Raw genomic sequence first — 57,498 nt, 5'->3', positions numbered from 1 at the left:
CGACGATGCACGCGAACCACATCAGACCGACCACCACGGTGATGCGGTCCAGGTTGCGCTCGGCGACCGACGAGCCGCCGACGGACGACTGCATACCGCCGCCGAACATGTCGGAGAGGCCGCCGCCCTTCCCCTTGTGCATCAGCACCAGCAGCATCAGCAGCAGGCTGAAGACGATCAGGGCGATCGAGAACCCCATAACCACGGCTGGACCCTACTTCCTGGCAATTCTCGGACTACACCGACAAACGGACTTCTACGCACTGCGGGGGCACGGTGCCCGGAATCCGGGCCCCGGCCCCCGCAAGGGTACGACGGATCCGCCCTACCGCATACTCACTGGTCGCGGAAGCGCACGATCTTGACGAACTCGTCGGCGTCCAGCGCCGCGCCGCCCACCAGGGCGCCGTCCACGTCCGCCTGCGCCATGATCGCGGCGACGTTCGACGCCTTCACCGAGCCGCCGTACTGGATGCGGACCTTGTCGGCCAGCTCCTGCGTGTACAGCTCGGCCAGGCGCCCGCGGATCGCGCCGCAGACCTCCTGCGCGTCCTCGGGGGTGGCGACCTCGCCGGTGCCGATGGCCCACACCGGCTCGTACGCGATCACGATGGTCTCGGCCTGCTCGGCCGGGATGTCCTTCAGGCCGCCGTCGAGCTGCGCGAGCGTGTAGGAGACCTGGTCACCGGCCTTGCGGACGTCCAGGCCCTCGCCGACGCAGAGGATCGGGGTCAGGCCGTGCTTGAAGGCGGCCTTCACCTTGGCGTTGCAGATCTCGTCGTTCTCGCCGTGGTACTGGCGGCGCTCGGAGTGGCCGACGGCCACGTACGAGCACTTCAGCTTGGCCAGCATCGCGCCCGAGATCTCGCCGGTGTACGCGCCGGACTCGTGCGCCGAGAGGTCCTGGGCGCCGTACTTGATCTTGAGCTTGTCGCCCTCGACGAGGGTCTGGACGGAGCGCAGGTCGGTGAAGGGCGCCAGGACCGCGACCTCGACGGCGTCGTAGTCCTTGTCGGTCAGCGCGAAGGCGAGCTTCTGGACGTGGGCGATGGCCTCCAGGTGGTTGAGGTTCATCTTCCAGTTGCCCGCCATCAGCGGGGTGCGGGTGTTGCTCATGTGGGGGTCAGTCCTCCAGTGCGGCGAGGCCGGGAAGCGTCTTGCCCTCGAGGTACTCGAGGCTCGCGCCGCCGCCGGTCGAGATGTGGCCGAAAGCGTTCTCGTCGAAGCCCAGGGTCCGGACGGCCGCGGCGGAGTCGCCACCGCCGACGACCGAGAAGGCCGGGGAGTCGACGAGCGCCTGGGCGACGGCCTTGGTGCCCTGGGCGTAGTCGGGGTGCTCGAAGACGCCCATGGGGCCGTTCCAGAAGACGGTGGCCGCGTCGGCGAGCTTCGATGCGTACAGCTTGCGGGTCTCCGGACCGATGTCCAGGCCCTCCTGGTCCGCCGGGATGGCGGTGGCGGAGACCGTGGTCGGGTTCGCCGGGGCCTTGGTCTTCAGGTCCGGGAATTCGGCGGAGACCAGCACGTCGACGGGGAGCACGAACTCCACGCCCTTCTTCTCGGCGCGCGCCAGGTACTCCAGGCACGCCGGGATCTGGTCCTCCTGGAGCAGCGAGATCCCGACCTCGTGGCCCTTGGCCTTGAGGAAGGTGTACGCCATGCCGCCGCCGATCAGGATGCGGTCGGCCTTCTCCAGCAGCTGGTCGATGACGCCCAGCTTGTCGGAGACCTTGGCGCCGCCGAGGACGACGACGTACGGCCGCCTGACGTCCTCGGTGAGCTTCTTCAGGACGCCGACCTCGGTGGCGATGAGGTAACCGGCGTAGCTCGGGAGCAGCTTCGGCAGGTCGTAGACGGAGGCGTGCTTGCGGTGCACCGCGCCGAAGCCGTCGCCGACGTACACGTCCGCGAGGGCGGCGAGGCGGGCGGCGAACTCGGCGCGCTCGGCGTCGTCCTTGGAGGTCTCACCGGCGTTGAAGCGGAGGTTCTCCAGGACGGCGACCTGGCCGGCCTCCAGGCCGGAGACCGCGGAGTGGGCCTCGGAGCCGATCGTGTCGCCGGCGAAGGCCACCGGGCGGCCGAGGAGCTCGCCGAGGCGCGAGGCGGCGAACCGCAGCGTGAAGGCCGGGTCCGGGGCGCCCTTGGGGCGGCCGAGGTGGGAGGCCACGACGACCTTGGCACCGGCCTCGGTCAGCGCCTTGACGGTCGGCAGGACGGCGCGGATGCGGCCGTCGTCGGTGATGGTGGTGCCGTCCAGCGGCACGTTGAGGTCGGCGCGGACGAATACCCGCTTGCCGTCCACTCCTTGGCGGAGAAGTTCGTCGATCGTCTTCATCTGTGCTGTTACTCCGTACTCCTAGGAAGATCAACGCGAGGGAGGATCGACGCAAGCGACAGGGCCCGTACAGCGCGGCGTTGCGCTGCCCGAGCCCTGTGCTCACATCGTGATGCCTGGCCTGGTGGCTTTAGACTCTCAGAGCTGCTCGCCGACGAAGACGGTGAGGTCGACGAGTCGGTTGGAGTAGCCCCACTCGTTGTCGTACCAGCCGACGACCTTGACCTGCTTGCCCTGGACCATCGTCAGCTGCGAGTCGAAGGTGCAGGACGCCGGCCAGTTGACGATGTCCGAGGAGACGATCGGGTCCTCGGTGTACTCCAGGATGCCCTTGAGCTGCCCCTCGGCGGCCTTCTGGAAGGCGGTGTTGATCTCGTCCTTGGTGACCTCGCGGTCGAGCTCGATGACGAGGTCGGTGACCGAGCCGGTCGGGACCGGGACGCGCATGGCGATGCCGTCCAGCTTGCCCTTGAGCTGCGGGAGGACCAGCGCGGTGGCCTTGGCGGCGCCCGTGGAGGTCGGGATGATGTTCTCCGCGGCGGCGCGGGCGCGGCGCAGGTCCTTGTGCGGGAAGTCCAGGATGCGCTGGTCGTTGGTGTACGCGTGGACGGTCGTCATCATGCCCTTGACGATGCCGAAGTTCTCGTCGAGCACCTTGGCCATCGGCGCCACGCAGTTGGTGGTGCAGGAGGCGTTGGAGATGACGTGGTGGTTGGCCGCGTCGTACTTGTCCTGGTTGACACCCATGACGATGGTGATGTCCTCGTCGCTGGCCGGAGCCGAGATGAGGACCTTCTTCGCGCCGCCGGCGATGTGCTTCTCGGCGTCGGCCTTCTTCGTGAAGATGCCGGTCGACTCGATGACGATGTCGACGCCCAGCTCGCCCCACGGGATGTCGGCGGGGTTGCGCTCGGACAGCACCTTGATCGTGTGGCCGTCGACGGTGATGGTGTCGGCGGTGTGGCTGACCTCGGCCTTGAGACGACCCAGGATGGTGTCGTACTTCAGCAGGTGAGCGGTGGTCGCGGTGTCACCCAGGTCGTTGACAGCCACGATCTCGATGTCTGCACCCTGCTCCAGCAGCGCGCGGAAGTAGTTACGACCGATGCGGCCAAAGCCGTTGATGCCTACGCGGATCGTCACGAACCGATCTCCTCGTTAGGTACGCCGGGTTTCGACGCCGGCGAGTTTTATTTGGGATGTCCCCGACCGATTACGACCCTACCCCGCCTAGGGCGCGCTAGTGACATCCTGCGCATCCGTACGGCCCCGGGTCCCATACCTACCGGCGGGTACGGGATCCGGGGCCTTTCCGGGGGCTCCCGGTGGCTACGCAGGGTCAGCGGCGGAGTGCGGTGAGCGCCTTCCCGAGCAGGTCCCTGCGCTCGGCCGGGGTGGCCACGTGTTCCAGGCCGAAGCCGAGGAGCACGGTGTCGCGGGTGGTGACGGCCGCCCGGGAGTGGAACAGCGCGGGCGAGCGCGCCCAGTCGGCGCCGTTGCCCGGGCTGCCGGCCGGCGGGCCGGCGACGGTCCAGGCGCCCAGCGAGGTCTCGAAGCCCTCGCCGTCCTGCCGGGCGGAGCCGACGACGAGCTCGGTGTCGTCGACGAAGACGCCCATCCCGCCGGTGCCGGGGTCGGTGACGTAGGAGAGGGAGAGCTCGACTTTCTTGCCCGCGTACGCGCTCAGGTCGACGGCGGCCTGGCGCCAGCCGTTGGAGGAGCCGGTGAAGGCGTGCCAGGCGCCGGTGGTGCCGGTGGCGGTGCAGCCGTCGGCTCCGACGGTGAGGTAGCGCGCGAGGAAGGGGTGGCCGGCGACGTAGAAGCCCTCGCCGCAGTCGGTCGGGACGGTGGTGGAGGTGTTGCCGTTGGCGTCGGGCAGGGTGGTCCAGTCGTCCGCCCCGGCGGTGTGGGCCTCGACGATGACGTTGTCGTAGCCGGGCTCGGTGTCGTGGCTGAGGGCGAAGCGGAGGGTGGGCTTCGACGCGGCCTCGACACCGGTGAGGTCGATGGTGCGGGTGAGCCGCGCCCAGGTGTCGTCGGCGTGCCGGACGGCCGCGAAGGAGGTGCCCTCGGACGGTTCGAAGGGGGTGCGCAGGCCGGGGTAGTCGCCGGCGGCGGCGCTGCGGAACTGCGGGAACCGGTCCGGCGGAAGGGTGTCGGAGGTGACGGTGTAGGCGCCGGCGTGGTCGAGGGGGTTGCCCGCGACCGGGCCGAGCGCCGCCTTCGTACCGGCGAAGGGGCCGGTGCCGGCGAAGCGCGTCGGGTCCTTCAGTCCGGCGCGGTGGTACGCGCCGAGGTAGTACTGCGCGAAGTCGTCGGAGTCGGCGCGGCCGATGTCGACCAGGCCGCCCGCCTGCTCGCCGGCGTTGACGAGCTTGCCGCCCTCGTTGAGGTAGTCGCGCACGGCGAGCATGGTGGGCCCGGAGGGCGCGTTCGCGCCGGTGTACCAGACGACCGTCCCGAAGTGGCCCAGCACGCCGAGCGGATGCGGGGTGCCCTGGACGGCGACGTCCCAGACGGCGGCGCGGCGGCCGCTGTCCCGTACGGCCCGGGTGTACGCGGCCGCGTGCTGCGCGGGCGCGCCGGTGCCGCCCTCGTCGGCGAGGACCAGCACGTCACCGCGCGGGCGGGCGGCGATGGTGTACGTGAAGGGGGTCGAGGAGACGCGCTCGCCGTCGCGAGTGCGGCCGGTGAACCAGACCTCGACCGTGTCGCCCGGTTCGCCGTCCTGGACCTCGGCGCGGTACTCGTCGTAGTAGAGGTTGTCCTCGCCGCCGTACGTCTCGCCGCCCTCCCAGGCTTCGAGGCGCTGGTCGTGTGTGCGGCCGCCGTTGACGCGGTACTTGAGCTCCTTGTCGCGCAGGGACCTGCGGGCGGTGACGGAGACCTCCTGGTCGGCGCCGTCGTACGCGTACGAGGTGGTGAAGGTGTCGGGGACGAAGGGGGGCGCGTCGGCGCCGGTCGGGGAGACGGGGTCGTCGGGGCGGGCGGCGGACTCGGCGACGGCGAGCGCGAACGGGATGTTCTTGGCGAACTCCTGCTGGATCAGCTTCTCGTCGTCGGGGAAGGTGAAGACGGAGGCGCAGTCGGCCGGCTCCCAGGCGTCGTTCGGGTCGACGCGGGAGGCGGTGGCGCAGGTCGACATCTCCGGGGTGAACATCTGCATGCCGTTGACGTTGGCCGCGTGGCCGTCGGCCTCGCCGTTGGTGGTGTAGAGCTCGGAGGAGACCTGCGGGCGGTAGCCGGGGATCGCGGGCTGGGCGGGGGTGCCGGCCAGCGCCTTGAGGGGGACGTCGTCGGGGGTGTCGGTGGCGACCTGCCAGCCGACGCCGTAGAGGATCAGCTGGGCGGCGGAGTGGTAGTTGATGCCGTACTGGAAGCCGATCCGCTTCTGGAAGGCGTCGAGCGCCTTCGTCTCGGGCTCCGACATGGGGCCGGGGCCGCGGTAGGTCTCGTCGGCGGGGTCGGGGGACGAGCCCTCGTCGTCGTATCCCCACTTGTAGGAGAAGTTGCGGTTGAGGTCGACGCCGTCGCCGGGGGTGATCCGGCCGTCGCCGTTGTTGTCGCGCAGGTTCTTGCGCCACTGGCGGTTGGCGGGGTCGGCGTGCGTGAAGTCGTAGCCGTCGGGGTTGGCGGAGAGGACGAACCACAGCTCGGTGGTGTCGACGATCCGCGTGATGCGGGGGTCCTTGCCGTATCCGGCGAGGTAGTGGTGGAGCAGCCGCCGGTTCATCTCGGGGGTGATCCACTCGCGGGCGTGCTGGTTGGAGAGGTAGAGGGTGGCGGGCTTGGAGCCGTCCTTGGACTTCTGGGCGGCCTTGGTGAGCTTGAGGGCGAGGATGTCCTGGCCTTTGACGGTCTTGCCGAGGGAGACGACCTTGGTGAGGGCGGGGTGGGCGCGGGCGGTCGCAAGGATCTCCGCCTTGAGCCCGTTCTCTCCGCCGTACGGGCGGAACACGCCGTCCCCGGCGGCCGCGAGGCGCTTCTCGGCGGTGTCGGGGACGGTGTGCTCGGTGAGGTCGACGCCCTTGTCGCGCAGGCTCTTCGCCTGGGGCCCGGTGAGGTACAACTCGATGGTGGCGGCGCCCTTTTCGGGGATGCGCTCGCTCAGCTCATGGCCGTCGGCACCGGCTTCGAGGAGGAGCTGCACCTGGTCCTTGCCGACCTTCGCGTGCCAGACGGACAGGCGGTCGCCGTCCGTGCCGTCCTTCTGTTCCGCTCCGGCGACGGGTCCCGCCGCCAGCCCGGCGATCAGCAGTGAAGCCGCGGCGAGGATCGCTCTCGCTCTGCGTCTCATAAGCCCCCCTTGCTGTTGTCTGCCACGAAAGTGAACAGGCGCCAGGCTTCTGGGACATCATGATCATGTCAATACCGCCTCGGGCGCCGTGACCGAACCCGGCGCGGGGCGGCGTAGGGCCGGAAAACGCCGCTGCCGGCGCCCCGGGGAGGGGGCGCCGGCAGCGATGGTCGCGGGGGCTCAGCCGACCAGGCCGTCGGCCATCTCCTCCGTCAGGCTGGACTCCGTACCCGGAATGCCCAGGTCCTGCGCCCGCTTGTCGGCCATCGCCAGGAGGCGGCGGATCCGGCCGGCGACCGCGTCCTTGGTCAGCGGCGGGTCGGCGAGGGCGCCCAGCTCCTCCAGCGAGGCCTGCTTGTGCTCCATGCGCAGCCGCCCGGCCGCCGCGAGGTGCTCGGGCACCTCCTCGCCGAGGATCTCCAGGGCGCGCTGCACCCGGGCGCCGGCGGCGACGGCCGCGCGCGCCGAGCGGCGCAGGTTGGCGTCGTCGAAGTTGGCCAGGCGGTTGGCGGTGGCGCGGACCTCGCGGCGCATCCGCCGCTCCTCCCAGGCCAGCACCGAGTCGTGCGCCCCGAGCCGGGTCAGCAGCGCGCCGATGGCGTCTCCGTCGCGTACGACCACGCGGTCCACGCCGCGCACCTCGCGGGCCTTGGCGGGGATCGAGAGCCGGCGGGCGGCGCCGACCAGCGCGAGCGCGGCCTCCGGGCCGGGGCAGGTGACCTCCAGCGACGAGGAGCGGCCCGGCTCGGTCAGCGAGCCGTGCGCCAGGAACGCGCCGCGCCAGGCGGCCTCGGCGTCACAGGTGGCGCCGGAGACGACCTGCGGCGGCAGGCCCCGGATGGGCCGGCCCCGGCCGTCCACCAGCCCCGTCTGCCGCGCCAGCTGATCGCCGCCGGCCACCACGCGCACCACGAAGCGCGAGCCGCGCCGCAGACCGCCGGGTGCCATCACGATCAACTCGGAGTTGTGGCCGAAGATCTCCGCGATGTCCCGCTTCAGACGGCGGGCCGCCATCGCCGTGTCCAGCTCCGCCTCGATCACGATCCGCCCGCTGACCAGGTGCAGTCCGCCGGCGAACCGCAGGATCGACGAGACCTCCGCCTTTCTGCAGCAGGTCCGGGTGACGGGAAGCCGGGAGATTTCGTCCTTCACCGCTGCCGTCATCGCCATGGGCCGATCCTTCCATGCATCCGAAAAATACGGTCGTACGCGGCGGCCAACAGCTCCGGGTCGTGCTTCGGCAAGCCGTCCTTCCTGGCCACCGGGGCCAGCTCGACCGCGGCACCGAGCCGCTGGGCGGCATCTGCGAGGGACTCGCGGTCGGGTACGGCGGCCTCGTCGGCCAGCACCACGTCCAGGGCGAGTTTAGGGGCGTGTCGTCCCAAAACCTCCAAATGACGCTGCGGGGAGAAGCCCTCGGTTTCACCGGGCTGCGGCGCCAGGTTCAACGACAGCACCCGGCGGGCCTTCGTCTCGATCAGTGCGTCCAGCAGCTCGGGCACCAGCAGGTGCGGTATCACCGACGAGAACCAGGAGCCGGGACCGAGGACCACCCAGTCCGCGTCGAGCACGGCCGCGACCGCCTCGGGCACGGCCGGCGGGTCGTTCGGCACGAGGTGCACCGACTGGACCTCGCCGGGCGTGAGCGCCACCGTCGCCTGCCCGCGCACCAGGTCGACGTCGTCCGGGCGCTCGGGGTCATGGCCCTTCACCAGCGCCTGGAGCTCCAGCGGCACGGCCGACATGGGCAGCACCCGGCCGTGCGCGCCGAGCAGCCTGCCGACCAGGTCCAGGGCCTGGACGTGGTCGCCGAGCTGCTCCCACAGGGCGACGATCAGCAGATTGCCGACCGCGTGCTCGTGCAGCTCGCCCTGCGACTGGAAGCGGTGCTGGATGACCCTGGCCCACGTCTGGCCCCAGTCGTCGTCGCCGCACAGCGCCGCCAGGGCCTTGCGCAGGTCCCCGGGCGGCAGCACGCCGAGCTCCTCGCGGAGCCGGCCGCTGGAGCCGCCGTCGTCGGCGACCGTGACCACGGCGGTCAGGTCGCCGGTGATGCGGCGCAGCGCGGCGAGGGACGCGGACAGGCCCATGCCGCCGCCGAGGGCGACGACCTTGGGCTGCGCTCCGCGTCGGCGGAGCGTACGAGCGGACAGGGTGCTCGTACGCCGGCGGTACGGTTTCACTCGCGCCCCATGTCCCGGTGGACGACGACGGTCTCGACACCCTCGGAGGCGAGGCGGGCGGCGAGCTTCTCGGACATGGCGACGGAGCGGTGCTTCCCGCCGGTGCAGCCGACGGCGATGGTGACGTACCGCTTGCCCTCGCGGCGGTAGCCGGTGGAGATCAGCTGGAGCAGCTCGGTGTACCGGTCCAGGAACTCCTTGGCGCCCGGCTGGTTGAAGACGTACCCGGAGACCTCTTCGTTGAGGCCGGTGTACGGGCGCAGCTCCGGCACCCAGTGCGGGTTGGGCAGGAAGCGGCAGTCCACCACGAGGTCGGCGTCGACGGGCAGGCCGTACTTGTAGCCGAAGGACATGACCGTGGCGCGCAGCTCCGGCTCCTCGTCGCCGGCGAACTGAGCGTCCATCTTGGCGCGCAGCTCGTGGACGTTGAGGCTGGAGGTGTCGATCACCAGGTCGGCGTCGCCGCGCAGCTCGCGCAGCAGGTCGCGCTCGGCGGCGATGCCGTCGACGATCCGGCCGTCGCCCTGGAGCGGGTGCGGGCGGCGCACCGACTCGAAGCGGCGGACCAGGGCCTCGTCGGACGACTCCAGGAAGACGATGCGGCGCGTGACCTGCTTGGCGTCGAGGTCGGCGAGGGACTCGCGCAGGCTCTCGAAGAACTGGCGGCCGCGTACGTCGACGACGGCGGCGATCCGCGCGACATTGCCCTGGGAGCGGGCGCCGAGCTCCACCATGGTGGGGATCAGCGCCGGCGGCAGGTTGTCCACGACGAACCAGCCGAGGTCCTCCAGACACTTGGCGGCGGTGCTGCGCCCGGCGCCGGACATACCGGAGATGATCACCAGCTCGGGGATGGCCGCCTCGGCGGCCTCACCGGGCTCCATCGTCGTGCCCGTACTCACGTGTGCTGCTCCGTCTTCTCGCTCTGCCGCCGGTCCGGTCGCCGGTTCGGCTGCCCGTCCGGTCGCCGGTTCGGTCGCCGGTTCGGTCGCCGGTTCGGCTGCCAGTGGCTCGTGCTCAGTCATCTCTGCTTCCCCCGTCCTGTGCGGTTCCCCTGCCGTCGTCTTCAATGATCTCTCCTGTCGCCGTGTTCACGGCGGGAGCGGCCGGAGCGGCCTGGGCGAGGGCGACGGCCACGGCTTCGGCGGTCTTCCGGCCGAGGCCCGGTACCTCGCAGATCTGCTCGATTGTCGCCTGCCGCAGCCGCTTCACCGAGCCGAAATGCTTGATCAGTGCCTGCTTGCGGGTGTCGCCGAGACCGGGGACGTCGTCCAGCGGGCTGGTCCTGATCCGCTTGGAGCGCTTGGAGCGCTGGTAGCGGATGGCGAAGTCGTGCGCCGTGTCCCGGACCCGCTGGAGGAGATACAGCCCCTCACTGCTCCGGGGCAGGACCACCGGGTCCTCCTCGTCTGGCAGCCACACCTCCTCCAGGCGCTTGGCGAGGCCGCAGACGGCGACGTCGTCGATGCCGAGCTCGTCGAGGGCACGCCGGGCGGCCGCGACCTGCGGGCGGCCGCCGTCGACGACGACGAGCTGGGGCGGGTAGGCGAACTTCTTCGGCCGGCCGGTCTCGTCGGCGAGACCGAGGGCGACCGGCCCCTCGCCGGGCGCGGGCGCGGTACCGGAGGCCGGGGCCTCGCCGGGGGCGGTACCGGGGGCCTCGCCGGGCGCGGGGGCCTCGCCGGGCGCGGGGGCCTCGCCGGGGGCGGGGACCGTGCCGGGGACGGCGCCGGCGGCGGTTCCGTCGGCGTGGTCGGCGGCACGGTCGCGGCCGGCGGCGCCGTCGGGCTCCTCCACCGCCCACTCGCCGGTCCGCTCGCGCTCCGCGAGGTACCGCTTGAAGCGGCGGCTGATCACCTCGTGCATCGAGCGGACGTCGTCCTGCCCCTCGAAGCCCCTGATCTGGAAGCGGCGGTACTCGCTCTTGCGGGGCAGGCCGTCCTCGAAGACGACCATGGACGCGACGACGTCCTCGCCCTGGAGGTGCGAGATGTCGAAGCACTCGATGCGCAGGGGCGCCGTCTCCAGGCCCAGGGCCTCGGCGATCTCCTCCAGGGCGCGGGAGCGCGTGGTGAGGTCGCTGGCGCGCTTGGTCTTGTGCAGGACGAGGGCCTGCTGGGCGTTGCGGCCGACCGTCTCCATCAGCGCCTTCTTGTCGCCGCGCTGCGGGATGCGCAGGGAGACGTTCGACCCGCGGCGGCCGCTGAGCCACTGCGTGACGGCCTCGGCGTCCTCCGGGAGCGCGGGGACGAGGACCTCCTTGGGCACGGCGTCGCCGCTCTCGTCCCCGTACAGCTGCTGGAGCGCGTGCTCGACCAGGCCCGCCGTGTCGACCGCCTCCACCTTGTCGGTGACCCAGCCGCGCTGGCCGCGGACCCGGCCGCCGCGGACGTGGAAGATCTGGACGGCGGCTTCCAGCTCGTCCTCGGCGACGGCGATCAGGTCGGCGTCGGTGGCGTCGGCGAGGACGACGGCGCTCTTCTCCATGGCCCGCTTCAGGGCCTCTATGTCGTCGCGCAGGCGGGCGGCCCGCTCGTACTCCATGTCCTCGGCCGCCGCCATCATGTCCTTCTCCAGGCGGCGGATGTACGTGCCGGTGCGGCCGGCCATGAAGTCGCAGAACTCCTCGGCCAGCTCCCGGTGTTCCTCGGGGTCCACCCGGCCCACGCAGGGCGCCGAGCACTTGCCGATGTAGCCGAGGAGGCAGGGGCGGCCGGTGCGCTCGGCGTTCTTGAACACCCCGGCGGAGCAGGTCCGCACCGGGAAGACCCGCAGCAGCAGGTCGACGGTGTCGCGGATGGCCCAGGCGTGGCTGTAGGGGCCGAAGTAGCGCACGCCCTTCTTCTTCTGGCCGCGCATGACCTGCACGCGGGGGAAGTCCTCGTTGAGGGTGACGGCGAGGTAGGGGTAGCTCTTGTCGTCCCGGTACTTGACGTTGAACCTCGGGTCGAACTCCTTGATCCAGGAGTACTCCAGCTGGAGCGCCTCGACCTCCGTCGACACCACCGTCCACTCCACGGAGGCGGCCGTGGTGACCATGGTGCGGGTGCGCGGGTGCAGGCCCGCCAGGTCCTGGAAGTAGTTGGCGAGCCGCTGGCGCAGGGACTTCGCCTTCCCGACGTAGATCACCCGGCGGTGATCGTCGCGGAATTTGTAGACCCCCGGCGAGTCGGGGATCTGTCCCGGCTTGGGGCGGTAGCTGGAGGGGTCTGCCATGCCTCACACCCTACTGGCGCCCACTGACAGTCCGGCCGGCGTAACGCCCGTGGGGCGACTGCCGCGTTACGCTTCGGGACCCGCGACCAGCTTGCCGTCGGTGACCTTGACCGGGACCTCCGGCAGCGCGGCGGTCGCCGGGCCCTTGATCGCCTTGCCCGTGGTGACGTCGAAGCGGCTGCCGTGGCAGGGGCAGTTCCCCTCGATGCCCTCGACCTTGTCGAAGACGCAACCCGCGTGGGTGCACTGCGCGCTGAACGCCTTGTACCGGCCCTTGGCCGGGCAGCTCACGACCAGGCGCTGCTCGCGGTAGAGCTTGGCACCACCGACGGGCACCTCGTCGGCCGCGCCGAGGTCGACCGGGGCGGTGGGGGTGGGGTTCTGGGCGTGGCCGAGCTTGGAGTCGGTGGAGCAGGCGGCGGCGCCCAGCCCGGCGGCCCCGGCGAGGGCGGCACCTTTCAGCACGGTGCGGCGGGCTGCGGGCTGGCCGGACATGGGCGCTCCACGGGTCTCACGGCGGAAGGGGGACGTCGGCGGCGGGACCACCCGGTACGGGGACCAGCGGTACGCGCCGACGCGGTACGGGCGGACCGGCACGGTCCGACTCGGTACGGATCCGACGATACCCGCGTAGATGTGCGGCCCTTCCGCGGGGGCTGTCCCGGCCCTCGGCGATGGGTTACGTTCGGGCTCGTGATCGTCGTCGCCGGAGAGTCCCTGATCGACCTGGTCCCGGAGCCCGGTGCCGAGGGCGCCGGGCCGCTCGCGCCGCTCGTGCCCCGGCGGGGCGGGGGCCCGTACAACACCGCGGTGGCGCTGGGGCGGCTGGGCGCGGACGTCGCCTTCTGCTCCCGGATCTCCACCGACGCCTTCGGGGAGACGCTGCTGGAGGGCCTGCGGGCCGCGGGCGTCGCCACCGGCCTCGTACAGCGCGGTCCCGAGCCGACGACGCTGGCGGTGGCGTCGCTGGGGGCGGACGGGTCGGCGCGGTACGGGTTCTACGCGCAGGGCACGGCCGACCGGCTGTTCGCGCTGCCGGAGCGGCTTCCGGAGGGCGTGCGGGCGGTCTCCTTCGGGACGTGCTCGCTGGCGCTGGAGCCGGGCGCGAGCGCGTACGAGGCGCTGCTGCGGCGGGAGGCCGGGCGCGGGGTGCTCACGCTGCTGGACCCGAACGTCCGGCCGGGTCTGATCCCGGACGCGGAGGCCTACCGGGCGCGGTTCGCGGGGTGGTTGCCGTACGTGTCGGTGCTGAAGCTCTCCGAGGAGGACGCCCGGTGGCTGGGCGGTTCGCCGGAGGAGTGGCTGGCGAAGGGCCCGTCGGCGGTGGTGCTGACGCGGGGTGCTTCGGGGCTGTCGCTCCACACCCGTGACCTGGACGTCTCGGTGCCGGCGGTCCCGGTGGCGGTCGCCGACACGATCGGCGCGGGCGACACGGTGAACGCGGCGTTGCTGCACGGCCTGGCGGGCCGGGCCCGGGACACCGAGGGCGCCCTGGACGCCAGGAGCTGCGCCCTGGACGGCTTGGCCGCCTTGGACGCCGACGGCTGGCGGGACCTGCTGGCCTTCGCGTCCCGTGCGGCGGCCGTCACCTGCTCCCGCCCGGGCGCGGAGCCGCCGTACGCGGCGGAGCTGGCGCCGTAGGGAAACCGGCGCCGCCCGGTGCCCTTCCCGTTGGGGAGGGGCACCGGGCGGCGCGGCCTGCGGCGGGGCGTCAGGAGGTGGTGCGGCTGCGGGGCGACGTCGTCTTCTTCGCCGGGGTCGTGCGGGCCGTGGCCGTCTTGCGGCGGGGCGCACCGTCCGCCGCCGCGACCGTCTTCTTCGAGGCGCGCTTGCGTGCCGCCGGGACCGACGGGACCGCGTCGCTGATGCGCTCCGGGTCGAGGATGTCCCGCAGGAACTTGCCGGTGTGGCTGGCCGGGACGCCCGCGACCTGCTCGGGCGTGCCCTCGGCGACGACCAGGCCGCCGCCGCTGCCGCCTTCGGGGCCCATGTCGACGACCCAGTCGGCGGTCTTGATGACATCGAGGTTGTGCTCGATGACGATCACGCTGTTGCCCTTGTCGACCAGGTTCGACAGGACCTTGATCAGCTTCGAGATGTCCTCGAAGTGCAGACCGGTGGTCGGCTCGTCCAGGACGTACACCGTGCGCCCGGTGGACCGCTTCTGCAGCTCGGAGGCGAGCTTGACGCGCTGCGCCTCACCGCCGGAGAGCGTCGGCGCCGACTGGCCCAGCCGTACGTACCCGAGACCGACCTCGGTCAGGGTGCGCAGGTGGCGGGCGATCGTGGGGACGGCCTCGAAGAAGTCGAGGGCCTCCTCGATCGGCATGTCCAGCACCTCGGCGATGGACTTGCCCTTGTAGTGCACCTCCAGGGTCTCCCGGTTGTAGCGCGCCCCGTGGCAGACCTCGCACGGGACGTACACGTCCGGCAGGAAGTTCATCTCGATCTTGATGGTGCCGTCACCGGAGCAGTTCTCGCAGCGGCCGCCCTTGACGTTGAAGGAGAAGCGCCCGGGCAGGTACCCCCGGACCTTCGCCTCCATCGTCTCGGCGAAGAGCTTGCGGACGTGGTCGAAGACACCGGTGTACGTCGCCGGGTTCGACCGCGGGGTGCGGCCGATGGGCGACTGGTCGACGTGGACGACCTTGTCGACGAGGTCGTCGCCGTCCACGCGCGTGTGCCGTCCCGGCACCGACTTGGCGCCGTTCAGCTCGCGCGCGAGGTGGGTGTAGAGGATGTCGTTGACCAGGGTCGACTTGCCGGAGCCGGAGACGCCGGTGACCGCCGTGAGCACGCCGAGCGGGAAGGAGACGTCGATGTCCCGCAGGTTGTTCTCGCGGGCGCCGTGCACGGTGAGCCGGCGGGACGGGTCCACGGGCCGCCGGACGTCGGGGGTCGGGATGGACCGCTTCCCGGACAGGTACTGCCCCGTCATCGACTCCTTGTTGGCCAGCAGCTGCTTCAGCGGGCCGGAGTGGACGACCTTGCCGCCGTGCTCGCCGGCGCCGGGGCCGATGTCGACGACCCAGTCGGCGACCTTGATGGTGTCCTCGTCGTGCTCGACGACGATGAGGGTGTTGCCCATGTCGCGCAGGCGCACGAGCGTCTCGATGAGCCGGTGGTTGTCGCGCTGGTGGAGACCGATGGACGGCTCGTCGAGCACGTACAGCACACCCACCAGGCCGGAGCCGATCTGGGTGGCGAGCCGGATGCGCTGGGCCTCGCCGCCGGAGAGGGTGCCGGCCGCGCGGTTCAGCGAGAGGTAGTCCAGGCCCACGTCCACGAGGAAGCGGAGCCGTTCGTTGACCTCCTTGAGCACGCGCTCGGCGATCTTCTTGTCGCGGTCGTTCAGCGTGAGGCGGCCGAGGAAGTCGGCGCACTCGCTGATGGACATCGCCGAGACCTCGGCGATGGACTTCTCCATCACCGTGACCGCGAGGACGATCGGCTTGAGGCGCGTGCCCTCACACGTGGGGCAGGGCACCTCGCGCATGTACCCCTCGAAGCGCTCGCGGCTGGAGTCGCTCTCGGCCTCGCTGTGCCGCCGCTTGACGAAGGAGACGGCGCCTTCGAAGGCGGGGGTGGTGTACGCCCGCTCCCTGCCGTACCGGTTGCGGTAGCGGACCTCGACCTGGGTCTTGTGCCCGTACAGCAGGGCCTTCTTGGCGCGGGCGGGCAGCCCGGCCCAGGGGATGTCGGTACGGAAGCCGAGCGCGTCGGCGAGCCCGCCGATCAGGCGGCCGAAGTACTCCTTGGTGTGGCCGTGCGACCAGGGGTGGATGGCGCCCTCGTCGAGGGAGCGCTCCTCGTCGGGGACGACGAGCTCGGGGTCGACCTCCATGCGCGTGCCGATGCCGGTGCACTCGGGGCAGGCGCCGAAGGGCGAGTTGAAGGAGAAGGAGCGGGGCTCCAGCTCCTCGAAGGAGAGGTCGTCGTACGGGCAGTACAGGTGCTCGGAGTACATCCGCTCGCGCTCGGGGTCGTGCTCGGGGAGGTCGACGAAGTCGAGCACGACCATGCCGCCGGACAGGCCGAGCGCGGTCTCCACGGAGTCGGTGAGCCGGCGCTTGGCGCTGTCCTTCACCGTCAGGCGGTCGACGACCACCTCGATGGTGTGCTTCTCCTGCTTCTTCAGCGTGGGCGGCTCGGCGAGCTGGATGGTCTGCCCGTCCACCCGGGCCCGGCTGTAGCCCTTGGTCTGGAGGTCGGCGAAGAGGTCGACGAACTCGCCCTTGCGCTCGCGCACCAGCGGCGAGAGCACCTGGAAGCGGCTGCCCTCGGGCAGCTCCAGGACCTTGTCGACGATCGCCTGCGGTGACTGGCGCGAGATCGGGCGGCGGCACTCCGGGCAGTGCGGCTTGCCGATGCGCGCGAAGAGCAGGCGCAGGTAGTCGTAGACCTCGGTGATGGTGCCGACCGTGGAGCGCGGGTTGCGCGAGGTCGACTTCTGGTCGATCGAGACGGCCGGGGAGAGGCCCTCGATGAAGTCGACGTCCGGCTTGTCCATCTGGCCGAGGAACTGCCGGGCGTAGGAGGAGAGCGACTCGACGTACCGGCGCTGCCCCTCGGCGAAGATCGTGTCGAACGCGAGGGAGGACTTGCCCGACCCCGAGAGCCCGGTGAAGACGATGAGGGAGTCGCGCGGGAGGTCGAGCGAGACGTTCTTCAGATTGTGCTCGCGCGCGCCACGGACGATGAGACGGTCGGCCACGCCGGTCCGCACCTTTCTTGAGAGAAGCGGGGGCACAGCCCCCGTCCCAGACTGTTCAAGCCTACGGGGGGCCGCCAAACGGATGAGTGCCTGACTTTCAAGGATGCCTCCACCGAGCGTATAGCACGCGCATTCGATTTCCGGCCTTGCTCGGCCACCTTCACCCGATCGTGTGGCGGCGCTAGGGTCGGCGACATGATCGATCACGTGCATGACCTGGCCTCTGTACGCGAGGCGACCGACCGGCTGCTCACCGCGGCCGCCAAACTGGACGACGCGGCGGTCGCCGCGCCCTCCCGCCTGCCGGGCTGGACCCGGGGCCACGTACTGGCCCACCTCTCACGTAACGCGGACGCCCTCGTGAATGTTCTCCAGGGCCGCCCGATGTACGAGAGCGCCGAGGCCCGCGACGCCGACATCGAGCGCGACGCCCCCCGCCCGCTCGCCGCCCAGCTCGACGACGTCCGCGAGAGCGCCGCGCGCTTCCAGGCCCAGGGCGAGGTCCCGGCCGACTGGGACCGGACGGTCGAGCTCCGCAACGGCGTGACGGACCGGGCCGTCCGGGTGCCCTTCCGCCGCCTCGTCGAGGTCGAGCTGCACCATGTCGACCTGGGCATCGGCTACGAGCTGGAGGACCTTCCGGCGGAGTTCACGGAGCGGGAGATCGACTTCCTCGCCGACCGGTTCTCCGGCAACGCGACGGTGCCGCCCACCCGGCTGCTGGCCGGCGGCCGGGAGTGGCGCACCGGCGGCGAGGAGGGCACCGAGGTGACCGTCTCCGGCACGGCGGCCGACCTGCTGGGCTGGCTCGCCGGCCGCCGCGACGGCGCGGGCCTGGAAGTGCGGGGTGGCACCCTTCCGGCGCTGCCGCCGCTATAGCCTGGGGGCATGACGTACAGCGGAGCGGTCAAGGTCGGCGGGCCCGCGGATGTGCACGAGCTCACGGACCTGATCATCTCGAAGGTCGCCGTCGGCCCGATGGACAACAACTCCTACCTGCTGCGCTGCCGGACCACCGGCGAACAGCTGCTGGTCGACGCGGCGAACGAGCCGCGGACGCTGCTCCGGCTGATCGGTGACGACGGCATCACCGCCGTCGTCACCACCCACCGCCACCACGACCACTGGCAGGCGCTCGCCGACGTCGTGGCGGCCACCGGGGCCCGGACGTACGCCGGGCGGTACGACGCCGAGGGCATCGACGTGCCCACGGACGTGCCGGTCGAGGACGGGGAGACGATCCGCGTCGGACGGGTCGAGCTCACCGCGCGGCGGATGGTCGGGCACACGCCCGGCTCGATCGTGCTGATCTACGACGACCCGCACGGCCATCCGCACGTCTTCACCGGTGACTGCCTCTTCCCGGGCGGTGTCGGCAACACGCACAAGGACCCCGACGCCTTCGCCAGCCTGATCCTGGACGTGGAGACGAAGCTGTTCGACGTCCTGCCGGACGAGACCTGGATCTACCCGGGGCACGGCAAGGACACCACGCTGGGTGACGAGCGCCCCCATCTGCCGGAGTGGCGCGAGCGCGGCTGGTAGCCGCCCCGGCCCCGCTCCCGGCGGGGCCGTGCGCGCGGTGTGCTTCCACGCGCCCCGTGACGGGCCGTAACCCTGGTCTGCGCGGGGTGGTTGGCGCGGCATGCGCCAGAGTCACACCACACCCACTCCGCCCGCAGACCCGTCAACGGACCCGTCGACGGACCCCTCCACGCAGCCCTCCATGAGACGGCTCGCCGTCGCCGCCCTCGCCGGGACGGCGGTCGAGTTCTACGACTTCTTCGTCTACGGGACCGCCGCCGCGCTCGTCCTGGGGCCGCTGTTCTTCCCCACCTTCTCGCCGGTGGCCGGGACGCTGGCGGCGTTCGGCACGTTCGCGATCGGTTTCCTCTCCCGCCCGCTCGGTTCTGTGCTGTTCGGACACATCGGTGACCGTTACGGGCGGCGGCCGGTGATGCTCGGCTCCCTGCTGCTGACGGGCGCGGCGACGGTCGCCGTCGGCTGCGTACCGTCGTACGCGACGCTCGGCGTGGCCGCTCCCGTCCTGCTGCTCGTGCTGCGGTTCCTGCAGGGGCTCGGGCTCGGCGGGGAGTGGGGCGGGGCGGTGCTGCTGACGGTGGAGCACGCGCCGGAGCGGCAGCGGGGGCTGTGGGCGAGCTTTCCGCAGGTGGGACCCGCGGTGGGGTTCCTGCTGGCGAACGGGGTGATCCTCGGGCTGTCGGCCGGGCTGAGCGACGCCCAGTTCCGGGAGTGGGGCTGGCGGGTGCCGTTCTGGGCGGCCGGGGTGCTGGCGGCCGGCGGGCTGCTGCTGCGCAGGTCGCTGCGGGAGACGCCGCAGTTCGAGGAGCTGGCCGCGACGGGGGCGCGGGCGAACGCCCCTCTGGTGGAGGTGGCGCGCGGGCACTGGCGGCTGGTGCTGCTGACGGCCGGGGCTCTCGCGGTCGGGTACGCCGTCTTCTACGCGGTCTCCACCTGGGCGCTGGCGTACGGCACGGAGCGGCTCGGCGTGAGCCGTACGGTGATGCTGGTCTGCATCATGGCGGCGGTGGCCGTCAAGGGCGTGGCGACGCCGTTCGCCGCGATGCTGGGGGACCGCTTCGGGCGGCGGCCGATGTGCCTGGCGGGCTGCGCGGCGTCGGCGCTGTGGATGTTCCCGATGGTGGGGCTGCTCCACACCGCCCAGCCGTTGCTGATGTTCGTGGGGTTCACGGGGGCGCTGCTGGCCTTCATCACGACGTTCGCCGTGGTGGCGGCGTACCTGCCGGAGCTGTACGAGCCGAGGGTGCGGTGCACCGGTGCGGCGGTCGGCTACAACCTGGCGGGGGTGGTGGGCGGTGCGCTCACGCCGATCGTGGCGACGGCCGCGGCGGGTGGCGCCGCCGGGCCGCCATGGGGTGTGGCGGCGTACTTGACCGGCATCGCGCTGCTGAGCTTCGGCTGCTTCGCGCTGCTGCCGGAGACACGCCCCAGGCCGGTGGTGGGGCCGGCCGGGGACCCGGTCGGGAAGTCGGCGGCGGCGTAACGGGCCGGCCGGCGCGGAGCTCGGTCAGCGCAGGTCCTGCTCGTCGAGCAGGTCGCAGTCGGTGAAGCGGGGCGGGCGGGTGCACAGCTCGGCGAGCCTCTGTGCCAGCTGGGTGGTGTCCGGGTCGTCGTTGCTGCGCAGGGCTTCGTCGTACGAGGAGAAGCCGACGACCGCGAGGTAGCGGTTCGGGTTGTCCCGGTCACGCAGCAGGAGGCGGCTGACCGGGCCGTAGCTCTTGTCGGCCAGTGCCGCGCGGCGCTCCTCGAGCAGCGCCTCCAGGTCGTCGATGCGCTCGGTCTCGAAGTCGATGATCTGCGTGAACTTCATGGCTCTCTCCACGGCGGGGCGGCCCCCGGGGCGGGTCCGTTCACCGTCCAGACAAGCACCGGCCGGTCGGGTCGCCATGCGAGCCCGTACCGGCCGGCTGAGCCTGTGCCCTGTGTCTCCTTCGGCCGTGCGCGTGCGCGTGCCGGGTCGTCAGGCCTCGACGCTGTCCTTGTCCTCGGCGGCCGCCTCGCGCTCCTCGCGCTCGGCCTGCTTCTTCGAGGCGATCAGGCTGGTGATCGTGGTGATGACCAGCACGCCGCAGATGACGGCCAGCGAGACCGGGATCGAGATCTCCGGGACGTGCACCCCCGACTCGTGCATGGCGTGGAGCACCAGCTTCACGCCGATGAAGCCGAGGATCACCGACAGGCCGTAGCTGAGGTGGACCAGCTTCTTCAGCAGGCCGCCGATGAGGAAGTACAGCTGCCGCAGACCCATCAGGGCGAACGCGTTGGCCGTGAAGACGATGTACGGGTCCTGGGTCAGGCCGAAGATCGCGGGGATGGAGTCCAGCGCGAACAGCACGTCCGTGGTGCCGATGGCGAGCATGACCACCATCAGCGGGGTCAGGACGCGCTTGCCGTTGTTGCGGATGAAGAGCTTGGTGCCGTGGTACCGGTCGGCGACGCCGAAGCGGTTCTCGATGGACTTCAGGAGGCGGTTCTCCTCGAACTCCTCCTCCGGCTCGTCGGCCCGCGCCTCCTGGATGAGCTTCCAGGCGGTGTAGATCAGGAACGCGCCGAAGATGTAGAAGACCCACGAGAAGCTGGCGATGATCGCGGCGCCGGCGGCGATGAATATCGCGCGCAGCACCAGGGCGATCAGTACACCGATGAGCAGCACGCGCTGCTGGAGGTGGGACGGCACCGAGAACTTCGCCATGATCAGGACGAAGACGAAGAGGTTGTCGACGCTGAGCGACTTCTCGGTGATGTAACCGGCGAAGAACTCGCCGGACGCCTGGGTCTCGCCGAAGAACAGCAGGCCCAGACCGAACAGCGCGGCGAGGACGATCCAGACGACCGTCCAGATACCGGCTTCCTTGACCGACACGTCGTGCGGCTTGCGCCCGATGAAGAAGTCGGCCGCGATCAGGATGGACAGACCGAGAACGGTCGCCACCCACAGGTTCATTGAAACGTCCACTGCGCCTCCGGCGTCGTACGGCTACTGATCAGCGTCGTCGCTGCCGGAGGTCTCTTCCACCCGAGGCTCCGCCGGTTCTCACCGCCGGACGAGACACGGGCCGGCGCCCCGGGACCGGTCGTGATCCGACCGTCCGTACTGACGGGAACGCCGCAGGTGGGAGTACTCCCCTCCGCGCAAAGAACAGTACCGCAAACACCAAAGAAAGGTAAAGGGGAAAGTAAAGGAAGCTCCAAGTGCGCAGGTCAGGGGCGCCTGTTGGGGCGAGCGCCGGCGACCTGGGAGAGGACCTGGCGCAGGATCCCGCTCCCCGCCGGGACCAGAGGCGGCTCGTACGTCCACGCATGGCCCACCCACGGGTCGGCGAGATGGTCGTCCGGGACGGGCGTGATCCGCAGCAGCGAGCGCCACAGGGGGTCGAGCACCGGGCCGTACGCCCGGGCGTCCTCGCGGTCCGCGACCATCAGCAGGTGCACGCCGACGGCCGGCCCCTCGTCGGCGAGGTAGCGCAGCCGCGTGACGGCCCGGTCGTCGAAGCCGTGCGGGAAGTCGTTGACGATCAGCAGCTGCTCGGCGGTGTCCAGGTCGGGCGGGAGGGCGTCGGCCGCCCCGCCGCGGACGGCCATCTGCACCAGGTCCACGCGGTCGGTGAGCCGGCCGAGCAGGTCGGCCACTCCCCCGGCGCCGGACGCCGGCGGACCGGCCAGTACGCCGGATTCGGTGAGCGGGGCGAGGGAGGCCGCCGCCGAGCCCGCCGGGTCGACGACGTGAACGGTGCACTCCCCCGCCGGGTGCACCGCGACCATCCGCGCCGCGAGTGACACCGCCGTGTCCATGGCGAGCCGGCGCAGTGCGCCGTCGTCCAGGCCGGCCTCCTCGGTGGCCCCCGAGCGGCCGCTGTCCACCCACAGGCCCCGCGCCAGCGGCAGCCGTACGAGCATGGGGATGCGCAGCTCCGGGCTCTCCGGGAGGTGGAGGTCGCCGAGGCGGAGGGCCATCGGGGCCTCGGCGGGGACGCGATAGGCGTGCCAGACGGGGTTGTCCCAGCCGGCGAACGCGGGCGGGAGGGCGGGCTCGACCACCGCCGCCTCGGCGGCGAGCTGTGCGAGGTCGCGGTCGAGCGCCTCGCGGGCCCGTGCGGTCAGCTCGTCGTGCTTGGCGCGGGCGGCGGCCCGTACCGCGTCTCCGCCGGATCCGATACGGCTGCGCGGGTCGGACAGGACGCGGTCGAGCTCCTGGTCCATGCGGGACTCCGCGAAGTCGACCGCGCTGCGGTAGGCGGCGGTGGTGCGGGCCAGGTCCTCGAACATGCCCCAGACCTGGTTGTAGAGCCGCTCCTCCAGGGTCCAGCCCGAGGCGTCACCGGCGACCGGCGGCGCGGGCTGCTGCTGCGTGGCGGCCGGGGCCGGGGCGGCCGGCTGGGACTCCGCCCGGCGGCGGGGGTGCGTGTAGTCGATGGGGCCCGCCGCCGGGGGCGCGTCCCGGCGGGCCCGGTCGCCTTCGGCGGTACGCGGCGGCGGCGCGGCCACCGCCCGGCTCATGCCCTTGGCGATGGCCTGCCGGATGGCTTCCGCCAGGTCGTCGGCCTTGTCGAGCCCCTGGTCGGCGAGCATCTCCGCGAGGCCGCCCGCGTACCCCTGGCCGACGGCGCGGACCTTCCACGCGCCCTGGCGGCGGTAGAGCTCCAGGGCGACGACGGCGGACTCGCGGTCGAGGCCGGTGAGGGTGTAGTCGGCGATGCCCGTGCCGTCGACGGTCGTGACCGACACGAAGGGCGCGGCGACGGCGCCGAACCGGTCCGGGCCGCCGAGGCCGAGGGGCAGCGCGAGCAGCACCGCGACCCGGTGGACGGAGGGCGGCAGCGCGTCGAGGTCGACGGCGAGCCGGTGGTCGGCGGCCGCCTGGCGGGAGACCTCCACGCCGGGCAGGGCGGGCGCTCCGGGGTGGACGACCCACTCGACGCCGGGGACACGGCCGTCCTCGTCGCCGAGCGTGGCACCGGCCATGACCGGTTCGCCCGCCGACACCCGGATCTCGAGTCGGGCGTGGGGCAGCGGATGGTTCTGTCCCCGGACCAGTTCGGCCGTCATGCGCCTGTTCCCCCTCGCTGCTGTGACAGCTCGAACGCTGCGGCAGCTCCCGGGGCGGCCTGGTGCCTCCGGGAGCTGCGGATGGACGCGGTGCTCGTCGCCGCGGTGTGTGCGGCGACGAGGTCGTGGACTTACAGGTGCGGCAGGATCGCCGGCATGAGGTCCTGGAACGTACGGCCGTTGGCCGAGCTGCCCAGCGCCGTCATCTGCCAGCCGGAGCCGGCCCGGTGCACCTTGGCCATGATCTGCGCGGTGTACTGGCCGCCGCCGTCGAGCGTGTAGCGGGCGAGCTCCTGGCCGTTCGTCTCGTCGACGATGCGGCAGAAGGCGTTCTGCACTTCCTGGAACGTCTGGCCGGTGAAGGAGTTCACCGTGAAGACGATCTGGTCGATGTGGACCGGTACCCGCGCGAGGTCGACGAGGATCGCCTCGTCGTCGCCGCCCTGGCCGGCGCCGCCCACCAGGTTGTCGCCGGTGTGGCGTACGGAGCCGTCGTCGCTGACCAGGTGGCGGAAGAAGACCACGTCGATGGGCGTCTTGTCGGCGAAGAGCACGGCGGAGGCGTCCAGGTCGATCTCCCGGGTGCGCGAACCGAACAGGCCGCGGCGCGGCGCGGCCTGCCAGCCGAGCCCCATCCGCACGGCGGTCAGGGTGCCTCCGTCGCTCTTCTGCAGGTTGATGGCCTGCCCCTTGGTCATGTTGACCGTCACCGCTGTCCCCTCTCGTTGCGTTCCCCCGCGACCGTCTTCGAGTGCGGTTGCCCAGCACCCTACGCAGGAGGGCCGGGGCGGCAGCAGGCGCGTCCGGCATTTGTGGCGGTGTTGCAACACAGCCGGCCCGGCACGGGGCGGACCGGCCGTCGCTGCGGGAGCGTCAGGCGACGCCCGGTCAGGCGCTGTCCGGTCAGGCGATGCCCGCCTCCTTCATCTGCCGGAGCTCCTTCTTCAGCTCGCTCACCTCGTCGCGCAGGCGCGCGGCCACCTCGAACTGCAGCTCCGCGGCCGCAGCCCGCATCCGGTCGGTCATCTCCTCGATGATGCCCGCCAGTTCGGCCGCGGGGCGGTCGCTGACCAGCGCGCCCTTGGAGGCGGCCTTGCCCGCCTTGCCGCCCTTGCCGGCCGTGGCCGCCGTGGCGCTACCGAGGGAGGGCACCGGCGCCTTGGCGCCCTTGCCGTCCTTGGACTTGCGGTAGCCGGTGCCGAGCAGCTGCTCGGTGTCGACCTCCTCGCGCGCGATGGTGGCCACGATGTCGTTGATCTTCTTGCGCAGCGGCTGCGGGTCGATGCCGTGGGCCTTGTTGTACGCGACCTGCTTCTCGCGGCGCCGGTTGGTCTCGTCGATGGCCTGGGCCATGGCGGGTGTGACCGTGTCCGCGTACATGTGGACCTGGCCGGAGACGTTGCGCGCGGCACGGCCGATGGTCTGGATCAGCGAGGTGCCGGAGCGCAGGAAGCCCTGCTTGTCGGCGTCCAGGATGGCCACCAGGGACACCTCGGGCAGGTCGAGGCCCTCGCGGAGCAGGTTGATGCCGACCAGGACGTCGTAGTCACCGGCGCGCAGTTCGCGCAGGAGCTCGATGCGGCGCAGGGTGTCGACGTCGCTGTGCAGGTAGCGGACCTGGATGCCCAGTTCCAGGAAGTAGTCGGTGAGGTCCTCGGCCATCTTCTTGGTGAGCGTGGTGACCAGGACGCGCTCGTCGCGCTCGGTGCGCAGCCGGATCTCGTGCACCAGGTCGTCGATCTGGCCCTCGGTGGGCTTGACGACGACCTCGGGGTCGACGAGGCCGGTGGGGCGGATGATCTGCTCGACGAAGCCGTCCGAGCGGGACAGCTCGTACTGTCCCGGCGTCGCCGACAGGTAGACGGTCTGGCCGATCCGCTCCTGGAACTCCTCCCACTTCAGCGGCCGGTTGTCGAGCGCGGACGGCAGCCGGAAGCCGTGGTCGACCAGCGTCCGCTTGCGCGAGGCGTCGCCCTCGTACATGGCGCCGATCTGCGGGACGGTGACGTGGGACTCGTCGATGACGAGGAGGAAGTCCTCGGGGAAGTAGTCGAGGAGGGTGTTCGGCGGGGAGCCGGGCTCGCGGTCGTCGAAGTGCATCGAGTAGTTCTCGATGCCGGAGCAGGAGCCGATCTGGCGCATCATCTCGATGTCGTACGTGGTGCGCATGCGCAGCCGCTGCGCCTCCAGCAGCTTGCCCTGCTTCTCCAGCTCGGCCAGGCGCTCCTCCAGCTCGCGCTCGATGCCGTTGACCGCCTTCTCCATGCGCTCCGGGCCCGCGACATAGTGGCTGGCCGGGAAGACGTAGAGCTCGCGGTCGTCGCTGATGACCTCGCCGGTGAGCGGGTGCAGCGTGGACAGCGCCTCGATCTCGTCGCCGAACATCTCGATGCGGACGGCGAGCTCCTCGTAGACCGGGAAGATCTCGATGGTGTCGCCGCGGACCCGGAAGGTGCCGCGGGTGAAGGCGAGGTCGTTGCGCGTGTACTGGATGTCGACGAACCGGCGCAGCAGCTGGTCGCGGTCGATCTCCTCGCCGACCTTGAGCGGGACCATCCGGTCCACGTACTCCTGCGGCGTGCCGAGGCCGTAGATGCAGGAGACGGAGGCGACCACGACGACGTCGCGCCGGGTGAGCAGCGAGTTGGTGGCGGAGTGGCGCAGCCGCTCGACCTCCTCGTTGATGGAGGAGTCCTTCTCGATGTAGGTGTCCGACTGGGGGACGTACGCCTCGGGCTGGTAGTAGTCGTAGTACGAGACGAAGTACTCCACGGCGTTGTTCGGCAGCAGCTCGCGGAACTCGTTGGCCAGCTGCGCGGCCAGCGTCTTGTTCGGCGCCATCACCAGGGTGGGGCGCTGGAGCTTTTCGATCATCCAGGCGGTCGTCGCCGACTTGCCGGTGCCGGTCGCGCCGAGCAGGACGACGTCCTTCTCGCCCGCCTGGATACGGCGGGCCAGGTCGGCGATGGCCGCGGGCTGGTCGCCGCTGGGCTGGTAGGGGCTGACGACCTCGAAGGGCGCCACCGAACGTTCGATCTTGGAAACGGGCCGCATGCAACCACCGTACGACTCACCACTGACAGCCGGGGGTCGTCGTGGGGATCAGCGGGGGCGGGAGCGCTCGCGGCGGCGGGGCGGACGGACCGCCGACCAGTTGGCCGGCTCCCCGTAGGCGTGGCTCCCCTGGCCGTCGTGGCTCCCATAGCTCCGGCGGTCCTCGTGGGCCTGGCGGGTCTGGCGGGCCTGACGGGCCTCCTCGCCGTGGAGCCGGGCCGGGGCACCGTACCGGTGCGGCGGGCGGAAGACGGGCCGCCGCCCGCCGGTCTCGCCCAGCACCAGCAGCGGGTCGAAGAGCACCACGACCCCGGCGAGCAGCAGGAACGCCGCCGGACCGATCAGGATGGGGGCGAGGAGGGCGGTGGTGTCCTCGGTGCCCGGCACCTGGCCGTCGCCGTGCAGATGGACGTTGACGGCGGCCATGCCCGTGTAGTGCATGCCGGTGACCGCGACGCCCATGACCAGGCTGGCGCCCAGGGTGGCCAGGAAGCCGCGGACCGATACGGCCGCCCAGAGCGCGGACGTGGCCGCCACCACCGCGATCACCACCGAGAGGGCGACCGTGAGGGTGTCGTACTCGATCCGGCCCTGCAGCCGCATCCCGGCCATGCCGAGGTAGTGCATGGTGGCGATGCCGAGCCCGGTGATGGTGCCGCCGGTGACGAGGGCCATCGCGGTCGCGCCGCGGTAGCCGACGAGGAAGATGCCGACGCCGACCATGGCGATCGCGACGGCGAGACTGGCGAAGGTGATGAGCCGGTCGTAGCCGATCGGCGACTCCTGGACGCTGAAGCCCATCATCGCGATGAAGTGCATGGTCCAGATGCCGGATCCGATGGACGTGGCGCCGAGGGCCAGCCAGCCGAGCCGGAACCGTCCCCCGTCGCGCAGCGACCTGGTGGTGCAGCGCAGTCCGAGCGCGCCGCCGAGGCACGCCATCAGATAGGCGGCCACGGGCGTGACCAGTCCGTAGCTGAATCCGTCGACCGTGCCCTGCATACTCGGCATACCCGTAAGCCCTTCGCCCCTTGTGCCCCGCCGCCTGCCAAGCCTCGTACGTGGTCTGTCGTCGTGGTGCTGTCGTGCTGGTCGTGCCATGTGTACCCGCTGGTAGGGGTGTGAGGCTATGGCCGGAGACGTACCAAACAAAGATTCACACCGCGCCCACGAGCCGGGTGGCGCCGTCAGTGGCGGGTCGTACGGTGGTCGGCATGAGGGCATCCCCGCACGCGCGGCCCGGGCGACCGGGCGGACGGGGTGTGGCGACCGCCACCGCCCTACGGATCTGGCCGAAGCGTGTAAGGGGTGACAGACTTCCGCGGTGACTACACCCTCCGGTATACCCGAAGTTCCCGTGCCGGTGCCCCACTCCGCTTCCGCGCCGGTCGCGGTGGCCGATCTGCTCTCCCTGCGGCGGCGCACCACGGCCATCCTCATCGTCAGCCAGATCCTGGGCGGGCTGGGGGTGGCGATCGGCATCGCGCTCGCCTCCGTACTGGCACAGCAGGTGAGCGGGACGGAGGCGCTGTCCGGGCTCGCCCCCACGGCGATGGTGGCCGGGACGGCGCTGCTGTCCATGCCGCTGGCGGCGCTGATGACCGCGCGCGGGCGGCGGCCCGGGCTGGTCGTGGCGTACGTGCTCGGGGCGGTCGGCGCGGGTGTGGTGGTGCTCGCGGCGGTCGTCGGGAGCTTTCCGCTGCTGCTCGTGGGCATGGCGGGGTTCGGCGCCGGGTCGTCGGCGAACCTCCAGGCCCGTTTCGCGGCCGCGGACCTGGCCGAGCCGGAGCGGCGCGCGCGGGCCATCTCCACGGTCGTGTGGGCCACCACCATCGGCGCGGTGCTGGGCCCGAACATCGCCGCGCCGGCGGGGCGGAGCGTCGCCGGAATGGGCATCCCTGCGGCGGCGGGGCCGTTCCTGTGGGCGGCCGGGGTCTTCCTGGTCTCGGCGGTGATGGTCGCCGCGCTGCTGCGGCCGGACCCGCTGCTGACCGCACGGGCGCTGGCGGCCGGCTCCGCTGAGGACACGGCACCGGAGGGCCGCTCCCTGAAGGCGGGCCTCCGCGCGGTGCGGGAGTCCCCGCGCGCCCGGCTGGCGCTGGTGACGGTGGCGGCCTCGCACACCGCGATGGTCTCGATCATGTCGATGACCCCCGTGGCGCTCAGCCACCACGGCGCCGGCATCCAGCTGATCGGGCTCGTCATCAGCGGCCACATCGCCGGCATGTACGCGTTCTCGCCCGTGATGGGGTGGCTGTCGGACAAGCTCGGCAGGCTGTCGGTCATCGGTCTGGCGGTCGGGCTGCTGTCCTGCGCGGCCTTGCTGGCCGGTACGGCGGGGGCCAGTCACGGCCGTACGGCCGCCGGGCTCTTCGTGCTGGGTCTGGGCTGGTCCGCGGGCCTGGTCTCCGGCTCGGCCCTGCTGACGGACTCCGTGCCGCAGGCGGCGCGCGCCGCCGTCCAGGGCCTGTCGGACCTGACGATGAACACGTCGGCGGGCATCGGGGGCGCGGCGGCCGGCCTGATCGTCGCCCAGGCCGGCTACGGCTGGCTGAACGCGGCCGGCGCGTGCCTGCTGCTGCCGCTCGCCGTGCTGGCGCTGCGCTCACCGAAGCGTTCCGGGTGACCTGAGCGCCGCGGGGCGCAGGTTTGCGGGGCCCGCCGTCGCGCCAGGGATGGGGACATGCCAGAGACCACAGTGGTGTTGTCCGAAGAGGTACGGGAGGCGCTGGCGGCTCACCGGCCCGTCGTGGCCCTCGAGTCGACGATCATCGCCCACGGGCTGCCCCGCCCGCGCAACCTCGCCGTGGCGCGGGAGCTGGAGGCGCTCGTACGGGAGGGTGGTGCCGTGCCGGCCACCATCGCCGTCCTGGACGGTGTGGCCCGCATCGGGCTGGACAAGAGCGGGCTGGAGCGGCTGGCCGGCGATCCCGGCGTACGCAAGCTGGGGCACCGGGATCTGGCGCCCGCCCTGGCGACGGGGGCGAGCGGGGCGACGACCGTGTCGGCGACGGCGTTCCTTGCCGCGCGGGCGGGCATCCGGGTCTTCGCGACCGGCGGGCTCGGCGGCGTACACCGGGAGTGGACGCACACGCAGGACGAGTCGGCGGACCTGCGCCTGCTGGCGCGGACGCGGATCACGGTGGTGTGCGCGGGGGTCAAGTCCATCCTGGACGTCCCGGCGACGCTCCAGCGGCTGGAGACGCTGGGCGTGGGCATCCTCGGGTACGGAACCGAGTACTTCCCCGGCTTCTATCTGACGTCCTCCGGGGAACCGGTCGACTGGACGGTGCGGTCGCCACAGGAGGTGGCGGCGGTGATGCGGGCGCAGGACGCCCTCGCCGAGCCGGGGACCGGAACCGGCACCGGAACCGGGGCCGGGACCGGGACCGGGACCGGGACCGCGCTGATCGTCGCCCATCCGGTGCCAGAGGCGGAGCAACTGGACCCGGAGCTGCACGACCGGGTGCTGGCGGAGGCCCTGGACGCGTGCCGGGAGCGAGGGATCACCGGGCAGGCGGTGACACCGTTCCTCCTGGAGTACCTCATGCGGCACACCGGCGGCGCGTCCCTGGAGGCCAACATCGCGGCGGTACGCGGCAACGTGCGGCTCGCGGCGCGCATCGCGGAGGCGGCGGCGACGACCACGGCGCCGGCCGCGGCTGCGGCGGAACCCCTGCGATGAGCGGCGCGCTGCTCGTGGTCGGTGACGTGGTCACCGACGTCGTGGCCCGGCACCGTACGCCGCCGGCGCGGGGAACCGACACGGCGGCGGAGATCCGCACGCTGCCCGGCGGCGCCGGTGGGAACGTCGCGTGCTGGGCGGCGCGTTCGGGCTGGCCGGACGTGCGGATCCTGGCGCGGGTGGGAACGGACCGGGCCTCCTGGCACGAGGATCGGCTGCGGGCGGCCGGGGTGCGGCCCCTGCTCGTACGGGACGGGGAGGCGCCGACCGCGACGGTCGTGGCGCTGGTCGACGCGACCGCGGAGCGGACGTTCCTCACGGACGGCGGGGCGGCGCTGCGGCTGGACCGTGGCGACTGGTCGCCAGCCCTGTTGGAGGGTGTGTCACACGTACATCTGTCCGGGTACCTCTTCTTCGCGGGACCCAGCCGGGAGGCTGCGTCCCTGGCCCTGGCGGCGGCGCGGGAGCGGGGCGTACCGGTGAGCGTGGACCCGGCGTCGGCGGGGTTCCTCGCGAGGTTCGGCGTGGCCCGGTTCCTGGCGGCGGTGGAGGGCGCGGACGTGCTGCTGCCCAACGCCGACGAGGCCGCGCTGCTGACGGGACTGCCCGACCCGTCGGACGCCGCGGTCAAGCTCAGCCACGGCTTCCCGCTGGTCGCCGTGACGCTCGGTGCGGCGGGCGCGCTGGTGGCGGCGTCCGGCCGCGTCGTCGCCCGCGCGTCGGCACCACCGGCGCGGGCGCTCGACTCGACGGGCGCCGGCGACGCCTTCACGGGTGCCTTCCTGGCCGCCCGCCTCTCCGGCGCGTCCCCGGCCGGTGCGGCGTCGGCCGGTTGCCGCGCGGGGGCCGAGGCGGTGGCGGTGCTGGGCGGCCGGCCGGCGGGTCGGTGAGGGCCGCCCGGCTACTGCGCGTCCCGTCCTCGGACGCCGGTCCACGCCGGGTGGCGCAGGTCGTCCGCGCGCACGAGGACGTCCGCCGCCTCCGCCGGGCCGACCTCGGCCTCGTAACGGTCGAAGGCGGGCAGGGTCCACGCCTCGGCCGTGCGCCGGGCGAGGGCGCCCCGCGACAGGCGCAGGTGCACCGTCAGGTCGAAGGGGAACCAGTGCCCGAGCAGGAACGGGCCGTGCAGCACCAGCACACCACCGGGCGGGAGCCGGGTGTACGGGCTGCGCGTGGCGCGGTCCGCCACCGGGTCCCACAGGTCCGGCAGGACGCGCCCGCTGCCGCCCGGCTCCAGCGGCGTGAAGACCTCGCGCCACAGCGCGCTCGTGTCGAACCAACCGCTGTAGTACGAGTCGGGATCCTCCTTCCCGTACTCGTACCGCAGCGACGCCGGGCGCAGGAAGCCCTCCGTCCCGACCACCGCCACCGCCCGGCCGCGCAGCCGCAGCGCCTCGGCCAGCAGCGCGGCCGGCTCCTCGGGCCGGGCGGCGGGCGGCCCGTCGACGCCGACCTTGAGCCAGGGCCCTCCGTCGCCGGGCCGGAGCCCGTCCACGTGCGCGGCGAGGCGGTCGGCCAGCCGTTCCCAGGTGATCGGTTCGAGTCTCACGCCCCCCATGTTCCCCGAGGCCGCGACCCGCACAGCATGTCGGTGCCCCCTGCACCGCATACCCGCCCCGGTGCAGGGGGCGTCGGCCTGAACTCCGCACCGTGGAACTCGCCTTCGCGCACTTCGGGCCCCGCTCCCGACCGGTGCGGCTCGGCGCACGGTCGTAATAGGGTGCGGAACGACCGCGTACGGAGCGGGGGCCCGAGGGGGAGGCAGCGATGGAGACGGCGCTGATCGCGGTGATCGGCACGCTGCTCGGCGCGGTGGTCACGCACTTCTTCCAGGGGCGGGCGGCGCAGCGCACGGCCGCGCTCGCCCGCGCGGAACAGCTCCGTCAGGAGCGGATCGCGACGTACAGCGCGTTCGCCGACGCGGTGGTGGAGTACCGGCGGGCGCAGAACGCGCGCTGGTACCGCAGGAACGGCTCGCACGCGGAGAGCACCCGCCTGGAGTCGTACGACCGGCGGGCCACCGCCCGACAGGCCCTGGTGCGCGTGCAGTTGGTGTGCGACGACCCCGCGATCGTACGGCTGGCGGAGGAGACCTTCGAGGTGACGAACTGCATGCACGAGGCGAGGGACGAGGCGGACCGGGACCGGCGCTCGCAGCAGGCGGTCGAGGCGTTGACCGCGTTCATCGAGGCGGCGGCGCCGAGCGTGCGCTGAGCGGCGCCGACATGTCCGTACCGGCCCCGATCGTGGTGATCGAGCCGCTGCGCCGACGCCGCCACTGCGCGGAGTGCCGCAGCGGCCCGCTGGACCGGCTGGTCCTGGAGTTCCACGCGCCGCTCTGCCTGGACTGCGCCGACCTCGGCCACCTGGTCTACCTGCCGCGCGGCGACGCGGCGCTCACCCGCCGCGCCCGCGAGGCGAGCGGACTGTGGGCCGTGGTCGTGCGCCACAACCGGCGCCGTACCCGATACGAGCGCCAGGGCATCCTCGTGGAGGAGACGGCCCTGGCGCGGGCCGAGGCCGCCTGCCTCGCCGACGCCGAGGCGCGCGCCCGCCGCAGGGCGAGGGACGCGGAACGGCGGGCGGCCGAGGACGAGCGGTTCACGGCCGCCTTGGCCTCCGAGATCCTGCGCCTGTTCCCGGGGTGTCCCCCGGAGCGGGCCGCCGGCATCGCGGCGCACGCCTCGCTGCGCGGCAGCGGGCGCGTCGGGCGTACGGCGGCGGGCCGGGCCCTGGACGAGGGCGCGGTGACCGCGGCGGTGCGGGCGTCGGTGCGGCACCTCGACACGGAGTACGACACGCTGCTGATGCGCGGTGTCCCCCGCCACCAGGCCCGTACCCGCCTGGCACCGGCCATCGACGCGGTCCTGGAGTCCTGGCGGCGGTGAGACCTACGCGTCGGCGCCGGCCTGAGCGGGCTCAGACGCCTTCGTGCGTCGCGGGGCCGCGGAAGCGGCGGTAGAGGACGGCGCCGCCGAGCAGCAGCCCCATGGCCGCACCGCCGAGGGCGAGCAGGTCACCGTCGGCACCGGTCTCGGCCAGCGGCGTCGTGCTGGTCTCCAGTGCGGGGCGGGTGTCGGGCGCCGGAGCGGGCCCCGCTGCGGACGGCTCCTCCGGCTTCGACGCACCCGGCTTCGGCGGCTGGGACGGCTCGTCGCCCTTCGGCGGCGCCGGCGGGGTGACAGGGGTCTTGCCGCCGCCGTTGCTGGACGCGTTGCCGAAGACGGGGTTGAGGACACCGACGAAGTTGACGGAGTTGCCGCTGATGTTGACCGGCAGGTCGACGGGCAGCTGGATGCCGTTGCCCGTGATCACCCCGGGAGACCCCTTGATGACGCCTTCGGCGGACGCACCGCCGCCGTTCGCGCTGCCCTTGCCGCTGCTGTCGCCGCTTCCGCTGCCGCTGCCGCCGTGCGGGGTGGTCGCCTGGTCCTTGTGGGCGGACTTGCCGCCGCTCTTGTTCGCGCACGTGTTGCCGGCCGCGGGGTTGAGGAGGCCGACCACGTTGATGGTGTTGCCGCAGACATTGACCGGGACGTCCACCGGCAGCTGCACGCTGTTGCCGGAGACCAGCCCCGGCGAGTCGGCCGTAACGCCGGCCGCCTCGGAGTCGGCGTACGCATAACCCGCCGCCATAGCGAGCGCGCCGCCGGTGACCACCAGGGTGGCCAGACCATTTCGGCGAGTGTGCCTCATGGCTTCCTGCCTTCCGGAGACTTTCACGGGCACCCGCCCGCACCGGAATTAACGCCTTACAGACAAGGCGGGTTATGTCGCATCTGTCATTCACCCCATCGAGTGGCGGCTTAATCGAACCCTCACAGGTCCTCTACGGATCGCACCCCTGGGCGCGGCGTGGGCGCGCGATCCGGGGAGTCACTGGGCCGGTTGGCGCACTCACGTACGATCGCCGGCATGCCGACGACGGGTGCACCGGAGCCAGTTGAACGGAACGGCATAGGTACGAAATCGGCACAGAGTAGGATGAACAATCACATAGCGGGCAGCGGGCAGCGGGCAGCGGGCAGCGGGCCGGGGGCCAGGGGCCAGGAGGGGTCGAGGACCGTGCTGTTCGCCGTACGGTCGGCGACCGCGCTGCATCGGCTGCTTGACGTGATGCCCGTCTTCCACGGGGACCACCGGATCCACCGGCGCTTCGTCCTCGTACCCGGGTCGGACTTCGGGGTGGGCGCGCTCGCCGCGCTGGAGCAGGCGGGGGCGCGGACGGTCGCGTGGGACGAGGCCGTCGCATCGCGGTACGACCTGGTGGTGGCGGCGAGCCCGAAGGGGCGGCTGGAGCTGCTGGACGGGCCGCTCGTGCTGATGCCGCACGGCGCCGGTTTCAACAAGGCGGTGGAGGAAGGCGGTTCGGCGGACTCCGCATCCGGCCTCGACCCGTCGTACCTGATGCGGGACGGACGGCCGCTGGCCGCGGTACACGCGCTCGCGCACGGCCGGCAGATCGAGCGGATCGCCGCCGCGTGCCCCCGGGCGGCCCGGCGCGGTGTGGTCGTGGGTGATCCCACGCTCGACCGGATCCTCACGTCCACGGGGCTCCGTGACCGGTACCGGGCGGCGCTCGGGACCGGGGCGCGGCGGCTGGTGGTCGTGGCGTCGACGTGGGGTCCCGAGTCGCTGATACGCCGACGGCCCGGCCTCGCCGCCGAGCTCGTCGGCGCCCTCCCGTACGACGGCTGGCAGGTGGCGGTCGTCGTACACCCCAACGAGTTCAGCGAGGTCGGGGCGTACGACCTGCGGCTGACACTGGGGCCCGCCCTCGACGCGGGGGCGGTGCTGGCGCGGCCGTACGAGGAGTGGGGCGCGCTGCTCGTGGCGTCCGACGTCGTGGTCACCGACCACGGGTCGGCGGCGCTGTACGCGGCCGCTCTCGACCGGCCGGTCGTCGGGGCGTACGACGGGGGACGTGAGCTCATCGAGGGAAGCCCGATGGCGCGGCTGCTGGGCGCGGTGCCCGCTTTCGGGGGTGCCCGGGAGCTCGACAGGGTGGTGCGGGAGCATCGCGCGGGCGGCGTACGGGCGTACACGCGGGGCGCGTTCGCCTGCGAGGGCGAGTCGCTGGAGCGGCTGCGGGCCGAGGTGTACCGGCTGCTCGGGCTCGATCCGCCGGGTTACCCGGCCGAGCCGCGGCCGCTTCCCGTGCCCACCGGCTGGGGGCCGGCCCCGGGCGGGCCCGGGGCCGTACCGGCGGCCTTCGCCGTACGGGCGGCGGTGGACGGGCGGACGGTGGACGTCGAGCGGTATCCCGCCGCGGCCGAGGCGGATGTGGACGTGGACCATCTCGCCGCCGAGGACGACCTGGCGGGCGTACGGCAGCGGCAGAGCGCCGCGCTGCTCTACCGACGCGCCGAACCGGCCGACGGGGCGGCCGCCTGGGCCGCGCGGACCCTGGCGGCGTTCCCCGGGTGCCGTACCGCCGCCGTCGTGCGGTCCCCGGAGCGTTTCGTCGTACGGAGGCGGGACGGCGAGGTGTACGACGTGGCCGCCGAGCGCCGGCACCGTGCCGATCCGGCCGCCCTGCTCAGCGGCGTCCACGCGTGGCTGGAACGGGGTGCCCGGCCCGGTGGCGGTGGCGGTGGTCTTGGTGGCAGCGGTGAGGTGTGGTGCGTCGTGGGTGGTCGGCGGGTCAGTCTGCGGCTGTCGCCGCGGCCCTGATCGCCCGGGCCTCCTCCCGATGGCGCTGCGCCGCCGGCCGGTCGCCGGTGTCGTCGGCGAGGGCGGCCAGGGCGGTGAGGATCGTGGCCTGTTCCCGGGTGGCGGCGCGCTCGCGGGCGCCGGACAGGGCGGATGCGTAGAGCGGGCGCGCCTCGTCGGTGCGGCCGAGGGCGTGCAGCGTCCGGCCCAGCTCGAAGGCGGTGCGGGCCATCATCCGGGGGCGCTCGGGGGGCGCGGCGGCCATGCGGTGCGCCTGCTCGGCGAGGCGCACAGCCGCGCCGAGGTCACCGGTTTCGCGGGCGGTCTGGGCGAGGAGGTAGGTCTGGAGCATGACCCCGTAGTCGTTGCCGATCTCCTGGTGGATGCGGCGCGCCGTCTCGAAGTCGGGCGCCGCCGCCCGCCAGTCGCCCCGTACGGTGCGGAGTTTTCCCCGGAACTCGGACGCCGACGCCCGCAGCTTGCGGTGGAGCGTGCTGTCGCCGAGGCCGGCCGCCGCGTCGACCGCCGCCTCCACCTCGGCCTCCGCCTCGTCGAAACGCTCCTGCTCCCACAGGGGCCGGGCCAGCTGGCAGCGCATCCGGATGAGCGCGGGGACGTTCCCGGCGCGGCGGGCGGCGTCGCGCCCGGCGGTGAAGGCGTCGGTCACGTCGGCGTAGTGCTGGTGGTCGAGGAAGTGGGTCCACAGGGGCTCGCACAGGGCCCAGGCCTCGTCGTCCATACCGTGCCGGTACGCCGACCGGACGGCCGCGAAGAGGGCGTGCCTGCGCGCCTCCAGCCAGCGCAGCGCGTCGCCCCTCTCGGTTCCCCAGTCCACGTCCGGTACGTCCCCGGGGAGCGGGGGCACAGGTGCGGCGAGGGTCAGCCTGGCGCCCGCCCAGAGCGCGTCCGCGCGTTGTGCCTGGCGCAGGTACCAGCGGATGATCCGGGTGCGGCCGGCGGCGGCCTCGGTGCCGTCCGGGTCGTCGCGCCGGGCGCTGCGGTGCGCGTGGTCGCGCAGCAGGTCGTGCAGGCGGTACAGGCCACCCCGGCCCAGCGGGAGGAGGGCGGAGACCTCCAGCTCGTCGAGCGCGTCCTCGGCGGCGTCCGGCCCGGTGCCCAGGAGGGCGGCGACGGCGTCGGGGGCGACGTACGGGCCGGGGTGCACGGCGAGGAGGCGGTAGAGGCGGGCGGACTCGGGGCTCAGTTCCCGGTACGCCGTGTTCCACACCGCTTCCACCTCCGGTACGCCGTTGTCCCGCCAGGTGTCGGCGAGTTGGGTGACGAGCCGGCCGAGGGGGCGGCGGCGGTGGCGGCGCAGCCACTCGGCGGCGACCTCCAGGGCGGCGGGCAGTCCTGCGCAGGCCCGGGCCAGTTCGGCGACGGCGGTCGCCTCGGCCGACAGCCGCGGGTCGTCGGCGGCGATGCGGCGCAGCAGCTGCTGGGCGTGGTGCGCGTCGAGCGGGCCGAGCGGGAGGTCGAGGTCGGCGCCGCCCCGGATGTCGTAGAGGCGGCGCCTGCCGATCGCGATCACGGTGCTGTGCGGCGACGCGGGCAGCAGCTGGTCGACCTCCGTCCCGTAGCGGACGTTGTCGAGGACGAGGACGAGGGGCCTGTGCTCGGTGCTCGCCCAGTACTGGCGACGGCGCCCGGCGAGGGTGCGCTCGATCCAGCCCGGATGGACGCCGAGCGAGCGCAGCAGGTCGGCGAGGGCCTCGGCGATGTCGGCGCCGCCGTCGGTGCGGTGGTCGTCGAGGTCGATGTAGCGGATGGCGCGCTCGTCGGAGGCCTGCTCACCGGAGGTGAGCTCGCCGGATGCCCGCTCGTGGGAGGCCTGCTCACCGGAGGTGTGCTCGCCGGTGTGCCGGTCGACGAGTTTGCGGGCGAGGAGTACGCCGAGGGTGGTCTTGCCGACGCCGTGCAGGCCGCTGAGGGCGGCGACGAACGGGCGGCCGTCCCGCGGCCGGTCCGTGAGCGCGGCACTCAGCAGTCGCCGCTGCTCGGCGTCACGGTTCTCGAAGTGGCGGGGGCGCGGAGGTAATTGGTGGGCCGTGAGCTCCGGGGGCGGTGGGGTCACGTGGTGGTGGTCGTGGCGGTGCTGGTGCAGCTCGCCGATGCGGCCCGCCTGTACGACCGTGTCCACCCGTGCGCTGCCGCCCACGCTGTTCCGTGTCTCGTCGCTCACGGCCCAACTGTAGGGGTCAGGCGCCCGGTGCGCCGTAGTTCCTTACGATGACGCCGGCCTGGATCACGCTGCCGTGGTTGACCCCGTCGTTCATCGTGTTGTGCGTCGTGATGGTCGTCGGGGCCGGGTTCCTGGGCATCATTTCGTCCAAGAGGTCGCGGAGTTCGGCCGCCGCCTCCGGGTCCGCCTGGAGGGTGCGGCGCATGCGGGCCCGCCACTCGGTGCGCGCTTCGGCCTGGGCGTCGGCCGTCGTACGCTCGTCGCCCGTCTCCTCGGCGGCGAGCAGTTCCGCCCGGACCGTGTCCAGCTCGTCCTCGATCACCGCCGGGTCCGTGCCCGCGCGGCGGGCGAAGAACGCGACGATCCGGCCTTTGACCTGCTCCCAGCCGTCGCCCACCATCTGCTGGACGAGCGCGGTCGCCCCCGCCGTCGCCAGCGTCATCAACTCGGCTTCCACCCGGCTCCCTTCGTGGTCGTTTCCCCGTATCCGACGGCAGCCTACCCATCAGCGCCCGAGCAGATCGGCGAGTACGCCGACGGGGTCCGCGTCGGGAGTGCCGCGTGGCCACCAGTCCTCGCGGTCCGGGTCGGACTCGTAGCCGTACCAGAGGCCGTCGCGGCCGTAGCGCAGCTGGAGGGAGCGGCTCGACAGGCGGTTGCGCCAGGGGCGGAAGTGCGGGAAGTCGGCGGCGATCAGGGCGGGGCGCGCCCGGTCGAAGGGGCCTGCGGGCGGGTCCCAGGCCTCCTCCAGGACGGCGAGGCCGGCCGGGCCGCCCTGACGCCAGGCGGCGACCGCACGGGCCAGGTCGGCGGGGGTGCGGTCCAGTGCGGCGGCGAGGTCGCGGTACAGGGCGCGGGTTGCGGCCGTCAGGCCCGAGCCGGGGTGCGCGGCGGCGAGGCGCACGGCGTCCTGCCAGGGCGTGAGCGCGGCCACCGGGTCCCGGCCCGTCGTCAGGAACGCGTGCGCGCGGGCGGCCGCCTCGGTGGCGAGCAGCTCCAGCGCCAAGGGGTCGGGCCCGTCCGGGTCCTCCGGGTACGCGGGCGGGCGACCGGGGTGCTCCAGGACGGGCAACGGCGGCGGCAGGGCGAGCGCGCCGCCCGCGGCACCGGTGCCGGGCAGGGGCGCCAGCGCCTCGCGCGCCGGGACCGTCGGCATCCGCGGAGGCGCCGCGCTGGTCTCGGCGGCGGAGCGGGTGGCGTTGCGGTGGCTGAGTGCCGCGAGGATCTCCTGTTCGCCGCGGCCCCGCATCAGGAACAGCACGAACGGGTCCTCGTCGAGGAGCCGCGCCGCCTGGTAGCACAGGGCGGCCGTGTGTTTGCAGGGGTATCCGTGGTCGGGGCAGGAGCAGTCGGGGATCAGGTCCCCGCTGCCGGGCAGCAGGTCGGCGACGGCGGCCAGCGCGTGCGGCACGTCCTTGTCCAGCAGGGCCGCGATGTGGTCCGGCCGGGCCGCGGCCAGGTCCAGGAAGCGTTCCCAGTCGTCGTCGCGGAGGACCCGCAGGCGGATCTCCGCGCGGTACGGGCGCGGCCTGCTGCCGTGGACGTACGCGACGACCCGGCCCGGCGTCACGGTGATGGCGTCCACGTGGCCCCCGGCCGCGTAGGCCCGCCCACGGGCGAGGCGTGCCGGGTCCAGGGCGGTGTCCTCCAGGGCCCGCACCCAGGCGTTGCCCCACCAGGTGGCGGCGAACCGCCCCTCGGCGTCCTGGGCCGGGGCGAGCTGCGGGAACGTACGGCGGTGGTCGTCGTGCAGCGGTGCGCGGCGGGCGGCGCCCGGACGCGTACGGTGCGGGCTCATGACGGCCTCCTCATGGCAGCAGCCTCCTCATGACGACCTTCATGACGGCCTCCTCATGACGGCCTTCATGACGGCCTCCTGAGCGACACGAGGTCGGCGAGCTCCCGGTCGGTGAGCTCCGTCAGGGCCGCCTCCCCGGAGCCGAGCACCGCGTCGGCGAGGGCCCGCTTGCTCCGGAGCATCTCCGCGATGCTGTCCTCCACCGTCCCCTCGGCGATGAGCCGGTGGACCTGGACGGGCTGGGTCTGGCCGATGCGGTAGGCCCGGTCGGTGGCCTGCTCCTCGACGGCCGGGTTCCACCAGCGGTCGTAGTGGACCACATGGCCCGCGCGGGTCAGGTTCAGGCCGGTGCCCGCCGCCTTGAGGGACAGCACGAACACCGGGACCTCGCCGGACTGGAACCGGTCCACCATCCGCTCCCGCTCGGCCACCGGCGTGCCGCCGTGCAGCAGTTGGGACGGCACCGCGCGGGCGGCCAGGTGGGCGGTGAGCAGCCGGGCCATGGACACGTACTGGGTGAAGACCAGCACCGAGCCGCCCTCGGACAGGATCGTGTCGAGCAGTTCGTCGAGGAGGGCCAGCTTTCCGGAGCGGCCGGCGAGCCTCGCCGACTCCTCCTTCAGATACTGCGCGGGGTGGTTGCAGATCTGCTTGAGGGAGGTGAGCAGCTTCATGATCAGGCCGCGGCGGGCCATGCCCTCCGCTGCCTCGATCTGCGCCATCGTCTCCCGTACGACCGCCTCGTAGAGGGAGGCCTGTTCGCGGGTGAGGGCGACGGGGTGGTCGGACTCCGTCTTGGGCGGCAGCTCCGGCACGATGCCCGGGTCGGACTTCTTGCGGCGCAGGAGGAAGGGGCGGACCAGCCGGGCGAGCCGCTCGACGGCCTCGTCGTTCTCGATCCGCTCGGCGTTCTCGACGGCGCGGGCGTGGCGGGACCGGAACGCCTTCAGCGGGCCGAGGAGCCCCGGCGTCGTCCAGTCGAGCAGCGCCCACAGCTCGGAGAGGTTGTTCTCGACAGGGGTGCCGGTGAGCGCGACGCGTGCGGGGGCGGGGATGGTGCGCAGGGCCTTGGCCGTGGCGGAGAACGGGTTCTTCACGTGCTGGGCCTCGTCGGCGACGACCATCCCCCACCGCTGGGCGGCCAGCTTCTCGGCGCTGGTGCGCATGGTGCCGTACGTGGTGAGGACGAAGCCGCCGCCGTCCGGGCCGTCCAGCCCCTCCAGGGTGCGGTCGGTGCCGTGGAAGCGACGCACGGGCACGCCGGGCGCGAAGCGGGTGATCTCCCGCTGCCAGTTGCCGAGGAGGGATGCGGGGCAGACGACGAGGGTGGGGGCGGGGTGGGCGCGCCGCAGGTGGAGGGCGATCAGCGTGACGGTCTTGCCGAGGCCCATGTCGTCGGCGAGGCAGCCGCCGAGGCCGAGGGAGGTCATCAGGTCCAGCCAGGCGAGGCCGCGGAGCTGGTAGTCGCGCAGGGTGGCGTCCAGCCCCGGGGGCTGGGTCGCGTCGGCCGGGCCGGCCAGGAGCCGGTCGCGCAGCGCGGCGAGCGCACCGGCGGGGACGGCCTCGACCGTCTCGCCGTCGACCTCGGCGGTGCCGGTGAGCGCGACGGCGAGGGCGTCGGCCGGCTCCAGCAGCCCCAGCTCGCGCTTGCGCGCCTTGCGTACGAGCGCGGGATCGACGACCACCCACTGGTCGCGCAGCCGCACGATGGGGCGGTGCGCCTCGGCGAGGGCGTCCATCTCGCGCTCGGTGAGCGGGTCGCCGTCCAGCGCCAGCTGCCAGTTGAACCTCAGCAGCTGCTCGCTGTCGAAGAACGCCGTGCCGTCGGTGGCCGAGCCCGGCGCGGGCCGGACGACCGCGGCGGCGGTCAGCGAGCGGGCCAGCTCCCGGGGCCAGTGCACGGTGACGCCCGCCGCGCCGAGCCGTGCGGTGGCGGGGCCCAGCAGCTCGTACAGCTCCTCCTCGGTGAGGGACAGCACGTCGGGCACGTCCCGCTCCAGCAGCCGGGCCAGCGGCTGCCATACGCGGGCGGCGCGGCGCAGCGCCAGGACGGTGTCGATCCGGGCGCGCGGTCCGAAGTGCTCGTCGCCCGCGCCCGCCCACAGCTCGGCCGCGTCGACGACGAGGGACGGGTCGGCGAGGCTGTGCACCTGGAGGAGGGCGGCGGCCTGCCGCTCCTCGCCGCCCTCCGGGAGCGTGTCGAACAGCTCGTACCCGGACAGGTCGAGGCGCAGCGAGACGCGGACCCCGGCGTCCATGCCCGCCGCCGCCTCGGCGGCCCAGGCACGCGCGTGTGGCAGGTGCTGCGGCGCACGGGCCGCGAACGGCGCCCCCGCGGCGTACGCGGCGGCGGGCGTACGCGGCAGGGTGTCGGCGACCGCGTCCAGGAACGCCCGCACCAGCGCCTCCGGCTCGGGCAGCCGGAGCGGGCGCAGGCCCGGGACGGGGGCGGCGTGGGCCTCGTACGGCATGGCGGCGGCGATCGTCCGCAGGTGGGCGATGTCGTCGGGGTCGAGGGGCCCGGCCCGCCAGGCGTCGAAGTCGGCGGCGGTCAGGCCGGGCAGCAGCCGCCCCCGCGCCACCAGGTGCAGGGCGTGCAGCGCGGCCGCTCCCCAGCACACCGCCGCGGGGTGCGCGCCGCCGTCCTGCCGGGCGGCGACGAGCAGCGGCAGGGCCTCCGCGACCGGCAGCACGACGGCGGGGACCGCCCGGCTGCGCACCCCGCTTCCGTGGGGCCGTACGACGGTGACGGTGTCGGTGCCGGTACGCGTCGTCACGGCCCCGTCGGCCGTCGGCCCGGTCGCGCCCGCCGTCGGCCCCTCCCCGTCCGGGGGGAGGGCCGGCAGCGGGCCGCCCGTCACGGACCAGAAGGCGACGCGGCCGTCGCGGGGCAGGTCGGCGGGGAGGAAGGTGGCGGCGCAGCCGGCCGGCAGCCGGTGGTGCGGCGGACCCTGGCCCATGGCCGGTCACCTCCCCTCACGCTGGTCGTGTCACGCGGTCCGCGTCAGGGAACCGCCTGGATCTACGACCTTACGGGTGGGGTCTGACAATCGGTCCCGAGCGCCTTCACCGGGCTGCCGGCACAACCGTCGGTACAGCCCTCGGCACAGCCCTCGGCACAACGGCGGGTACAGCCGTCAGCGCAAGCCGTCAGCGGATCCCTTCCCACAGCGCCCGCTCCTCCGCTCGCAGGTCCTCCACCACCCCGGGGGCGACATCGTCGAAGACCATGGTCGCCCGCGTGCCGGCGCCCTCGGCCGCCGCCCCGGTGTCGTACGGGGCCCACCCCGGGTCGCCGGTCTTCGCGAAGGCGACCCACGCCCCGTGCATGGCGTCCGCCACCGCCTGCGGCGCGTCCTCCCCCGCCAGCGGGGTGTACGCCGGATCGTCGAGGCGGTCGAAGACGTACGCCAGCTCGCTGCCGTGGCAGGCGCCGAGGCGCCCGTCGAAGGCGGAGGAGCGCCGGGCGAACTCGTACATGTACGAACCGGGCACCGACTCCGCCAGCCGGATCGCCGGAATCCGGTAGAACCAGTCCGTCGTCACCGCGTCGAAGATCTCGCCCGGCACCGCGCCGGGCCGCGCGTCCCGGTAGACGGCCAGGGCCTTGTCGGGGTCGAGACCGTACGCCTCGGCCATCGCGCGCAGCTTGGCCTCCGGCAGCAGCTCCAGTCGCCCGGTGGGGACCAGGAAGAGCCGGTACTCCTCGCGGTTGCTGCCGAGGAGCAGCTCGACGCCACAGTCGGGGCCCGGGAGCTCCAGCCCGTCCTCGGCCGGCCCGGCGGTCACCGGCTCGAAGGGCATGACGTTGAGCGCCGCCTCACCCCACACCGCGGGGTCGGGCCGGGCGCCGATCTCGCGGCGCAGCTCGGACTGCGCGGCGAGGAGCCGGTCCATCGGCACCGCGGCGAACGCCTCGGCGGTCGGTTCGACGCCGAGTTTCCCGGCCAGGTGCTCCGTGATGCGGCGGGCCGACCGGGGGCGGAGGAAGTGGTGGGCGGCACCGCTCTGCAGGATCGCCCGCCGGAAGAGGCCGCGCCGGCGCACCTGTTCGTCGGCGAGCAGGAAACCGATGGCGAGCGCGCCGGCCGATTCGCCGAAGACGGTGACCTGGTCCGGATCGCCGCCGAACTCCGCGATGTTGTCCCGTACCCACTCCAGCGCGGCCACCTGGTCGAGCAGCCCCCGGTTGTCGGGCACACCGTCCAGGTGCAGGAACCCGTCCGCGCCGAGCCGGTAGTTGAGCGACACGAACACCACACCGTCGCGGGCGAAGGCACTGCCGTCGTACGCGGACGACGACGCCGACCCGTTGGTGAAGGCGCCGCCGTGCAGCCAGACCATGACCGGCAGCCGGGCTCCGGGGCCGGGTGAGGGCGTCCACACGTTGAGGTTGAGGCAGTCCTCTCCCGGTACGGTGCCCTCCGGTATGAGGGCGTCGAAGGGCGGGGTGTACGGGGCCTTCGGGGCCGTCGGCCCGTGGGTGGTGGCATCGCGCGTGCCGCTCCACGCCCGCGGGGGAGCCGGTGGCTGGAAGCGCAACGGGCCGAACGGCGGGGCGGCGTACGGGATTCCGAGGAAGGAGGCGACGCCCCCGTCCGCGGAGAGCGTGCCGCGCACCGCGCCCTGCCGTGTCCTGCACACCGCTTCATCCATGGGGTTCACCGGGTCCCTTCGGTCGACGTCGGGGCACCTCAGTGTCTCGCGTACGTGCCCGGCGCAGGGGTCACTTCCGTCGACGGACGAGCGCGAGCAGCTCCGCGTTGTGGTGGCGGCGGGTCCGGGCGACGACCGCGAGCAGCACCGCGAAGACGACGGGGGTGGCGGCGTACTGCCCGTCGAAGACCGTCAGTTGGGTGACGAAGGCACCGGCCATCAGGGCGATCAGGGCCAGCGCGGAGAGCCCGGAGAGGATCGGGACCACGAGCGCGATGGCGCCGACCAGCTCCAGCGCCCCCACCGTGTACATGAGCCAGTCGCCGGCGCCGATCGCGTCGAAGGACTCCGCGGCCGACCGGTGCCCGACCAGCTTGGGCCCGGCGCTGGGGATGGCGAAGAACAGGGCGAGCACGATCTGCAGCACCCGTACCCCGATGTCGGCGCGGCGGCCGAGGCCGGAGGGACGGACGGTGCCCGCAGGCGCGGGCGCGGGCGCGGTAGCGGTGGCAGCGGTGGGTGCGGTCATGGCGATGCCCTCCTCGTATCACCGCCCGGCCTCTCCGCGGCGGTTCGAAGAGGTGGACCGGGCCCGCGCCGAGAACTCATCGGAGCGTCCGGGAAGAGGTGCGCGCTGAACGGGTACCCGGCGCGGAGGAACGCACGGGAGAGCGATCACCATGCGACGTACGGGCAGTGAACCGAGGACCGCACGCAGTCCGCTGCGCATCCGGTTCTGGCTGGCGGTCTGGGGTCTGATCTGGGCGGCCGCCGGCACGGCGGGCTTCGCCCTGGCCGGGCGCACCGGGTGGGCGGTGGCCTGCGGTGTGCTGTTCCTGGTGGTCACGGCGGACCTGGTGTTCATCACGCGGCACATCCGCCAGGGCCCCCACTACCAGCCGGGCCGCGATGTCCCTCCGTACGAGCCCTGAGCCCCCGCTACGGGACCGCTACGCCCACTACGGGCCCGGCTCGAAGCGGGCCGCCTCCAGGTACTCGGGCTTCGGATCGAGCGCGGCGGCCAGACGGAAGTGGCGCTTGGCCTGGTCCGGCCGGCCGGAGCGCTGGAAGGTCCGGGCAAGCGCGAAGTGGGCGAAGGCGTTGTCCGGCTCGCGCTCCAGGACCAGCTCGAACTCCAGCTGAGCGGGGCGCAGCTGCGCCGCCGCGAAGAAGGCGCGGGCGCGCAGCAGACGGGCGGCGGTGTTCTCGGGATGGGCGGCGATCACCGAGTCGAGCAGCTTGACGGCTCCGCGCGGGTCCCGTGCGGCGAGGAGCTGCTCCGCGGCGCGGAAGTCGATGACGTGGGTCTCGGGGCTGCTGTCGGGCACGGTCACATCCTTCCCCTTGCTCCAGCGCTTCAACATCGTCGGCGCGGCCCGTATTCCGGCGGCTAGGGAGGTGTCTTGTCGATCAGGCCGGACCGCGCGAGCCCGGCAGATCCGGGAGACAGGCCCTAGCGTGCGGCCCGTTCGCCCAGCTCCGCCCACACCTCGCGCACGCGCGGCTCCAGCGCCTCCAGCGGCCCGTCGTTGTCGATGACGAGGTCGGCGATGGCGAGGCGCTGCTCGCGCGTGGCCTGGGCCGCCATCCGGGCGCGGGCTTCGGCGTCGGTCATCCCGCGCAGCCGTACGAGCCGGTCCAGCTGGGTCGCGGGCGAGGCGTCGACGACGACGACCAGGTCGTAGAGCGGCGCCAGGCCGTTCTCGGTGAGCAGGGGGACGTCGTGGATCACCACCGCGTCCTGCCCGGCGGCCGCCTCCAGCTCGGCGGAGCGGGCGCGGACGACGGGGTGGACGATGGCGTTGAGGGTGGCGAGGCGGTCCGGGTCGGCGAAGACGATGGAGCCGAGCCGGGGCCGGTCGAGGGTGCCCTCGGGGGTGAGGATCTCGGGCCCGAACGCCTCCACGACGGCCGCGAGCCCGGGCGTGCCGGGCTCGACGACCTCGCGGGCGATCTTGTCGGAGTCGATCAGGACCGCTCCGTACGAGACGAGCAGCCGCGACACCTCGCTCTTGCCGGCTCCGATGCCGCCGGTCAGCCCCACTCTCAGCATGTGCCGAAGCTTAGGCCCTGGCTCCCCCGCCGTGTCAGGCACCCTTCAACGGCGTCGCCAGACACCCCCTAGGCATCACCCTCCCGCTCCGCGAGGAACCGCTCGAACTGGCGGCCGAGCTCGTCGGCGGACGGCAGCTCCACCGGCTCGGCGACCAGGCTGCCGCGCGTCTCGGCACCGGCCATCGCGTCGTACTGGTGCTCGAGGCCCTGTACGAGCGCGACGAGCTCCTCGTCGCCCTCGCCTATCTGGCGCTCGATCTCCGTCTGGGTGCGCTGGGCCTCGGTGCGCAACGCGTGCGCGACACCCGGCAGGACCAGGCCCGTCGCGGCGGTGATGGCCTCCAGCGCGGTGAGGGCCGCGTCCGGGTACGAGGACCGCGCCACATAGTGCGGTACGTGCGCGGCGACGCCCAGCACGTCGTGGCCCGCCTCCATGAGGCGGTACTCCAGGAGCGACTCGGCGCTGCCCGGCACCTGGGCCTCGTCGAAGGTGTTGCGGTGGCCGGGCATCAGGTCGGTGCGGTTGCCGTGCGGGGTGAGGCCGACGGGGCGGGTGTGCGGCACGCCCATGGGAATGCCGTGGAAGTTGACCGACAGGCGCACGCCCAGCCGCTCGACGATCTGCCGTACGGCGACGGCGAACCGCTCCCACTCGACGTCCGGCTCCGGACCCGACAGCAGCAGGAAGGGCGCCCCGGTGGAGTCCTGGACGAGGCGGACCTCGATGGCGGGCGTCTCGTACCCGGTCCAGCGGTCGCGCCGGAACGTCAGCAGCGGGCGGCGGGCCCGGTAGTCCACGAGCCGGTCGTGGTCGAAGCGGGCCACCACCTGGTGGGGCAGGGATCCGAGCAGGCCGTCGACGATCTGCTCGCCGGTCTCACCCGCGTCGATGTATCCGTCGAAGTGGTAGAGCATGACGAGGCCGGCCGACTCCTGTGCCAGCGCCATGTCGACGACGGCCAGGCCCTTCGGCTCCCATGCGTACAAATCCCGGGGATCAAGCACGATTACCGCTCCTCCTCATATCTCTGGGAAGAACGTCACTCACCGCACAGGCATTCCCACTCCGCAGCCACGAGTCGCGAACACGACTGAGGCCCGCCCCCTTCCGGGGACGGGCCTCAGTACTGCTACCTACCGCTCAGCGGCGAGTCGATCGATCGATCGGGCCGTTTCCAGCCGCATCGATGCGAGTCGATCGTCAGCTCTGGCCGCCGGCCAGCTTCTCGCGCAGGGCGGCCAGCGCCTCGTCCGACGCCAGGGCGCCGGAGTTGTCGTCCGACTCCGAGGAGTACGAACCGCCGGAGACACCCGCCGGGGCACCGGCCGGAGCGGCGGCGCCACCCTCGGCAGCGGCGGCCTCGTCGGCCTCGCGGGACTTGATGACCTGGGCCTGGTGCTGCTCGAAGCGCTGCTGCGCCTCGGCGTACTGGGTCTCCCACGCCTCGCGCTGGGCCTCGTAGCCCGGCAGCCAGTCGTTGGTCTCCGGGTCGAAGCCCTCGGGGTAGATGTAGTTGCCCTGGTCGTCGTACGACGCGGCCATGCCGTACAGGGTCGGGTCGAACTCGACCGACGCCGGGTCGGCACCGAAGGACTCGTTGGCCTGCTTCAGCGAGAGGCTGATGCGGCGGCGCTCGAGGTCGATGTCGATGACCTTGACGAAGATCTCGTCGTTGACCTGGACGACCTGCTCCGGGATCTCCACGTGGCGCTCGGCCAGCTCGGAAATGTGGACCAGACCCTCGATGCCCTCGTCCACGCGGACGAACGCACCGAACGGAACGAGCTTGGTGACCTTACCCGGGACGACCTGACCGATCTGGTGCGTACGGGCGAACTGCTGCCACGGGTCCTCCTGCGTCGCCTTCAGCGACAGGGAGACACGCTCGCGGTCCATGTCGACGTCGAGGACCTCGACGGTGACTTCCTGGCCGACCTCGACAACCTCGGACGGGTGGTCGATGTGCTTCCAGGACAGCTCGGAGACGTGGACCAGACCGTCGACGCCACCCAGGTCCACGAAGGCACCGAAGTTGACGATCGAGGAGACGACGCCGGAACGGACCTGACCCTTCTGCAGGGTCGTGAGGAACGTCTGGCGGACCTCGGACTGGGTCTGCTCGAGCCAGGCGCGGCGGGACAGGACCACGTTGTTGCGGTTCTTGTCCAGCTCGATGATCTTCGCCTCGAGCTCCTTGCCCACGTAGGGCTGGAGGTCGCGGACACGACGCATCTCGACGAGGGAGGCCGGCAGGAAGCCACGGAGGCCGATGTCGAGGATGAGACCACCCTTGACGACCTCGATGACGGTACCGGTGACGATGCCGTCCTCTTCCTTGATCTTCTCGATGGTGCCCCAGGCACGCTCGTACTGGGCGCGCTTCTTCGAGAGGATCAGGCGGCCTTCCTTGTCCTCCTTCTGGAGAACAAGGGCCTCGATCTCGTCGCCGACCTTGACGACCTCGTTCGGGTCGACGTCGTGCTTGATCGAGAGCTCGCGGCTCGGGATGACACCTTCGGTCTTGTAACCGATGTCGAGCAGGACCTCGTCCCGGTCGACCTTCACGATGACGCCGTCGACGATGTCGCCGTCGTTGAAGTACTTGATCGTCTCGTCGATCGCGGCGAGGAAGGCTTCCTCGTTACCGATGTCGTTGACCGCAACCTGCGGGGTGGTGGCGGTGGTCTCGGTGCTGCTCGTCATGTGGGAAAGGGCTCCGGTACGGACATTGAAGTCGTAGGTACTGCTACGCCGAGAGCCCGTATCGCCTCTGCAGAAGCCGGACAGCCAAGGAAGCACCCGCCCCGGAGGGGCGACGCCTCGAGAACCGAGGGGACATACAACAGATGCGAGCGCGGCCTGCTCCGTCTGAGGCGCGCAGGCCCGCAGCGCAACCTTTAGCATACGGGGACGGCCGGACACGGTCAATGCGCGAAGGCGTACACCCGGGGCAGAACCTCACATACCCGGCACATTTAATGTTTCCCAAGGCCATCGTGGCCGCGGCTACGGCTTCCGCGGACGCCCGCTCAGGGGCTCCCGCAGGCGGCCGTGCGCAACCTACAACGGCGGTGGGGATGATCCAAGAGTACGAGCCCGAGGCCACCAGGCGCCACGCCGGTGACGCCGAGAGCAGCCGGGCGAACCGGGGCTGGTGGGACCGGAACGCCGACGAGTACCAGACCGAACACGGCGCGTTCCTCGGGGACGACCGCTTCGTCTGGGGGCCGGAGGGGCTGGACGAGGCGGAGGCCCGCCTCCTGGGGGACGTCTCCGGACTGGACGTCCTGGAGATCGGCGCGGGCGCCGCGCAGTGTTCGCGCTGGCTCGCCGCGCGGGGGGCCCGCCCGGTCGCCCTGGACCTCTCCCACCGCCAGCTCCAGCACGCCCTGCGGATCGGCGCGGACGTCCCGCTCGTGGAGGCCGACGCCGGCGCCCTCCCCTTCCGGGACGGCTCCTTCGACCTGGCCTGCTCCGCCTACGGGGCGGTCCCCTTCGTCGCCGATCCGGTGCGGGTCTTCCGCGAGGTACGCAGGGTGCTGCGGCCGGGCGGGCGGTGGGTGTTCTCGGTGACGCACCCGATCCGCTGGGCGTTCCCCGACGAGCCGGGACCGGAGGGGCTGTCGGTCGCCTCCTCGTACTTCGACCGCACCCCTTACGTCGAGCAGGACGAGGAGGGCCGGGCGGTCTACGTGGAGCACCACCGGACCCTCGGGGACCGGGTGCGGGACGTGGTGGCGGGCGGGTTCCACCTGGTGGACCTGGTCGAACCGGAATGGCCCTCCTGGAACACCCAGGAGTGGGGCGGCTGGTCCCCGCTGCGCGGAAACCTGATCCCGGGGACGGCGATCTTCGTGTGCGAGCGCGCGTGATGCGTGCGGAGGCCCTGGACCTGCCCGTACGCACCGCGCTGCCCGCCCTGGAGCGGGCGCTGGACGGGCACGGGGCGGCGGTGCTGTGCGCGCCGCCCGGCACCGGCAAGACCACCCTGGTGCCGCTGGTGCTCGCCGAGCGGGGCGCACGCGTCCTCGTCGCGGAGCCGCGGCGGATCGCCGCCCGCGCCGCGGCCCGGCGCATGGCGTGGCAGCTGGGCGAGAAGGTGGGCGGCCGGGTCGGCTTCACCGTGCGCGGCGAACGGGTGGTGTCGCGCGAGACGGTGGTCGAGGTGGTGACGACCGGTGTCCTGCTGCAGCGCCTCCAGCGGGACCAGGAGCTCGGCGGCACCGACGTCGTGATGCTCGACGAATGCCATGAGCGGCACCTGGACGCGGACACGGCGGCGGCGTTCCTGCTGGACGTACGGGAGACCCTGCGGCCCGAGCTGCGGCTGCTGGCCGCGTCCGCGACGACCGACGCCGAGGGGTGGGCGCGGCTGCTGGGCGGCGCACCCGTCGTGGAGGCGGCGGGCGTGGCGCACCCCGTGGAGGTGGTGTGGGCCCCTCCGGCGGCGCCCGTGCGGCCGCCTCATGGGATGCGGGTGGACCCGGCGCTGCTCGGGCACGTCGCGTCGGTGGTGCGGCGGGCTTTGGCGGAGCGGTCGGGGGACGTGCTGTGCTTCCTGCCCGGTGTCGGGGAGATCGCGCGGGTGGCGGGGCTGCTGTCCGGCCTGCCCGGCGTGGAACTGCTCCAGGTGCACGGCCGGGCCCCGGCGGCGGTGCAGGACGCGGTCCTCTCCCCCGGCGGGGCCCGCCGCCGGGTGGTGCTGGCGACGTCGGTCGCCGAGTCGTCGCTGACCGTGCCCGGCGTGCGCGTGGTGGTCGACTCGGGGCTCGCGCGTGAGCCGCGGGTGGACCACGCGCGGGGGCTGGGGTCGCTGACCACGGTGTGGGCGTCGCGGGCCGCCGCCCGGCAGCGCGCCGGGCGCGCCGGGCGCGAGGCGCCGGGCACCGTCTACCGGTGCTGGGCCGAGGCGGAGGACACGCGGCGGCAGCCGTTCCCGGCGCCCGAGATCCAGGTGGCCGATCTGACCGCGTTCGCACTGCAGGCCGCCGCCTGGGGCGACCCGGGTGCCGCGGGTCTCGCACTGCTGGATCCGCCGCCCGCGGGCGCGATGGGCGCCGCGCGGGAGGTGCTGACCGCGATCGGCGCGGTCGACGGTGCCGGGCGGGTGACGGACCGGGGCGTGCGCATGTCGCGGCTGGGCGTGCACCCCCGGCTGGCCCGCGCCCTGCTGGACGGAGCGCCTGTGGTGGGCGCCCGGCGCGCCGCAGAGGTGGTGGCCCTGCTGAGCGAGGAACCCCCGCGTGAGTACGGCGACGACCTGGCGGCCGCCTGGCGCACGGCACGCCGTACGCCGGGCGACGCGTACGGCGCCCGCTGGCGGCAGGAGGCCCGGCGCCTCGCGGGGCAGCTGGACGCCGCCGACGGCCCGGGCCGTGGGGTGCCGGATGACGCCGCCGTCGGCGCGGTGACCTCCCTGGCGTATCCGGAACGGGTGGCGCGTGCGCGGGGCGCGAAGGCCGAGGGCGCGTTCCTCATGGCGTCCGGGACGCGGGCCGAACTCGGCGAGGGGTCCCGGCTGCGCGGGTCGGAGTGGCTGGCCGTCGCCGTCGCGGACCGGCCCGCTCACGCGGCGTCCGCGCGGGTGCGGCTGGCGGCCGTGATCGACGAGGAGACCGCGCGGGCGGCCGCCGGGGGGCTGTTCCTGGCGGGTGAGGAGGTCGGCTGGGAGGCCGGTGACGTGGTCGCCCGGTCCGTGGAGCGGCTGGGCGCCGTCGAGCTGACCGTACGGCCGCTGACCGACCCGGACCCCGGACGTGTACGGGAGTCGCTGCTGGAGGGCCTGCGGCGCGAGGGGCTCGGGCTGCTGCGGTGGTCGCAGGAGGCGGAGGGGCTGCGGCAGCGGCTGGCGTTCCTGTACCGGGTGGTCGGCGCGCCGTGGCCGGACGTGTCGGACGCCGCGCTGCTGGAGCGGGCCGGCGACTGGCTGGAACCGGAGCTGTCCCGGGCGCGGCGGCGGGCGGATCTGGCCCGTGTCGACGCCGGTCAGGCGATGCAGCGGCTGCTGCCCTGGGCCACCGGCGAGGCGGCCCGCCTGGACGAGCTGGCCCCGGAGCGGATCGAGGTGCCCAGCGGGTCGCGGATCCGGGTCGAGTACGGCGCCGGGGAGCAGCCCGTGCTGGCGGTGAAGCTGCAGGAGATGTTCGGGCTCGGCGAGACCCCGCGGATAGCGGGCGTTCCGGTGCTGGTGCACCTGCTGTCCCCGGCCGGCCGGCCCGCCGCCGTCACGGCGGACCTGGCGTCCTTCTGGCGCGACGGGTACCGCTCCGTGCGGGCGGAGCTGCGCGGCCGGTACCCGAAGCACCCGTGGCCGGAGGACCCGGCGGGGGCGGAGCCGACGAAGCGGACGAACACGCGCCGCTGAGCGCTTCCGGGTCTCGGGCCGCCGCCGGGCCCCTGGCTGGGGGCCTCAGGTCGCCGGGGCCGGGGTCGGGGCCGGGGCCGCGACCTTGAGCTCGACGGTCAGGGTCGCGCCGCCGGCGGTGGTCAGACGGAGCAGGAAGGTGCCGGTCTGGCCGTCCGCGTACATCTTGGGCAGCTTGAGGACGCCGTTGGCGTCCGTCTTCAGGCCGACGAGGGTCCGGACGGGGTTGCCCTGCTCGTCCTTGAAGAAGGGGCCCTTGTCGTTGGCGGTGGCGCTGTCCGCGGCCGTGATCATGGTGGCGGTCAGCGCGACGCCGGACGCGACGGCGCCCTTGTACGTGGCCTTCACCTCGACCTGGTCGGCGAACTCCGTCTCCGGGGCGGCCGTCAGGGCCTTCTCGTCCGTCCTGGTCAGCGCGTCGGCCGCGCGCTCCGTGACGGTCGCGGTGAAGTCGACGGCGGGCAGCGTCGCGCGGCGCACGACGGTGGCCCGTACGGTGAACTCGCCCGTCCGCTCGCCCGCCACGATCGGCGGCGCGAGGGCCGTTCCGTCCGCGGCCGTGGTGACGACGACGCTGCCGACCGAGCCGGTCCCGGCCGCGAAGCGTGCCTCCGTGGCGCCGACGATCTCGAACTCGACCGCCAGCTTGGCGACGGGCTTGCCCGCCCGGTCGAGCGCCTTGACCTCGGGGCGCTCGGTGAAGCGGCTGCCCGCCATCGCGGTGAGCGGGCCCGTCCCGGCGTCCGTGAGGCGTGCGACCTTCTCGTGCGGCGCGGGGGCGGGGGTGACGGGCGGCTTGGTCGGGCCCGGCGTGACCGGCGGGGTCGTGGGCGTCGGCTTGGTCGGGCCCGGGGTGACCGGCGGGGTCGTGGGCGTCGACGGGGACGGCTTCACGGGAGGCGGGGTCGGCGTGGGGGACGGCGTCACGGGGAGGGTCGGCGTCGGCGTCGGGCGGGCCGCCGGCTTGTTGTCGCTGCGGTCGGCCGGCAGGACACCCGTACCGTCCGGAATCCGGTGCGTACCGCGCTTGTAGTACTCGAACCAGGACAGGACCGTACGCAGGTACTCCGTCGAACGGTTGTAGCTGAGGATCGCCTTGTCGAGGTCGGCCTTGAGGGCGAGGTCGCGGTTGTTGGCGCAGAGGTACATGCCGGCGGCCTGCGCGGCGTCGTAGATGTTGTTCGGGTCCTTGCGGCCGTCGCCGTTGGCGTCCTGGCCCCAGCTCGCCCACGTGGACGGGATGAACTGCATGGGACCGACCGCGCGGTCGTGCGTCGTGTCGCCGTCGTACGCACCGTCGTCGGTGTCGGAGATGTTGGCGAAGCCGACACCGTTGAGGACGGGGCCGAGGATCGGCGAGAGGGTGGTGCCGTCGGCGCTCACGCGGCCGCCGCGGGCCTGGCCGGACTCCACCTTGCCGATGCCCGCGAGGAGTTGCCAGGGGAGGTTGCAGCCGGGGTCGGCGGCGCGGAGGTGCTGCTCCGCCTGCTTGTAGGCGGCGAGGACGGTGGCCGGTATGCCCGCTTCCGCGGGGCCCGTGACGATCGGTGCCGTGGGGGCGCCGGGCTTGTCCGGCGTGTTGAGCGGGGGCAGGTCGGTGTAGTACGGCGAGTTGCCGGTGGCCGAGTTCTCGTGGGGCTGGGGGGTGGCGTCGGCGGCCTGGGGGTCACCGCTGCCGCCATCGGCGGCGGATGTCACGCCCGGGGCCTGCGAGGCGGAGAGTGCCGCCACCGCGGCGGCTGCCACGGCGGTGCTGGTGGCTCCCTTGCGCAGCCGGCGGCCGATGTGCGCTGCCATACGTGTGGTCCCTCCCCTTTGACACTGCCGTCCGCGCTCCCCGCGCGAGGACTCAAGCGACCCTACGTCAACCGGCGGCTCCGGCACACCGCCCGCTGACCGCTTTTCACGCTTTCGTCACCGCTTGGTTCACCGGAATCCGGAGTCCGAACGTCACGCATACTGGCGGCCATTGACCGACATGCTCAAGGGGGGGCCTTCCACCATGCCGTTCACTCTCAGCCATGCCGCGGCCGTGCTGCCCGCGATACGGAGGTCCGGCGCGGCGCGCGGGCCCTTGGTCGCGTCGGCGCTCGTCGCCGGGTCGTTCGCGCCGGACATGACGTACTTCGCGGACACGGCGCTGCCCGGGGCGATGCGTTTCGGGGACGTCACGCACGGGGTGCTGGGCGTGCTGACCGTTGATGTCGCGATCGCGGCGGCGCTGGTTGCGGTGTGGCTGATGGTCCGTGAGCCGCTGATGGCGCTGGTGCCCGGGCGGTGGCAGGGGCCGCTGCACGCGCTGCTGCGGGGGCAGGCGTGGCGTGGGCGGCGGCGGGCGGAGCTGGCGGCGTGGTTCTACGCCTCGGCGGTCGTCGGCGCGACGACGCATGTGGTGTGGGACGCCTTCACGCACCTGGACCGGTGGGGCATGAAGCTGCTGCCGGTGCTGGGCGAGGTGGTGGCCGGCTTCCCGATGTACCTGTACGCGCAGTACGGCGGATCGGCGGTGGCGCTGCTGGTGCTGGCGTGGTTCGTGGGAAGCGGGGTGCGGCGGATGTCGCGGTCCGGGGCTTCGGGGCCCGGCGCCTCGGGGGCCGTGCCGGTGCTCGGGCGGCGGGGGCGGTGGCTGGCGGCGGGGCTGCTCGGGGCGTCCGTGACGGTGGGCGTGGTGCACCGGTGCGCGCGGTGGTACGCGTACTGGGGGCATGCGCCGGAGACGCCGCTGGACATCATCCCGACGGCGTGCTTCGGCGCGGGGGCGGGATTGGCGGGTGGGGTGCTGGTGTACGGCGTGGTGATGCGGCTGCGGGCGGCGGGGCCTTCCCCCACCCCTCCCCCTCCTGCGCCGGCGGGCGTGGGGGGAGCTCGACTCCCCGAAACCGAGGACTCCGCCGCCGGACCCCGCAGGGGTTGAGGCCACTGCGGGGGCTGACGCCCCCACGTCTCCCGTCGGGGCGGCGGCTTCGCGCCGCGGACCACTCACCGGGGGCGAGCGGTGCGCGGCGCGTGAGCTTGCGTCAGTGCGCCGCGGAGTCCCAGTCCGGGCCCACGCCCACCGAGACGTCCAGCGGGGCGCGGAGGTCGACCGCCGTGGACATCTCGTGGCGGACCAGGGCCTCGACCCGGTCGCGCTCGCCGGGGGCGACCTCCAGGACGATTTCGTCGTGGACCTGGAGCAGCAGGCGGGTCTTCAGGTCCGCCTCGCGCAGGGCGCGGTCGACGCGCAGCATGGCGACCTTCACGATGTCGGCGGCCGTGCCCTGGATCGGGGCGTTCAGCGCCATCCGCTCCGCGGCCTCCCTGCGCTGGCGGTTGTCGCTGTTGAGGTCCGGGAGGTAGCGGCGGCGGCCGAGCATGGTCTCCGTGTACCCGGTGGCGCGGGCCTCGTCGACGACGCGGCGCAGGTAGTCGCGCACCCCGCCGAACCGCTCGAAGTACGTGTCCATCAGGGCACGCGCCTCGCCGGCCTCGATGTTGAGCTGCTGGGAGAGGCCGAACGCGGACAGGCCGTACGCCAGGCCGTACGACATGGCCTTGATCTTGCGGCGCATCTCCGCGTCGACCGCGGACCGCTCGACGCCGAACACCTGGGAGGCGACGGTGGTGTGCAGGTCCTCGCCGGAGGTGAAGGCCTCGATGAGGCCCTCGTCCTCCGACAGGTGGGCCATGACGCGCAGCTCGATCTGGCTGTAGTCGGCCGTCATCAGCGACTCGAAGCCCTCGCCGACGACGAAGCCGTGCCGGATGGCGCGGCCCTCGTCGGTGCGGACCGGCACGTTCTGCAGGTTGGGGTCGGTCGACGAGAGGCGGCCGGTCGCCGCGACCGTCTGGCTGAAGGTGGTGTGGATCCGGCCGTCGGCGGCGATCGTCTTGATCAGGCCCTCGACGGTGGAGCGCAGCCGGGCCTGCTCGCGGTGGCGCAGCATGATGACCGGCAGCTCGTGCTCGGTCTGGCCGGCCAGCCAGGCGAGCGCGTCCGCGTCCGTGGTGTAGCCGGTCTTGGTCTTCTTCGTCTTGGGGAGGTTCAGCTCGCCGAAGAGGACCTCCTGGAGCTGCTTCGGGGAGCCGAGGTTGAACTCGTGTCCCACGGAGGCGTGCGCCTCCTTCACCGCCTGCTGCACCGCTGCGGCGAACTGCTGCTCCATCGCCTCCAGATGGGCGCGGTCGGCGGAGATCCCGTACCGCTCCATCCGGGCCAGCACCACGGAGGTGGGCAGTTCCACGTCGTGCAGCAGCTCGGTGGCGCCGACCTCCTTGAGCTTCTCGCCGAAGGCCTCGCCCAGGTCGAGGACCGCGCGGGCCTGGGCCATCAGCGCGTCGGCCTCGGCCTGCTCGTCGGTGCCGAAGGCGAGCTGCCCGTCGGCCGCGGCGGGGGCCAGCTCGCGGTGGAGGTACTCGACGGAGAGGGCGTCCAGCGCGAAGGAGCGGCGGCCCGGCTTGACCAGGTAGGCGGCGAGGGCGGTGTCCATCGTGATGCCCTCGATGTGCCAGCCGTGCTCGGGGAAGACCCGCAGGGCCTCCTTCGCGCTGTGCAGCACCTTGGGGCGGGCCGGGTCGGCGAGCCAGGCGGCGAAGGCCTTCTCGTCGGCCTCGTCGAGCTGGGTGGTGTCGAACCAGGCCGCCTTGCCGTCGGCACCGGCCAGCGCGACCTCGCTGACGTTCCCCACGCCGAGGGCCCAGGTGGCGACGGTGGCCACGCCGAGCGGCTGGCCGCCGTG

At 73.0% G+C, this 57,498-nt stretch carries 45 protein-coding genes (2 of these 45 cut by a window edge); 14 read left to right on the top strand and 31 right to left on the bottom strand.

All coding sequences use genetic code 11. From position 1 onward, the window contains the following. The 10 genes from secG to AB0A69_RS03475 form a co-directional block, all read right to left on the bottom strand. A protein-coding gene (gene secG, locus AB0A69_RS03520) for a preprotein translocase subunit SecG (RefSeq protein ID WP_361415205.1) crosses the window boundary here: on the bottom strand, positions 1–199 show its 5' portion. 32 nt of this gene lie to the left of the window's left edge; the window shows 199 of its 231 coding nt (coding positions 1–199); the start codon lies at positions 197–199; its stop codon lies beyond the left edge, outside the window. A gap of 137 nt (positions 200–336) precedes the next feature. Then, positions 337–1,116, bottom strand: coding sequence for a triose-phosphate isomerase (tpiA, locus tag AB0A69_RS03515; RefSeq protein WP_361414816.1), 780 nt, complete (start codon positions 1,114–1,116; stop codon positions 337–339). A gap of 7 nt (positions 1,117–1,123) precedes the next feature. Continuing rightward, on the bottom strand, positions 1,124–2,335 hold the full coding sequence (locus AB0A69_RS03510; protein WP_361414814.1) for a phosphoglycerate kinase: 1,212 nt from the start codon (positions 2,333–2,335) through the stop codon (positions 1,124–1,126). A 138-nt stretch (positions 2,336–2,473) separates the two neighbouring features. Further along, on the bottom strand, positions 2,474–3,478 hold the full coding sequence (gene gap / locus AB0A69_RS03505) for a type I glyceraldehyde-3-phosphate dehydrogenase (protein ID WP_355360126.1): 1,005 nt from the start codon (positions 3,476–3,478) through the stop codon (positions 2,474–2,476). A 196-nt stretch (positions 3,479–3,674) separates the two neighbouring features. Continuing rightward, on the bottom strand, positions 3,675–6,632 hold the full coding sequence (locus tag AB0A69_RS03500; RefSeq protein WP_361414812.1) for a M14 family zinc carboxypeptidase: 2,958 nt from the start codon (positions 6,630–6,632) through the stop codon (positions 3,675–3,677). A 180-nt stretch (positions 6,633–6,812) separates the two neighbouring features. After that, the gene (whiA, locus tag AB0A69_RS03495; protein ID WP_355360120.1) at positions 6,813–7,802 is read right to left on the bottom strand and encodes a DNA-binding protein WhiA; all 990 of its coding nucleotides are present in this window, start codon (positions 7,800–7,802) and stop codon (positions 6,813–6,815) included. Next, positions 7,793–8,815 (bottom strand): uridine diphosphate-N-acetylglucosamine-binding protein YvcK, encoded by a 1,023-nt coding sequence (gene yvcK / locus AB0A69_RS03490; protein ID WP_361414809.1) that lies wholly within the window; start codon positions 8,813–8,815, stop codon positions 7,793–7,795. The genes whiA and yvcK overlap by 10 nt, the downstream gene beginning before the upstream one ends. Beyond that, positions 8,812–9,699 (bottom strand): RNase adapter RapZ, encoded by an 888-nt coding sequence (rapZ, locus tag AB0A69_RS03485; protein WP_361415203.1) that lies wholly within the window; start codon positions 9,697–9,699, stop codon positions 8,812–8,814. Before rapZ ends, yvcK begins: the two co-directional genes overlap by 4 nt. A gap of 133 nt (positions 9,700–9,832) precedes the next feature. Continuing rightward, positions 9,833–12,031 (bottom strand): excinuclease ABC subunit UvrC, encoded by a 2,199-nt coding sequence (gene uvrC, locus AB0A69_RS03480; RefSeq protein ID WP_361414807.1) that lies wholly within the window; start codon positions 12,029–12,031, stop codon positions 9,833–9,835. Positions 12,032–12,097: 66 nt separating this feature from the next. Then, complete coding sequence (locus AB0A69_RS03475) at positions 12,098–12,526, bottom strand: Rieske (2Fe-2S) protein (RefSeq protein WP_361414805.1); 429 nt, start codon at positions 12,524–12,526, stop codon at positions 12,098–12,100. 198 nt (positions 12,527–12,724) lie between these two features. Here AB0A69_RS03475 and AB0A69_RS03470 point away from each other — a divergent pair, with 198 nt between their 5' ends. Next, the gene (locus AB0A69_RS03470; protein WP_361414803.1) at positions 12,725–13,672 is read left to right on the top strand and encodes a carbohydrate kinase; all 948 of its coding nucleotides are present in this window, start codon (positions 12,725–12,727) and stop codon (positions 13,670–13,672) included. 70 nt (positions 13,673–13,742) lie between these two features. Here the strand turns inward: AB0A69_RS03470 and uvrA are convergent, their stop codons facing one another. Then, complete coding sequence (uvrA, locus tag AB0A69_RS03465) at positions 13,743–16,745, bottom strand: excinuclease ABC subunit UvrA (RefSeq protein ID WP_361414801.1); 3,003 nt, start codon at positions 16,743–16,745, stop codon at positions 13,743–13,745. 195 nt (positions 16,746–16,940) lie between these two features. Here uvrA and AB0A69_RS03460 point away from each other — a divergent pair, with 195 nt between their 5' ends. From AB0A69_RS03460 to AB0A69_RS03450, 3 genes are all read left to right on the top strand, one after another. After that, complete coding sequence (locus tag AB0A69_RS03460; RefSeq protein ID WP_361414799.1) at positions 16,941–17,624, top strand: maleylpyruvate isomerase family mycothiol-dependent enzyme; 684 nt, start codon at positions 16,941–16,943, stop codon at positions 17,622–17,624. Between the two features lie 9 nt (positions 17,625–17,633). Next, positions 17,634–18,290 (top strand): MBL fold metallo-hydrolase, encoded by a 657-nt coding sequence (locus AB0A69_RS03455; RefSeq protein WP_361414797.1) that lies wholly within the window; start codon positions 17,634–17,636, stop codon positions 18,288–18,290. 181 nt (positions 18,291–18,471) lie between these two features. Further along, complete coding sequence (locus AB0A69_RS03450) at positions 18,472–19,770, top strand: MFS transporter (RefSeq protein WP_361414795.1); 1,299 nt, start codon at positions 18,472–18,474, stop codon at positions 19,768–19,770. Between the two features lie 24 nt (positions 19,771–19,794). Here AB0A69_RS03450 and AB0A69_RS03445 read toward each other — a convergent pair whose 3' ends face one another. The 6 genes from AB0A69_RS03445 to AB0A69_RS03420 all read right to left on the bottom strand — a co-directional run bounded on the left by AB0A69_RS03445 (position 19,795) and on the right by AB0A69_RS03420 (position 27,389). Continuing rightward, the gene (locus AB0A69_RS03445) at positions 19,795–20,097 is read right to left on the bottom strand and encodes a hypothetical protein (protein ID WP_361414793.1); all 303 of its coding nucleotides are present in this window, start codon (positions 20,095–20,097) and stop codon (positions 19,795–19,797) included. Between the two features lie 150 nt (positions 20,098–20,247). After that, positions 20,248–21,243 carry a TerC/Alx family metal homeostasis membrane protein gene (locus tag AB0A69_RS03440; RefSeq protein WP_361414791.1) on the bottom strand — a complete coding sequence of 332 codons (996 nt, stop codon included), beginning with the start codon at positions 21,241–21,243 and terminating at the stop codon, positions 20,248–20,250. A 245-nt stretch (positions 21,244–21,488) separates the two neighbouring features. After that, positions 21,489–23,333, bottom strand: coding sequence for a TerD family protein (locus tag AB0A69_RS03435; protein WP_361414789.1), 1,845 nt, complete (start codon positions 23,331–23,333; stop codon positions 21,489–21,491). A gap of 131 nt (positions 23,334–23,464) precedes the next feature. Beyond that, complete coding sequence (locus AB0A69_RS03430) at positions 23,465–24,043, bottom strand: TerD family protein (protein ID WP_361414787.1); 579 nt, start codon at positions 24,041–24,043, stop codon at positions 23,465–23,467. Positions 24,044–24,236: 193 nt separating this feature from the next. Further along, positions 24,237–26,387 carry an excinuclease ABC subunit UvrB gene (uvrB, locus tag AB0A69_RS03425; RefSeq protein WP_361414785.1) on the bottom strand — a complete coding sequence of 717 codons (2,151 nt, stop codon included), beginning with the start codon at positions 26,385–26,387 and terminating at the stop codon, positions 24,237–24,239. 48 nt (positions 26,388–26,435) lie between these two features. After that, the gene (locus tag AB0A69_RS03420) at positions 26,436–27,389 is read right to left on the bottom strand and encodes an MHYT domain-containing protein (protein WP_361415201.1); all 954 of its coding nucleotides are present in this window, start codon (positions 27,387–27,389) and stop codon (positions 26,436–26,438) included. 355 nt (positions 27,390–27,744) lie between these two features. Between AB0A69_RS03420 and AB0A69_RS03415 the strand changes: the two genes are divergently transcribed. Genes AB0A69_RS03415 through AB0A69_RS03405 form a run of 3 tightly spaced genes read left to right on the top strand, consistent with a single transcriptional unit; the run spans position 27,745 to position 30,962 of the window. Next, positions 27,745–29,013, top strand: a complete 1,269-nt coding sequence (locus AB0A69_RS03415) for an MFS transporter (protein ID WP_361414783.1) — start codon at positions 27,745–27,747, stop codon at positions 29,011–29,013. Between the two features lie 57 nt (positions 29,014–29,070). Next, positions 29,071–30,072: a pseudouridine-5'-phosphate glycosidase gene (locus tag AB0A69_RS03410; protein WP_361414781.1), complete on the top strand. Its 1,002-nt coding sequence runs from the start codon at positions 29,071–29,073 to the stop codon at positions 30,070–30,072. Continuing rightward, a complete protein-coding gene (locus AB0A69_RS03405; RefSeq protein WP_361414779.1) occupies positions 30,069–30,962 on the top strand; it encodes a PfkB family carbohydrate kinase in 894 nt (297 codons plus the stop codon). Before AB0A69_RS03410 ends, AB0A69_RS03405 begins: the two co-directional genes overlap by 4 nt. Positions 30,963–30,973: 11 nt before the next feature. Here the strand turns inward: AB0A69_RS03405 and AB0A69_RS03400 are convergent, their stop codons facing one another. Further along, positions 30,974–31,621 carry a uridine kinase gene (locus AB0A69_RS03400; RefSeq protein WP_361414777.1) on the bottom strand — a complete coding sequence of 216 codons (648 nt, stop codon included), beginning with the start codon at positions 31,619–31,621 and terminating at the stop codon, positions 30,974–30,976. A 218-nt stretch (positions 31,622–31,839) separates the two neighbouring features. On the opposite strand from AB0A69_RS03400, the gene AB0A69_RS03395 reads away from it, so the two are divergent. Further along, positions 31,840–32,286, top strand: coding sequence for a hypothetical protein (locus tag AB0A69_RS03395; protein ID WP_361414775.1), 447 nt, complete (start codon positions 31,840–31,842; stop codon positions 32,284–32,286). Positions 32,287–32,297: 11 nt separating this feature from the next. Next, positions 32,298–32,960, top strand: a complete 663-nt coding sequence (locus AB0A69_RS03390) for a DUF2293 domain-containing protein (protein WP_361414773.1) — start codon at positions 32,298–32,300, stop codon at positions 32,958–32,960. A gap of 31 nt (positions 32,961–32,991) precedes the next feature. On the opposite strand, the gene AB0A69_RS03385 is transcribed toward AB0A69_RS03390, so the two are convergent. Beyond that, a complete protein-coding gene (locus tag AB0A69_RS03385; protein ID WP_361414771.1) occupies positions 32,992–33,768 on the bottom strand; it encodes a chaplin in 777 nt (258 codons plus the stop codon). Positions 33,769–34,137: 369 nt separating this feature from the next. Between AB0A69_RS03385 and AB0A69_RS03380 the strand changes: the two genes are divergently transcribed. After that, positions 34,138–35,745, top strand: coding sequence for a translation initiation factor 2 (locus AB0A69_RS03380; protein ID WP_361414769.1), 1,608 nt, complete (start codon positions 34,138–34,140; stop codon positions 35,743–35,745). On the opposite strand, the gene AB0A69_RS03375 is transcribed toward AB0A69_RS03380, so the two are convergent. From AB0A69_RS03375 to AB0A69_RS03350, 6 genes are all read right to left on the bottom strand, one after another. Next, complete coding sequence (locus tag AB0A69_RS03375; protein ID WP_361414767.1) at positions 35,717–37,906, bottom strand: tetratricopeptide repeat protein; 2,190 nt, start codon at positions 37,904–37,906, stop codon at positions 35,717–35,719. The genes AB0A69_RS03380 and AB0A69_RS03375 overlap by 29 nt on opposite strands. A 16-nt stretch (positions 37,907–37,922) precedes the next feature. Then, positions 37,923–38,363 carry a hypothetical protein gene (locus AB0A69_RS03370; protein WP_361414765.1) on the bottom strand — a complete coding sequence of 147 codons (441 nt, stop codon included), beginning with the start codon at positions 38,361–38,363 and terminating at the stop codon, positions 37,923–37,925. Positions 38,364–38,411: 48 nt separating this feature from the next. Next, positions 38,412–39,704 carry an SWIM zinc finger family protein gene (locus AB0A69_RS03365; RefSeq protein WP_361414763.1) on the bottom strand — a complete coding sequence of 431 codons (1,293 nt, stop codon included), beginning with the start codon at positions 39,702–39,704 and terminating at the stop codon, positions 38,412–38,414. A 65-nt stretch (positions 39,705–39,769) separates the two neighbouring features. Next, a complete protein-coding gene (locus AB0A69_RS03360; protein WP_361414761.1) occupies positions 39,770–42,664 on the bottom strand; it encodes a DEAD/DEAH box helicase in 2,895 nt (964 codons plus the stop codon). A 190-nt stretch (positions 42,665–42,854) separates the two neighbouring features. After that, positions 42,855–44,348, bottom strand: coding sequence for a carboxylesterase family protein (locus tag AB0A69_RS03355; RefSeq protein WP_361414759.1), 1,494 nt, complete (start codon positions 44,346–44,348; stop codon positions 42,855–42,857). Positions 44,349–44,430: 82 nt separating this feature from the next. Continuing rightward, a complete protein-coding gene (locus AB0A69_RS03350) occupies positions 44,431–44,889 on the bottom strand; it encodes a DoxX family protein (protein ID WP_361414757.1) in 459 nt (152 codons plus the stop codon). A 151-nt stretch (positions 44,890–45,040) separates the two neighbouring features. On the opposite strand from AB0A69_RS03350, the gene AB0A69_RS03345 reads away from it, so the two are divergent. Next, positions 45,041–45,292 carry a DUF6343 family protein gene (locus AB0A69_RS03345; RefSeq protein WP_361414755.1) on the top strand — a complete coding sequence of 84 codons (252 nt, stop codon included), beginning with the start codon at positions 45,041–45,043 and terminating at the stop codon, positions 45,290–45,292. Between the two features lie 27 nt (positions 45,293–45,319). On the opposite strand, the gene AB0A69_RS03340 is transcribed toward AB0A69_RS03345, so the two are convergent. The 4 genes from AB0A69_RS03340 to rpsA all read right to left on the bottom strand — a co-directional run bounded on the left by AB0A69_RS03340 (position 45,320) and on the right by rpsA (position 49,119). Beyond that, positions 45,320–45,688 (bottom strand): tetratricopeptide repeat protein, encoded by a 369-nt coding sequence (locus AB0A69_RS03340; RefSeq protein ID WP_361414753.1) that lies wholly within the window; start codon positions 45,686–45,688, stop codon positions 45,320–45,322. Between the two features lie 125 nt (positions 45,689–45,813). After that, complete coding sequence (coaE, locus tag AB0A69_RS03335; protein WP_361414751.1) at positions 45,814–46,413, bottom strand: dephospho-CoA kinase; 600 nt, start codon at positions 46,411–46,413, stop codon at positions 45,814–45,816. A 68-nt stretch (positions 46,414–46,481) separates the two neighbouring features. Further along, positions 46,482–47,420, bottom strand: a complete 939-nt coding sequence (locus AB0A69_RS03330; protein ID WP_361414749.1) for a PAC2 family protein — start codon at positions 47,418–47,420, stop codon at positions 46,482–46,484. Positions 47,421–47,616: 196 nt separating this feature from the next. After that, positions 47,617–49,119 (bottom strand): 30S ribosomal protein S1, encoded by a 1,503-nt coding sequence (gene rpsA, locus AB0A69_RS03325; protein WP_345489430.1) that lies wholly within the window; start codon positions 49,117–49,119, stop codon positions 47,617–47,619. A 374-nt stretch (positions 49,120–49,493) separates the two neighbouring features. Between rpsA and AB0A69_RS03320 the strand changes: the two genes are divergently transcribed. Together AB0A69_RS03320 and hrpB are read left to right on the top strand one after the other, a co-directional pair. Then, complete coding sequence (locus tag AB0A69_RS03320) at positions 49,494–50,288, top strand: methyltransferase domain-containing protein (RefSeq protein ID WP_361414747.1); 795 nt, start codon at positions 49,494–49,496, stop codon at positions 50,286–50,288. Next, complete coding sequence (gene hrpB, locus AB0A69_RS03315) at positions 50,285–52,780, top strand: ATP-dependent helicase HrpB (RefSeq protein ID WP_361415199.1); 2,496 nt, start codon at positions 50,285–50,287, stop codon at positions 52,778–52,780. Before AB0A69_RS03320 ends, hrpB begins: the two co-directional genes overlap by 4 nt. Positions 52,781–52,825: 45 nt before the next feature. Here hrpB and AB0A69_RS03310 read toward each other — a convergent pair whose 3' ends face one another. After that, a complete protein-coding gene (locus AB0A69_RS03310) occupies positions 52,826–54,577 on the bottom strand; it encodes a lytic transglycosylase domain-containing protein (protein WP_361414745.1) in 1,752 nt (583 codons plus the stop codon). Positions 54,578–54,782: 205 nt separating this feature from the next. Between AB0A69_RS03310 and AB0A69_RS03305 the strand changes: the two genes are divergently transcribed. Next, on the top strand, positions 54,783–55,694 hold the full coding sequence (locus AB0A69_RS03305) for a DUF4184 family protein (protein WP_361414743.1): 912 nt from the start codon (positions 54,783–54,785) through the stop codon (positions 55,692–55,694). Positions 55,695–55,797: 103 nt separating this feature from the next. On the opposite strand, the gene polA is transcribed toward AB0A69_RS03305, so the two are convergent. Next, positions 55,798–57,498 carry the 3' portion of a DNA polymerase I gene (polA, locus tag AB0A69_RS03300; RefSeq protein ID WP_361415197.1) on the bottom strand. The gene runs 954 nt beyond the window's last position, so 1,701 of the gene's 2,655 nt are visible here — the last part of the coding sequence; its start codon lies off the right edge, out of view; the stop codon is at positions 55,798–55,800.

Origin of the sequence: Streptomyces sp. NPDC045431 (assembly GCF_040646655.1) — a bacterium.
Lineage (GTDB): Bacteria > Actinomycetota > Actinomycetes > Streptomycetales > Streptomycetaceae > Streptomyces.
Note: the sequence above shows the minus strand (reverse complement) of the source record. Positions and strands in the feature narration are given on the sequence as shown.

Excerpts from the sequence above, each read along its gene's own strand:
- tpiA (WP_361414816.1), bottom strand. The coding sequence starts at position 1,116 with ATGAGCAACACCCGCACCCCGCTGATGGCGGGCAACTGGAAGATGAAC.
- AB0A69_RS03510 (WP_361414814.1), bottom strand. The coding sequence starts at position 2,335 with ATGAAGACGATCGACGAACTTCTCCGCCAAGGAGTGGACGGCAAGCGG.
- AB0A69_RS03500 (WP_361414812.1), bottom strand. The coding sequence starts at position 6,632 with ATGAGACGCAGAGCGAGAGCGATCCTCGCCGCGGCTTCACTGCTGATC.
- whiA (WP_355360120.1), bottom strand. The coding sequence starts at position 7,802 with ATGGCGATGACGGCAGCGGTGAAGGACGAAATCTCCCGGCTTCCCGTC.
- rapZ (WP_361415203.1), bottom strand. The coding sequence starts at position 9,699 with ATGGAGCCCGGTGAGGCCGCCGAGGCGGCCATCCCCGAGCTGGTGATC.
- uvrC (WP_361414807.1), bottom strand. The coding sequence starts at position 12,031 with ATGGCAGACCCCTCCAGCTACCGCCCCAAGCCGGGACAGATCCCCGAC.
- AB0A69_RS03475 (WP_361414805.1), bottom strand. The coding sequence starts at position 12,526 with ATGTCCGGCCAGCCCGCAGCCCGCCGCACCGTGCTGAAAGGTGCCGCC.
- AB0A69_RS03460 (WP_361414799.1), top strand. The coding sequence starts at position 16,941 with ATGATCGATCACGTGCATGACCTGGCCTCTGTACGCGAGGCGACCGAC.
- AB0A69_RS03455 (WP_361414797.1), top strand. The coding sequence starts at position 17,634 with ATGACGTACAGCGGAGCGGTCAAGGTCGGCGGGCCCGCGGATGTGCAC.
- AB0A69_RS03450 (WP_361414795.1), top strand. The coding sequence starts at position 18,472 with ATGAGACGGCTCGCCGTCGCCGCCCTCGCCGGGACGGCGGTCGAGTTC.
- AB0A69_RS03445 (WP_361414793.1), bottom strand. The coding sequence starts at position 20,097 with ATGAAGTTCACGCAGATCATCGACTTCGAGACCGAGCGCATCGACGAC.
- AB0A69_RS03435 (WP_361414789.1), bottom strand. The coding sequence starts at position 23,333 with ATGACGGCCGAACTGGTCCGGGGACAGAACCATCCGCTGCCCCACGCC.
- uvrB (WP_361414785.1), bottom strand. The coding sequence starts at position 26,387 with ATGCGGCCCGTTTCCAAGATCGAACGTTCGGTGGCGCCCTTCGAGGTC.
- AB0A69_RS03420 (WP_361415201.1), bottom strand. The coding sequence starts at position 27,389 with ATGCAGGGCACGGTCGACGGATTCAGCTACGGACTGGTCACGCCCGTG.
- AB0A69_RS03410 (WP_361414781.1), top strand. The coding sequence starts at position 29,071 with ATGCCAGAGACCACAGTGGTGTTGTCCGAAGAGGTACGGGAGGCGCTG.
- AB0A69_RS03405 (WP_361414779.1), top strand. The coding sequence starts at position 30,069 with ATGAGCGGCGCGCTGCTCGTGGTCGGTGACGTGGTCACCGACGTCGTG.
- AB0A69_RS03395 (WP_361414775.1), top strand. The coding sequence starts at position 31,840 with ATGGAGACGGCGCTGATCGCGGTGATCGGCACGCTGCTCGGCGCGGTG.
- AB0A69_RS03390 (WP_361414773.1), top strand. The coding sequence starts at position 32,298 with ATGTCCGTACCGGCCCCGATCGTGGTGATCGAGCCGCTGCGCCGACGC.
- AB0A69_RS03385 (WP_361414771.1), bottom strand. The coding sequence starts at position 33,768 with ATGAGGCACACTCGCCGAAATGGTCTGGCCACCCTGGTGGTCACCGGC.
- AB0A69_RS03365 (WP_361414763.1), bottom strand. The coding sequence starts at position 39,704 with ATGAGCCCGCACCGTACGCGTCCGGGCGCCGCCCGCCGCGCACCGCTG.
- AB0A69_RS03360 (WP_361414761.1), bottom strand. The coding sequence starts at position 42,664 with ATGGGCCAGGGTCCGCCGCACCACCGGCTGCCGGCCGGCTGCGCCGCC.
- AB0A69_RS03350 (WP_361414757.1), bottom strand. The coding sequence starts at position 44,889 with ATGACCGCACCCACCGCTGCCACCGCTACCGCGCCCGCGCCCGCGCCT.
- AB0A69_RS03345 (WP_361414755.1), top strand. The coding sequence starts at position 45,041 with ATGCGACGTACGGGCAGTGAACCGAGGACCGCACGCAGTCCGCTGCGC.
- coaE (WP_361414751.1), bottom strand. The coding sequence starts at position 46,413 with ATGCTGAGAGTGGGGCTGACCGGCGGCATCGGAGCCGGCAAGAGCGAG.
- rpsA (WP_345489430.1), bottom strand. The coding sequence starts at position 49,119 with ATGACGAGCAGCACCGAGACCACCGCCACCACCCCGCAGGTTGCGGTC.
- AB0A69_RS03320 (WP_361414747.1), top strand. The coding sequence starts at position 49,494 with ATGATCCAAGAGTACGAGCCCGAGGCCACCAGGCGCCACGCCGGTGAC.
- AB0A69_RS03310 (WP_361414745.1), bottom strand. The coding sequence starts at position 54,577 with ATGGCAGCGCACATCGGCCGCCGGCTGCGCAAGGGAGCCACCAGCACC.
- AB0A69_RS03305 (WP_361414743.1), top strand. The coding sequence starts at position 54,783 with ATGCCGTTCACTCTCAGCCATGCCGCGGCCGTGCTGCCCGCGATACGG.